This window comes from Desulfitobacterium sp. LBE, assembly GCF_007830365.1.
GTDB classification, from domain to species: Bacteria; Bacillota; Desulfitobacteriia; order Desulfitobacteriales; family Desulfitobacteriaceae; genus Desulfitobacterium; species Desulfitobacterium hafniense.
In genome coordinates, this window is record NZ_VLKD01000001.1 from 260,575 (window position 1) to 317,461 (window position 56,887).

The 56,887-nt window shown below is 47.4% G+C and carries 60 protein-coding genes, 1 riboswitch and 1 other annotated feature (2 of these 62 running past the window's edge); of the genes, 42 read left to right on the plus strand and 18 right to left on the minus strand.

The window, feature by feature from the left end; genetic code table 11:
- The 4 genes in view from DESLBE_RS01205 to DESLBE_RS01220 are tightly spaced (at most 36 nt apart) and all read left to right on the plus strand, a layout consistent with a single transcriptional unit that may run on beyond the window.
- Window positions 1-658: the 3' portion of a dipeptidase gene (locus tag DESLBE_RS01205; protein WP_144674891.1), read on the plus strand. 290 nt of this gene lie to the left of the window's left edge; 658 of the gene's 948 nt are visible here — the last part of the coding sequence; the start codon falls outside the window, past its left edge; its stop codon occupies window positions 656-658.
- A gap of 33 nt (window positions 659-691) precedes the next feature.
- Complete coding sequence (locus tag DESLBE_RS01210) at window positions 692-1,552, plus strand: PHP domain-containing protein (protein ID WP_018305857.1); 861 nt, start codon at window positions 692-694, stop codon at window positions 1,550-1,552.
- 36 nt (window positions 1,553-1,588) lie between these two features.
- On the plus strand, window positions 1,589-2,755 hold the full coding sequence (locus DESLBE_RS01215; protein ID WP_144674892.1) for an aminotransferase class I/II-fold pyridoxal phosphate-dependent enzyme: 1,167 nt from the start codon (window positions 1,589-1,591) through the stop codon (window positions 2,753-2,755).
- Between the two features lie 36 nt (window positions 2,756-2,791).
- Entirely contained in the window at window positions 2,792-3,100 is a 309-nt protein-coding gene (locus DESLBE_RS01220; protein ID WP_005812953.1) for a translation initiation factor 2, read from the plus strand.
- Window positions 3,101-3,125: 25 nt separating this feature from the next.
- On the opposite strand, the gene DESLBE_RS01225 is transcribed toward DESLBE_RS01220, so the two are convergent.
- Window positions 3,126-3,611, minus strand: a complete 486-nt coding sequence (locus tag DESLBE_RS01225; RefSeq protein ID WP_144674893.1) for an HD domain-containing protein — start codon at window positions 3,609-3,611, stop codon at window positions 3,126-3,128.
- 336 nt (window positions 3,612-3,947) lie between these two features.
- Here DESLBE_RS01225 and DESLBE_RS01230 point away from each other — a divergent pair, with 336 nt between their 5' ends.
- The 4 genes from DESLBE_RS01230 to DESLBE_RS01245 all read left to right on the plus strand — a co-directional run bounded on the left by DESLBE_RS01230 (window position 3,948) and on the right by DESLBE_RS01245 (window position 7,699).
- Window positions 3,948-4,526, plus strand: a complete 579-nt coding sequence (locus DESLBE_RS01230; RefSeq protein WP_005812956.1) for a TetR/AcrR family transcriptional regulator — start codon at window positions 3,948-3,950, stop codon at window positions 4,524-4,526.
- A 157-nt stretch (window positions 4,527-4,683) separates the two neighbouring features.
- Window positions 4,684-5,742: a P1 family peptidase gene (locus tag DESLBE_RS01235; RefSeq protein ID WP_144674894.1), complete on the plus strand. Its 1,059-nt coding sequence runs from the start codon at window positions 4,684-4,686 to the stop codon at window positions 5,740-5,742.
- A gap of 76 nt (window positions 5,743-5,818) precedes the next feature.
- Window positions 5,819-7,054 carry a hypothetical protein gene (locus tag DESLBE_RS01240; protein ID WP_144674895.1) on the plus strand — a complete coding sequence of 412 codons (1,236 nt, stop codon included), beginning with the start codon at window positions 5,819-5,821 and terminating at the stop codon, window positions 7,052-7,054.
- A gap of 192 nt (window positions 7,055-7,246) precedes the next feature.
- Complete coding sequence (locus DESLBE_RS01245) at window positions 7,247-7,699, plus strand: N-acetyltransferase (protein ID WP_015944375.1); 453 nt, start codon at window positions 7,247-7,249, stop codon at window positions 7,697-7,699.
- Here the strand turns inward: DESLBE_RS01245 and DESLBE_RS01250 are convergent, their stop codons facing one another.
- A complete protein-coding gene (locus DESLBE_RS01250; RefSeq protein WP_005812963.1) occupies window positions 7,700-7,918 on the minus strand; it encodes a hypothetical protein in 219 nt (72 codons plus the stop codon).
- Between the two features lie 182 nt (window positions 7,919-8,100).
- Window positions 8,101-8,859 (minus strand): tetratricopeptide repeat protein, encoded by a 759-nt coding sequence (locus DESLBE_RS01255; RefSeq protein ID WP_005812965.1) that lies wholly within the window; start codon window positions 8,857-8,859, stop codon window positions 8,101-8,103.
- A gap of 502 nt (window positions 8,860-9,361) precedes the next feature.
- On the opposite strand from DESLBE_RS01255, the gene DESLBE_RS01260 reads away from it, so the two are divergent.
- The 10 genes from DESLBE_RS01260 (at window position 9,362) to rd (ending at window position 19,011) form a co-directional block, all read left to right on the plus strand.
- The gene (locus tag DESLBE_RS01260) at window positions 9,362-10,639 is read left to right on the plus strand and encodes an ATP-grasp domain-containing protein (protein ID WP_144674896.1); all 1,278 of its coding nucleotides are present in this window, start codon (window positions 9,362-9,364) and stop codon (window positions 10,637-10,639) included.
- Between the two features lie 9 nt (window positions 10,640-10,648).
- Entirely contained in the window at window positions 10,649-10,936 is a 288-nt protein-coding gene (locus tag DESLBE_RS01265; RefSeq protein ID WP_005812969.1) for a hypothetical protein, read from the plus strand.
- Between the two features lie 80 nt (window positions 10,937-11,016).
- The gene (locus DESLBE_RS01270; protein WP_005812971.1) at window positions 11,017-11,913 is read left to right on the plus strand and encodes a CoA-binding protein; all 897 of its coding nucleotides are present in this window, start codon (window positions 11,017-11,019) and stop codon (window positions 11,911-11,913) included.
- A 237-nt stretch (window positions 11,914-12,150) separates the two neighbouring features.
- Window positions 12,151-13,038: a CoA ester lyase gene (locus DESLBE_RS01275; RefSeq protein WP_005812973.1), complete on the plus strand. Its 888-nt coding sequence runs from the start codon at window positions 12,151-12,153 to the stop codon at window positions 13,036-13,038.
- A 184-nt stretch (window positions 13,039-13,222) separates the two neighbouring features.
- The gene (locus DESLBE_RS01280; protein WP_011459944.1) at window positions 13,223-14,479 is read left to right on the plus strand and encodes a malic enzyme-like NAD(P)-binding protein; all 1,257 of its coding nucleotides are present in this window, start codon (window positions 13,223-13,225) and stop codon (window positions 14,477-14,479) included.
- A gap of 214 nt (window positions 14,480-14,693) precedes the next feature.
- Window positions 14,694-15,269 (plus strand): lactate utilization protein, encoded by a 576-nt coding sequence (locus DESLBE_RS01285; protein ID WP_015944374.1) that lies wholly within the window; start codon window positions 14,694-14,696, stop codon window positions 15,267-15,269.
- Window positions 15,262-17,415: an L-lactate dehydrogenase (quinone) large subunit LdhH gene (gene ldhH, locus DESLBE_RS01290; protein WP_144674897.1), complete on the plus strand. Its 2,154-nt coding sequence runs from the start codon at window positions 15,262-15,264 to the stop codon at window positions 17,413-17,415. Before DESLBE_RS01285 ends, ldhH begins: the two co-directional genes overlap by 8 nt.
- Before the next feature lie 150 nt (window positions 17,416-17,565).
- A complete protein-coding gene (locus DESLBE_RS01295) occupies window positions 17,566-18,261 on the plus strand; it encodes an HAD family hydrolase (RefSeq protein WP_144674898.1) in 696 nt (231 codons plus the stop codon).
- A gap of 169 nt (window positions 18,262-18,430) precedes the next feature.
- Window positions 18,431-18,733 (plus strand): hypothetical protein, encoded by a 303-nt coding sequence (locus DESLBE_RS01300; protein WP_242659891.1) that lies wholly within the window; start codon window positions 18,431-18,433, stop codon window positions 18,731-18,733.
- A gap of 113 nt (window positions 18,734-18,846) precedes the next feature.
- Window positions 18,847-19,011, plus strand: a complete 165-nt coding sequence (gene rd, locus DESLBE_RS01305; protein WP_018211485.1) for a rubredoxin — start codon at window positions 18,847-18,849, stop codon at window positions 19,009-19,011.
- Between the two features lie 266 nt (window positions 19,012-19,277).
- On the opposite strand, the gene DESLBE_RS01310 is transcribed toward rd, so the two are convergent.
- From DESLBE_RS01310 to DESLBE_RS01340, 7 genes are all read right to left on the minus strand, one after another.
- Window positions 19,278-20,345, minus strand: coding sequence for a DUF4829 domain-containing protein (locus DESLBE_RS01310; protein ID WP_144674899.1), 1,068 nt, complete (start codon window positions 20,343-20,345; stop codon window positions 19,278-19,280).
- Between the two features lie 160 nt (window positions 20,346-20,505).
- Window positions 20,506-21,498, minus strand: coding sequence for an SPFH domain-containing protein (locus DESLBE_RS01315; RefSeq protein ID WP_144674900.1), 993 nt, complete (start codon window positions 21,496-21,498; stop codon window positions 20,506-20,508).
- 46 nt (window positions 21,499-21,544) lie between these two features.
- The gene (locus DESLBE_RS01320) at window positions 21,545-22,435 is read right to left on the minus strand and encodes a TPM domain-containing protein (RefSeq protein WP_015944369.1); all 891 of its coding nucleotides are present in this window, start codon (window positions 22,433-22,435) and stop codon (window positions 21,545-21,547) included.
- Window positions 22,435-23,496 carry a TFIIB-type zinc ribbon-containing protein gene (locus DESLBE_RS01325; RefSeq protein ID WP_144674901.1) on the minus strand — a complete coding sequence of 354 codons (1,062 nt, stop codon included), beginning with the start codon at window positions 23,494-23,496 and terminating at the stop codon, window positions 22,435-22,437. Before DESLBE_RS01325 ends, DESLBE_RS01320 begins: the two co-directional genes overlap by 1 nt.
- Window positions 23,497-23,615: 119 nt before the next feature.
- Window positions 23,616-24,293, minus strand: a complete 678-nt coding sequence (locus tag DESLBE_RS01330; RefSeq protein WP_144674902.1) for a PspA/IM30 family protein — start codon at window positions 24,291-24,293, stop codon at window positions 23,616-23,618.
- Window positions 24,294-24,522: 229 nt separating this feature from the next.
- Window positions 24,523-24,846: a hypothetical protein gene (locus DESLBE_RS01335; protein WP_243131385.1), complete on the minus strand. Its 324-nt coding sequence runs from the start codon at window positions 24,844-24,846 to the stop codon at window positions 24,523-24,525.
- 41 nt (window positions 24,847-24,887) lie between these two features.
- Complete coding sequence (locus DESLBE_RS01340) at window positions 24,888-27,176, minus strand: DEAD/DEAH box helicase (RefSeq protein WP_172625346.1); 2,289 nt, start codon at window positions 27,174-27,176, stop codon at window positions 24,888-24,890.
- A 115-nt stretch (window positions 27,177-27,291) separates the two neighbouring features.
- Between DESLBE_RS01340 and DESLBE_RS01345 the strand changes: the two genes are divergently transcribed.
- Window positions 27,292-28,161, plus strand: a complete 870-nt coding sequence (locus DESLBE_RS01345; RefSeq protein ID WP_144674904.1) for a hypothetical protein — start codon at window positions 27,292-27,294, stop codon at window positions 28,159-28,161.
- Here DESLBE_RS01345 and DESLBE_RS01350 read toward each other — a convergent pair.
- Window positions 28,144-28,818 carry a Crp/Fnr family transcriptional regulator gene (locus tag DESLBE_RS01350; protein ID WP_005813002.1) on the minus strand — a complete coding sequence of 225 codons (675 nt, stop codon included), beginning with the start codon at window positions 28,816-28,818 and terminating at the stop codon, window positions 28,144-28,146. The genes DESLBE_RS01345 and DESLBE_RS01350 overlap by 18 nt on opposite strands.
- 132 nt (window positions 28,819-28,950) lie before the next feature.
- On the opposite strand from DESLBE_RS01350, the gene DESLBE_RS27215 reads away from it, so the two are divergent.
- Window positions 28,951-29,073, plus strand: a complete 123-nt coding sequence (locus DESLBE_RS27215; RefSeq protein ID WP_005813004.1) for a hypothetical protein — start codon at window positions 28,951-28,953, stop codon at window positions 29,071-29,073.
- A gap of 28 nt (window positions 29,074-29,101) precedes the next feature.
- Here the strand turns inward: DESLBE_RS27215 and DESLBE_RS01355 are convergent, their stop codons facing one another.
- Window positions 29,102-29,368: a late competence development ComFB family protein gene (locus DESLBE_RS01355; protein WP_005813007.1), complete on the minus strand. Its 267-nt coding sequence runs from the start codon at window positions 29,366-29,368 to the stop codon at window positions 29,102-29,104.
- Between the two features lie 219 nt (window positions 29,369-29,587).
- On the opposite strand from DESLBE_RS01355, the gene DESLBE_RS01360 reads away from it, so the two are divergent.
- From DESLBE_RS01360 to vanW-I, 9 genes are all read left to right on the plus strand, one after another.
- Entirely contained in the window at window positions 29,588-30,571 is a 984-nt protein-coding gene (locus tag DESLBE_RS01360) for an asparaginase (RefSeq protein ID WP_018211493.1), read from the plus strand.
- Window positions 30,572-30,643: 72 nt separating this feature from the next.
- On the plus strand, window positions 30,644-31,363 hold the full coding sequence (locus DESLBE_RS01365; protein ID WP_035242893.1) for a demethylmenaquinone methyltransferase: 720 nt from the start codon (window positions 30,644-30,646) through the stop codon (window positions 31,361-31,363).
- A gap of 94 nt (window positions 31,364-31,457) precedes the next feature.
- Window positions 31,458-31,853, plus strand: coding sequence for a thioesterase family protein (locus tag DESLBE_RS01370; protein ID WP_015944360.1), 396 nt, complete (start codon window positions 31,458-31,460; stop codon window positions 31,851-31,853).
- A 5-nt stretch (window positions 31,854-31,858) separates the two neighbouring features.
- The gene (locus DESLBE_RS01375) at window positions 31,859-32,491 is read left to right on the plus strand and encodes a YigZ family protein (protein ID WP_018211495.1); all 633 of its coding nucleotides are present in this window, start codon (window positions 31,859-31,861) and stop codon (window positions 32,489-32,491) included.
- Between the two features lie 222 nt (window positions 32,492-32,713).
- Window positions 32,714-32,869 (plus strand): hypothetical protein, encoded by a 156-nt coding sequence (locus DESLBE_RS26430; RefSeq protein ID WP_005813017.1) that lies wholly within the window; start codon window positions 32,714-32,716, stop codon window positions 32,867-32,869.
- Window positions 32,870-32,997: 128 nt separating this feature from the next.
- On the plus strand, window positions 32,998-34,359 hold the full coding sequence (locus tag DESLBE_RS01380; RefSeq protein ID WP_144674905.1) for a citrate transporter: 1,362 nt from the start codon (window positions 32,998-33,000) through the stop codon (window positions 34,357-34,359).
- A gap of 190 nt (window positions 34,360-34,549) precedes the next feature.
- Window positions 34,550-35,440, plus strand: coding sequence for an MFS transporter (locus tag DESLBE_RS01385; RefSeq protein WP_243131210.1), 891 nt, complete (start codon window positions 34,550-34,552; stop codon window positions 35,438-35,440).
- An 8-nt stretch (window positions 35,441-35,448) separates the two neighbouring features.
- Window positions 35,449-36,255, plus strand: coding sequence for a PRC-barrel domain-containing protein (locus DESLBE_RS01390; RefSeq protein ID WP_144674907.1), 807 nt, complete (start codon window positions 35,449-35,451; stop codon window positions 36,253-36,255).
- A 14-nt stretch (window positions 36,256-36,269) separates the two neighbouring features.
- Window positions 36,270-37,391: a glycopeptide resistance accessory protein VanW-I gene (vanW-I, locus tag DESLBE_RS01395; protein ID WP_018211499.1), complete on the plus strand. Its 1,122-nt coding sequence runs from the start codon at window positions 36,270-36,272 to the stop codon at window positions 37,389-37,391.
- 67 nt (window positions 37,392-37,458) lie between these two features.
- On the opposite strand, the gene DESLBE_RS01400 is transcribed toward vanW-I, so the two are convergent.
- Window positions 37,459-38,214 (minus strand): TSUP family transporter, encoded by a 756-nt coding sequence (locus tag DESLBE_RS01400; protein WP_018211500.1) that lies wholly within the window; start codon window positions 38,212-38,214, stop codon window positions 37,459-37,461.
- A gap of 116 nt (window positions 38,215-38,330) precedes the next feature.
- On the opposite strand from DESLBE_RS01400, the gene DESLBE_RS01405 reads away from it, so the two are divergent.
- Window positions 38,331-39,389, plus strand: a complete 1,059-nt coding sequence (locus tag DESLBE_RS01405) for an HD-GYP domain-containing protein (RefSeq protein ID WP_018211501.1) — start codon at window positions 38,331-38,333, stop codon at window positions 39,387-39,389.
- An 18-nt stretch (window positions 39,390-39,407) separates the two neighbouring features.
- On the opposite strand, the gene nth is transcribed toward DESLBE_RS01405, so the two are convergent.
- Window positions 39,408-40,034, minus strand: a complete 627-nt coding sequence (gene nth, locus DESLBE_RS01410) for an endonuclease III (RefSeq protein ID WP_144674908.1) — start codon at window positions 40,032-40,034, stop codon at window positions 39,408-39,410.
- A 96-nt stretch (window positions 40,035-40,130) separates the two neighbouring features.
- Between nth and DESLBE_RS01415 the strand changes: the two genes are divergently transcribed.
- Together DESLBE_RS01415 and DESLBE_RS01420 are read left to right on the plus strand one after the other, a co-directional pair.
- Window positions 40,131-40,886 (plus strand): fumarylacetoacetate hydrolase family protein, encoded by a 756-nt coding sequence (locus DESLBE_RS01415; RefSeq protein WP_144674909.1) that lies wholly within the window; start codon window positions 40,131-40,133, stop codon window positions 40,884-40,886.
- 7 nt (window positions 40,887-40,893) lie between these two features.
- Window positions 40,894-41,205, plus strand: coding sequence for a GIY-YIG nuclease family protein (locus DESLBE_RS01420; RefSeq protein WP_051085472.1), 312 nt, complete (start codon window positions 40,894-40,896; stop codon window positions 41,203-41,205).
- 6 nt (window positions 41,206-41,211) lie between these two features.
- Here the strand turns inward: DESLBE_RS01420 and DESLBE_RS01425 are convergent, their stop codons facing one another.
- Window positions 41,212-42,600, minus strand: coding sequence for a nucleoside kinase (locus DESLBE_RS01425; protein ID WP_015944354.1), 1,389 nt, complete (start codon window positions 42,598-42,600; stop codon window positions 41,212-41,214).
- A gap of 166 nt (window positions 42,601-42,766) precedes the next feature.
- Between DESLBE_RS01425 and thrC the strand changes: the two genes are divergently transcribed.
- Window positions 42,767-44,251 (plus strand): threonine synthase, encoded by a 1,485-nt coding sequence (gene thrC, locus DESLBE_RS01430; RefSeq protein WP_144674910.1) that lies wholly within the window; start codon window positions 42,767-42,769, stop codon window positions 44,249-44,251.
- 184 nt (window positions 44,252-44,435) lie between these two features.
- Window positions 44,436-44,960, plus strand: coding sequence for a DUF2179 domain-containing protein (locus DESLBE_RS01435; protein ID WP_026183806.1), 525 nt, complete (start codon window positions 44,436-44,438; stop codon window positions 44,958-44,960).
- A gap of 5 nt (window positions 44,961-44,965) precedes the next feature.
- Here DESLBE_RS01435 and pheA read toward each other — a convergent pair whose 3' ends face one another.
- A complete protein-coding gene (pheA, locus tag DESLBE_RS01440) occupies window positions 44,966-45,826 on the minus strand; it encodes a prephenate dehydratase (protein ID WP_005813040.1) in 861 nt (286 codons plus the stop codon).
- 57 nt (window positions 45,827-45,883) lie between these two features.
- Window positions 45,884-46,120, minus strand: a binding site (T-box leader).
- Window positions 46,121-46,423: 303 nt separating this feature from the next.
- Here pheA and pepF point away from each other — a divergent pair.
- The 8 genes from pepF (at window position 46,424) to DESLBE_RS01485 (ending at window position 55,735) form a co-directional block, all read left to right on the plus strand.
- Window positions 46,424-48,223, plus strand: coding sequence for an oligoendopeptidase F (gene pepF / locus DESLBE_RS01445; protein ID WP_144674911.1), 1,800 nt, complete (start codon window positions 46,424-46,426; stop codon window positions 48,221-48,223).
- A gap of 843 nt (window positions 48,224-49,066) precedes the next feature.
- Complete coding sequence (locus tag DESLBE_RS01455) at window positions 49,067-49,912, plus strand: Mrp/NBP35 family ATP-binding protein (RefSeq protein WP_011459925.1); 846 nt, start codon at window positions 49,067-49,069, stop codon at window positions 49,910-49,912.
- A 66-nt stretch (window positions 49,913-49,978) separates the two neighbouring features.
- Window positions 49,979-51,229 carry an adenosylhomocysteinase gene (locus tag DESLBE_RS01460; protein ID WP_070104989.1) on the plus strand — a complete coding sequence of 417 codons (1,251 nt, stop codon included), beginning with the start codon at window positions 49,979-49,981 and terminating at the stop codon, window positions 51,227-51,229.
- Between the two features lie 187 nt (window positions 51,230-51,416).
- Window positions 51,417-52,316: a sigma 54-interacting transcriptional regulator gene (locus DESLBE_RS01465; RefSeq protein WP_026183808.1), complete on the plus strand. Its 900-nt coding sequence runs from the start codon at window positions 51,417-51,419 to the stop codon at window positions 52,314-52,316.
- Window positions 52,317-52,351: 35 nt separating this feature from the next.
- Window positions 52,352-53,005 carry a GNAT family N-acetyltransferase gene (locus DESLBE_RS01470; protein ID WP_144674912.1) on the plus strand — a complete coding sequence of 218 codons (654 nt, stop codon included), beginning with the start codon at window positions 52,352-52,354 and terminating at the stop codon, window positions 53,003-53,005.
- Entirely contained in the window at window positions 52,965-53,564 is a 600-nt protein-coding gene (locus tag DESLBE_RS01475) for an HD domain-containing protein (protein WP_015944349.1), read from the plus strand. Before DESLBE_RS01470 ends, DESLBE_RS01475 begins: the two co-directional genes overlap by 41 nt.
- A gap of 49 nt (window positions 53,565-53,613) precedes the next feature.
- Window positions 53,614-53,856, plus strand: a complete 243-nt coding sequence (locus DESLBE_RS01480) for a hypothetical protein (RefSeq protein ID WP_015944348.1) — start codon at window positions 53,614-53,616, stop codon at window positions 53,854-53,856.
- Window positions 53,857-54,770: 914 nt separating this feature from the next.
- Window positions 54,771-54,907: riboswitch (cyclic di-AMP (ydaO/yuaA leader) on the plus strand.
- A 3-nt stretch (window positions 54,908-54,910) separates the two neighbouring features.
- Window positions 54,911-55,735 carry a C40 family peptidase gene (locus tag DESLBE_RS01485; protein WP_015944347.1) on the plus strand — a complete coding sequence of 275 codons (825 nt, stop codon included), beginning with the start codon at window positions 54,911-54,913 and terminating at the stop codon, window positions 55,733-55,735.
- 198 nt (window positions 55,736-55,933) lie between these two features.
- Here DESLBE_RS01485 and DESLBE_RS26435 read toward each other — a convergent pair whose 3' ends face one another.
- Both DESLBE_RS26435 and uvrC read right to left on the minus strand, forming a co-directional pair.
- Window positions 55,934-56,089, minus strand: a complete 156-nt coding sequence (locus tag DESLBE_RS26435) for a hypothetical protein (RefSeq protein WP_005813063.1) — start codon at window positions 56,087-56,089, stop codon at window positions 55,934-55,936.
- Window positions 56,079-56,887: the final stretch of an excinuclease ABC subunit UvrC gene (uvrC, locus tag DESLBE_RS01490; protein WP_005813065.1), read on the minus strand. The gene runs 967 nt beyond the window's last position; the window shows 809 of its 1,776 coding nt (coding positions 968-1,776); the start codon falls outside the window, past its right edge; it ends in the stop codon at window positions 56,079-56,081. The genes DESLBE_RS26435 and uvrC overlap by 11 nt, the downstream gene beginning before the upstream one ends.

Sequence of the window (56,887 nt, forward strand, 5' to 3'; positions counted from 1 at the left end):
TTCTCAAGTGGGCTGCTTATTAAGTATTGAAGGGGGAGAGATTTTAGGCAGCAGCCTGTTTCTCCTGGATATTATCTATGAATTAGGGGTGCGTGCCTTAGGTCTGACCTGGAATCAGAGAAATGCCATTGCCGACGGCGCCGGGGAACTGACTCAAAGCGCCCTGACCCAATTCGGTGAGAAAGTCATTCACCGGATGAATGAACTGGGAATGCTGATCGATGTATCCCATCTTAATGAAGCGGGGTTTTGGCATGTCCTTAAGCTCAGCAGCCAGCCTATCCTGGCTTCTCATTCCTGTGCCTACGCTCTTTGTCCTCACCCCCGCAATCTTACCGATGAACAGCTTAAGGCTCTTGCTCAAAACGGGGGAGTAGTCGGTGTGAATTTTTATCCGGGATTCTTAACGCAGGAGTCTAAAGCCAGCCTTCAAGATGTGGTGCGCCATATCCAATATATTGCGGAAGTGGCGGGAGTCGACGCAATTGGCTTGGGTTCGGATTTTGACGGCATCGATTCCACTCCTACGGGTCTTGAAGGGGCGGACAAATATGGCGATTTAGCTGAGGCCTTGCACCTCGCCGGGTTTAACGATGAAGAAATCGAGAAAATAATGTATAAAAACTTTATGCGTTTGCTCTCTACCGTGTTAAAATAGTCAGTGTATATTCCCTGGAAAGAGGTAAAGGTCATGCCCGAAGTTAAACTTAGATATCCAGAAGCTGATTTGCATTGCCATACCAGTGCATCCGATGGGCTGCTTACGCCCTGGGAGCTGGTTAAGCAGGCCGCGGAATGTGGACTTAAGGCGGTAGGAATAACGGATCACGATACCCTAAGCGGCTGGGAAAAGGCCAGCCAAGCAGGCAAGCATTTCAATGTGGACATCCTCAGAGGAGTCGAGCTCAATACGGAGTGGGCTGGTGTCGAAGTTCATATTCTCGGTTACGAGATGAATCCCCAAGGGACGATCCTTGAAGACAAACTTTCCGAACTAAGGGAGGCTCGCTTTAAAAGAGTCTATACGATTATTGAAAAATTGCAGGATTTAGGGATACCTATTCAGAAAGCTGAGGTTGAAAGAATCACCAAGGGGGAATCTGTGGGGAGACCCCATATTGCTCAGGTTCTTGTTGATAAAGGAATAGTGAACTCTATTGCTGAAGCTTTTGATCGCTATATAGGAACCGGAGGGCCGGCCTATGTTCCCCGTTTAAAAATAACCCCGGAAGAGGGAATCGTGCTTATCCGCAAAGCCGGTGGTGTTGCCGTATTGGCTCATCCCGGCATCTATAAACTGGAAAAAGGAATTGAGCAATGGGTCAAAGCAGGGCTGCAAGGAGTTGAGGTAAGCCACTCTGAACACACCCTTGAAGATGAAAAGAAATACCGGGCTATAGCCAAAGAATACGGATTGCTGATGACAGGTGGTTCAGATTTTCATGGGGAAAAGCGCAAGCCAGGTGTTCGCTTAGGCGGCTGGGGAACTTCATATGGGACCGTGGAACAAATCCGCAATTTGGCCAATTTGGCCTGTTCGCATCATATCTAAATCACTGAAAGAGGCAAAAGGGTGGGAGGTAAGGTATTGAAAGCGCGGCGTTTAAGCAGTTTAGGAGCATCTGTATTTACAGAAATGGACGATTTAAGAAAAGAGTTGGAGAAGGCTGGTAAACAGCTGATTAATCTTAGCATCGGCAGCCCTGACCGCTCCCCCTCCGCAGAGATTCGCAAGGTCCTGGCTGAAGGGGTCCTTGACGGCGGGAGTTATGGCTACACTCTGACCCGGGGGACAGAAAGCTTTAGGTCAGGATGTGCCCGGTGGTACAAAGACCGCTTTGGCGTCAATTTGGACCCGGAAAAAGAAGTTCTTCCTTTAATGGGCTCTCAGGACGGGCTTGCCCATATCTTTTTAGCTCTGTGCGATCCCGGAGATGTGGCTTTAATACCTGATCCGGGATATCCCATCTACACAGCGGGATTAGTCCTGGCCGGGGGAGAAAAGGTCGCCCTGCCCTTAAGGGAGGAAAACGGCTTTTTGCCGGACCTGTCGGCCATTGCCGATGAGGTGGCACGGGAAGCCAAAATCATGTTTCTTAATTACCCTAACAACCCCACTGCGGCGGTGGCACCTTTGTCCTTCTTCGAAGAGGTTGTTGATTTTGCCCGAAAGAACAGGATTGTGGTGTGTCATGACGCCGCCTACTCGGAGTTAGCCTTTGACGGTTACCGTCCCGTGAGCTTCCTTCAGGTTCCGGGGGCCAAAGAAGTGGGGATTGAATTTCACTCCGTCTCCAAAACCTACAATTTGGCAGGGGTCAGACTGGGATTTGCGGTGGGCAATGGGGAAATCATCGGGGCCTTGGCTGAGCTGAAATCGAATATCGATTACGGGGTATTTGAGCCTGCTCTGCAGGCGGGTGCCTATGCCCTCAGTGCCTCTCAGGAAAATGTTGAACAAAACCGCCGGGCCTATCAGGAACGGAGAGATATCTGGGTTAAGGGGTGTGCTCAGGCAGGGTGGTCCATGCCCTCTCCCCGAGGCTCCATGTTTATTTGGGCTCCGGTACCCACAGCACAGGATTCCCGCAGCTTTGCCTTCGCCTTAGCCCGGGAGGCCGGTGTCATTGTCGTCCCCGGTGTTGCCTTTGGGGAATATGGAGAAGGGTATGTGCGGATTGGCATGGTTCAGGATCAGGAGGTCTTGCAGGAGGCTGTGCGGCGGGTTCAAGAGTTTCTGGCTGCCCAGGGTTAAAAAGTTCAACCTTGGCATAGAATACCTATGTAGACTATGGCTAAGGGGGACAGGGACTTGGAGATTCATGAAGAAGTCAAAAATCTTCGCGAAGAACTCAGGGCTGCCAAAGGACGAATCGGTGAATTGGAACAGCGGGTGGAGCATCTAAGAGTCAGCCGCAGAGTCCTTATGAATCTGCTGGAAAAAGTAGAGAGGGAAAAAGTCGCTCTCATTCATAAGCTGGAAAAAGAAAATATCCGCTTGCAACGGGACAATACACGGTTTGCCAAATGGATTTTCTCCAAGAATCGGGAGATCGTTCAGTTGCAGGAAAAAATTGAGGAATACAAAGAGAAGGCTTAAATACAAAAAGCCTTCTCTTTATCTATTAATGCCGGTTATCCGCCTGGTAAAGCAAATATCCTTCCTGGCTGTGAGGGGTGTGATGCTCCCTGATCAGCTCGACGATGCGGGGATCTAAACCGAGGTGTGACGCCATTTCCGCTCCCCAAAGCGGATGAGCTTCAGCCGCCTGCAAGGAGGCGGCAAGTGGGAGGGAGGAGTGGCTTAAAGTATGCCAAATTTTGCGGGGTGCCTTTTGCAGCAAAACAATAGCAACCCGCTCCCATAGTTTGAGCGGATATCTTGTCTTGCCACAATCATGAAGAAGAGCGGCAATGAGAAGATGTGAATCCCGAATCCCGGAATTCCATAAGTCCTGTGCCACATCCAGGGCATGACGCTGTTCTGGAAGGGGCTGACCCTGGAACAGAGCAAGGCTTGGGGCGGGCAGCAGGGATATGACCCAGGCCAGTTCATCTTCTGTGATGATGGGGTGGATGGCTTGCCAAAATTGATGGATGCGGTAAAACATGGAGACCCCCTGAAACTCAGTATTTGCTGATACCTTTTATACCATTTTACAACGGACCCTGCTGATTGTACATTGACCGGTGTTAGAACCGGTGTCAGCAATATCTGGGGCAGGATGCTGAAAAATATGCCGGACAAGGCTTTTTGCAGAAGGAAAATAATGGAATATAACGAATAAAGAAAGAGGTGCTATTTCCCTGGCACTATCAGAAAGTATAAGCTTGCGCTATATACTTTCTAAGCATAAGGGCAACCAGCGACTTCGCCTCCTTCGTAAGTATGCGTTTAAGGCACGGCGAAGCCGGGTTTTCTTTAATTTGTAAAAGGAGGATTGAGTATGTCTGAGTTATCTCGCCGGGAGAGAAAGAAACTGGAGACGTATACCCGACTTTATGAGTGTGCCATGGAGCTTTTTCGCCAACAAGGCTATGAACAAACTTCAGTGGAGCAAATTACCCAACTGGCTGACGTAGGCAAGGGGACTTTTTATAATTACTTTCAATCCAAGGAGGCCGTTGTTTTGGAGTATTCCCGGCGCAACTATCAGGAGCTGATCGCTTCAGGCCGGGAGGCGGGGTACTCTCTTCAGGAACGTTTGGCTCACGTGCTGAGGAATTGGTCTCAATTTATGATCCGAGAAAGGGAATTAGCCTGGGTGGCGCTTAAAAACAGGGAAGAAGCTGAGCTGGATAAAGGCTTGCACTATGGAATTATCGGTATTATCAGCCATGGCCAGCGTATTGGTGAAATTAATAAACGCTATGATCCGGTCTTTTTGGCAGAAAGCCTGCAGGGTATGGTGCTGCAGCATTTTCTGCATTGGTTTGTTACAGGAGAAGGGGATTTAGAGAAAGAGATGGAGGATGTCCTTAATCTCTTTTTTGAGGGACTTAGTGAACGGAAGCTCAGAGCCTAGAACTTCAGGCCCAGTACTGCTGTAAGGAGCAGAATAAGGAAGCCAAATACGACACCAGTGACGTATTTGGCTTAAGCTCACTGTTGGCGATGTTCGGCCCTCAAAGTTTGTTCTGATCTATCCCCCAGGGCGCATAAAGTGTCAGGGGGTGGTATAAATGGAGCGGCGAAGTGCCCGGTCCTGCGGCTTATGGATGGGGGAGCTGGCACCTGGATTACATAACGATATCACGGACGTGCCCGGAGTCTTGGTGGGTCATGTTTCCTTAATCAAAGGTTACGGTCCCCTCATTCCCGGAGTAGGTCCTGTCCGTACCGGCATTACAGCCATTCGTCCTCACCCGGGGAATATGTATCGTGAGCCCTGCCGGGCGGGAATTCACGTCATTAATGGTTTTGGCAAGTCTCTGGGTGTGCCTTATATCCAAGAGACCGGTCTGCTGAATTCTCCCATTTTCTTAACCAATACCTTGAGTGTCTATGACGCAGCTCAAGGAATGCTGACTTATTTGCTGCAGGAAAATCCGGAGATAGGCCATGATGCCCGAACCCCTAATTTGGTGGTTTTTGAATGCGATGACTCCTATCTGAATGATATCCGTGGCCGCCATGTGAAGCCCTGGGATGGGATTTTAGCCCTGAACCGTGCCGCGGCAGGCCCGCTGGCTCAGGGATGTGTGGGGGCGGGAGTGGGAATGTGCTTATTTCAGCTGAAAGGCGGGATTGGCAGTGCTTCACGTATTGTTCCCAGCCAGGGCAAAGATTATCGGGTGGGTATGTTGGCCTTGACCAACTTTGGGCATTTAGAAGATATGCTTATCAACGGTGTTCCGATAGGTTTAATGATGAAGAGGGCTAACCAGCAAGAAATGCTTTGCCAGGTTCCAGGCTCTCTTATTTTAGTGGGTATGACGGATGCTCCTCTCAGTTGCCGGCAACTGCATATGCTGGCGGCAAGGGCCCCTATGGGATTAGGCCGGACGGGGGGCATATCGCGGATGGGGAGCGGAGAGTTTTGCTTGATGGTCAGCAACACCGGCTTGGAATTTGAAGCACCGCTCAGCGATTGGGAGCTGGACCCCTTTTTTAAAGCAGTGGTGGAAATAACGGCTGAAAGTATCTGGAATTCCCTGTTCTATGCTACATCAATGGTAGGGCGGGATGAGCATTTATGCCAAGCGCTTCCCATTGCCGAAGTATTATCCTGGATGGGCTAATTTCTCCTGAAGATGGCATGATATTCCTGGTTTGTGCGTAAATATGTAGTGTGACAAAAGTTAAGGGAGGATCATTGTGAATAATTGGCTTGAAATCTGGGAGCAGCATCCGGATGTTTTTATTGCCCAAAACTGGCAGGAGTGCCCTGCCGAAAAAAGAAAAGATTTGCGCCTGCCACAGCAGTATAGTTATTTCTTTGGCGGGGAGACTGCATTGCGGGTTGGCATCGTGGCCAGCCGAATCCTGCCGAAAGAAGAGGAGTTTTTATTAGCCGGCATGCTTTGGGCGAACCGTTTGAGCAATGGGGCACGAACGGTCATATATTTTATTGCACCTGATTTTTCACCTTTTCTATTGCATGCTTTAGCAAAAATGGGAGGACTCATCAATGCCAAGGCTGTGTATTGGCGGGAGCGCTTATCCCCCAGTCTCTATTTGATACCTGAAGCACCGTCAGGTGGTCAGAAGCGGATTGCGGTTGGAGAACGCCGACCCAACTGGTTGAAATGGAGGCAGGAATTAAACCCGGTAGCCCAGCACCAACTCTTTGTGGTGAAAGGATTTTTTGATAAACTTGCTGAACGGGGAGTGCGCTGCGAGCTAAAACCCCTGACTATTTCCTATCTGTGGGGGAACATCGAGATTGCTGAGATTAAACGCAAGGGAAAGAAATTTGAACTTACAACGAAGCTCAAGGGATTGAAACATGATGAAAAGGCTCAGTCCCTTCTGCGTCAAGGCTGGGTGGATGCTTCAGGAGAATTGAACAGCGAATTCTGTACAGCAATCCTGACAATCTTGGATGATTTAGAGGAGAAGGAGCGCAAAGGACAGCTTAAGCCGAAGGATCAACTCTCTTTATGGCTTTATCAAGGGGGCGGGATACTTTCCTCCTTATGGGGTTCCCCCAAAGATTGGCCATGGCTGCCTAAAGATCGAAGTGAATCCTGGATAGCGGATTTGGGTCAATGGCATTATTTCGAAGGAAACGGCCAAATCAGTGTCATCTGTCCCATCCTGGATAAACCGTTGACACAGGCCAGTCAAGCGATTCTGCTGTCCAGCGTTTTGGAAAAGAGTACCTTGCTTCATCTTGATAAAACCAAAGCCAACACGGCCTGGGATATGCAGGTTCATTGGCTTACCTTAAAAGACTTTGAAGAAGAACTGAGATTGTGGCTTTCCTGGCTAAAGTATCCGGAGAGATATCAGGTATGGATTTTGCCCAATGATTGGCAAGCAGAGGGCCTTAACGAGCTGGTTTGCCGGAGTGCCCCCTACCGGGAAAGAATCATTGATGAGTATTCTTAGGAGTTCTAGAACTCTGAAGGCTACTAATAACAGTGCAGAACCCCCTGTGTACCGATAAACATCAGGGGGTTCTGCACTGCTTATGCTATGGCGAAGCCATTTTGTTGGTTTCTGTTGAAAGCAATTAAAAAAGTTCTGTAATAAATATTGAATGTGTTGTATAATTATACAAATTGTATGGAGGAACACGCTATGAACTTAAGAAGAGCAAAATTACCAGACGTAGAAGCGATGATGTCACTCGTTAACCATTTTGCCGACCAGGGGCTGATGCTGCCGCGGTCACGGAACTCACTCTATGAAGGCCTTAGAGAATTCCTGGTGGTCGAAGAACAGGATAGAATCATCGGCATAGGCGCTCTGCATATTATCTGGGATGATCTGGCGGAGATACGGACTCTTGCCGTGTTGGAAGAGTATCAGGGGCAAGGGGTAGGCAGAAGCCTCGTTAATGCTTTGCTGGCTGATGCCCGAACCATCCTTTGCCCCAGAGTGTTTACCCTGACCTATCAACCTGGTTTTTTTGAACGCTGCGGTTTTATTATGATCAATAAAGAAGATATGCCCCATAAAGTATGGAAAGATTGCATCCATTGTGTAAAGTTCCCTAACTGTGATGAAAATGCCATGATGCTGAACCTGTAATCAGGCAATCGAAGAGGATTTGCTGTGGCAAATTCCCCGGGCGGAGCGGTGTGACAAGGTTCCACTGTCGTCGAGTATCATGCGCAGAAATTTCCATTGTAACTCAAGGTAAGCAGTGGCTAAATCATGTTCACTAGTACCCTGAGCAATCAAAACCTCTCGGCAAGAAGACTCAAATTCACGAATAAATTCCAGGGCATCCTCATGAGATGACAACATAACCCATTTCACCTTCCTATTACTTATTCTATTTGACAAAGAAAAAATATTTTAGAGAAATCTGTATTATCTTAAGTTGTCTCTATTATAAAAAATTCCTTCCGTAAAAAATGTTGTAATTAGGAGAGAACAAGCCGTTTAATTAGATAAAGAATGATGAAAAATAGTGTTTTTGTGTAAATTTATGCCGTATGAGTCGTGGGGACCTTGCCGGTTCGCCAAAGAGAAACATCAAAGATACGAATATTCCCCAATAAGTAGTGCTTTTTCGCTTGGGAGTAATTCTTCAAAATGAGATAACAATCGCCAAGAGAATGATGAATCGTGGCAGTGTAACTTAAGGTGAGCAGAAACTGAGTGAACCGATTAGCGCCATTGCAGGGAAACCCGGATTTTTTGGATAGAGCCAGGCTTAGTTCGTAAATCCTAATGGCAGCCTGCCATTCATTCATCTGCCGCAGTATATGGCCCAGCACACAAAGCAGAAGCGGATCTGAAGTATGGTGAGGGTTATCATGAACTATCCTTAAGGCATGCCTGGGGCGGCCCTCACGCAGGAGAATGTCGGCAAGGGTTGCACACAAAAGGGGATCATGGGTGTTTTGGTATTTTTCCAATAAAGCGATAGCCTGCCTCTTTTCATTAAAATAAAAATAAAGTTGACTGGAAAAATGGGAAATTGCTAAGGGTGTGGAATCCTGAGTGATTTCCTTTGCCATTTTGCGGGCAGTGATCTTTTTGTCCGGGGTGGGAAAACTTTTTTTGTGCATCATTAAAAAATAGGCAAGAAGAAAACCGAGGATAAAGATCAAGAGCCCCAGCATTTGGCCAAAGCGCCAGCCTAAGATGAGACTGGTCGGGCAAATGAAGATAAGCAAAGAGAAGAAGTAATAAAGTTTATAGACATAGATGATTTCCAAATCATATTGGATTTGACGCATGCATAACCTCCTGATATCAGACAATCTATGGTGAATTATATGAGCCTGGTTCATGCAATATGATACTTGGGATGATGATCTCTTTTAATGGTCTGACCTTCAGGAGGTATAATAATTTTTTGATTTCTTTGCAGGATTTTGGTAAAGAATATAGAAATAAATAATTAATGTTTTGAATGGTAAAACGTAGTTTTATTAAAATGAAACAGATAACTCATTATGAAAGAAAAGTTCTAAATATTCGCAATAGATTATCTTATCTAATTTATGCACAAAAAGGTTGACTAAAGGACCTGTTCCATAGATAATAAGATTATACAAAGAATAATGAAACTGAGTTTCGACATGTGAAACAACAAACCTTTGTATTCCTTATCCTATCCATGGTGCTCAACCTAAAATCATTGATTTAAAGTAGAGTCAAGGGAAGGGGTGAGAGACTTCTTTAGTCAGGTAAAAAACGTCTCTGGTACAGAAAAAACAGTATGGAAGGGATTTATGCATGGCAAGATTTCTAGAGTATCAAGGTAAAGAATGGCTTGCAAAAGCAGGAATGTCGGTACCTAAGGGTCGTCCGGCATCGACCCCCGAAGAAGCAAGGGAAGCCGCTGAATGGATTGGCGGCCCTGTTGCGGTAAAAGGTCAGGTACAAGCGGGTGGTCGTGGTAAAGCTGGGATTGTTAAACTGGTTAACACTCCCGATGAGGCAGCAGCAGCTGCTGCTGAAATTCTCTCCAAAACAGTAAAAGGCTTACCGGTGCGCAAAGTTCTTGTGGAAGAAAAATTGGATATCAAAAAAGAGTTCTATTGCTCCTTTGTCGTTAACGGAGCAAAGGAAGCCCGTTCACCAATGCTTATGTTCAGCGTTGAGGGCGGTATGGATATTGAAAGTGTCCCGGAAGAGAAATTACTGAAGATCAATGTGGACCCCATCAATGGACTGCAGACTTATGATGCGGTAGATTTGGCTGCTAAAGCAGGAATAGCTCCGGAAGAATTAACGAAGTTTGCTAAATTTTTGACGAAACTTTCTCAAACTTATAAGAAATACGACTGTATGACCCTGGAGATCAACCCCTTCGTTATGACAGGGAATGGCAATCTCATCTGTGCCGACTGCAAGATGGAAATCGACAACAGTTCCGTAGGCCGTCATCCCGAGTTCGGCTTTGACATCGCCCGCGACCTGCCTGGTGAGCCCACAGAGTTGGACTACATCGGCTGGAGCATTGAGGAAACCGATGCCCGTGGCACAGGCTTCCTTATGAATATGGGATACGATGAAGTCAGCCCCGGATATGTTGGCTATCATCCCATTGGCGGCGGTTCGGCGATGATGGGCTTGGATGCTCTTAATCAAGTAGGTCTGAAGCCGGCCAACTATGCCGACACCAGCGGCAACCCCGTAGCTTCCAAAATTTATCGCGTTGCCAAATCGGTGCTTTCCCAGCCCAATATTGACGGCTACCTCCTAGGGGGCTTTATGATGGCCAACCAGGAACAATGGCATCATGCTCATGCTATAGTCAAAGTGCTTCGTGAAATCCTCCCCACCCAAAAACCAGGATTGCCTTGTGTGCTCCTGCTTTGCGGCAACCGGGAAGATGAATCTCTGGAAATTCTCAAAACCGGACTGGCTGATCTGATGACCAGTGATGGACCTGGAAAGAGAATTGAGATTTACGGAAAAGAATATGTAACCGATACGAAGTTCATTGGTGAAAGACTCTTAGCTCTGAGCAAAGACTATCGGGCTGAGAAAGAAGCTCAAGGAAAGTAGGGAAATAACGTGCTGGAATTCGCTGAAAAAAGTTGCAAAATCACAATCGATACCAGCAAGTGTGATGCGTGCGAAACAAAAGCATGTGCAGACGCCTGCAAAAAGTATGCGAGAGGTTTGCTGGGCATAGATGATCAAGGCAGAGCTTCAGTGGCTCACCGGACTGAGGAAGAAGTTCTTCGTCTCGGCACAGAATGTCTGGCCTGTGAATTTGCTTGTAAATTCCGCGGCAAGGATGCCATCTCCATTGAAGTTCCTGTAGCCGGTCTGGACGCATACTTGGCAAAACGCGCATAATCACAGGATCGATTGAAAGACTAACTCTATAGATAGGTTACACTGGGTAAACCAGCAATTTGTTTAAATGAGGGATAAGAATGGGCATTTTGATCAACAAAGAGACCAAAGTGGTTGTCCAGGGAATTACCGGACGAGAAGGCTCGGTGCGGACAAAATATATGAAAGACTATGGTACGAATCTGATCGGCGGCACAAGTCCCGGAAAAATGGGGCAAGAGGTTCACGGTGTTCCGGTGTTCAATACCGTCAAGGAGATTGTCCGCGAACAGGGTGACATTGATTTCAGTGTTATCTTCGTACCGGGAAGCGCTTTAAAGACAGCTGTTATGGAAGCTGCCGACGCAGGGGTTAAGAACATTATTCCTTGTGTGGAAGGTACTCCTATTCATGACATTATGGAAATGATCGCCTATGCGAAAGGGAAAGGTTCAAGATTGATTGGACCGGGTTCCATTGGTATCCTCACTCCGGGAGAAGCTGTCGTCGGCTGGCTGGGCGGCAACGTGGAGTGGGCTAATAAGTTCTTCCAAAAAGGTCATATCGGTGTCTTTTCACGCAGTGGCGGTCAATCAGGTACCATTCCGTGGGTACTGAGAGAAGGCGGCTTCGGAGTCAGCACCGTTATTCATACCGGAACAGAGCCGGTGCTTGGCACCTCCATGGCCGATCTGTTACCCTTCTTCGAGGAAGATCCCGATACTCATGGCGTGGCTGTCTACGCAGAAATCGGCGGCACCCAGGAAGAAGAATGTGCGGAAGTGATCGCCGCTGGTAAATTCACAAAGCCTTTTGTCATCTATGTAGCTGGTGCTTGGGCGCCGGAAGGTCAACGCTTCTCCCATGCCTCCAATATCGTTGAGCGTGGACGCGGTTCGGCCAAGAGCAAGATGGAAGCGATCACCAAAGCTGGTGGCTTTGTAGCGGAAAGACCGACAGACATTCCGTTGATCCTTAAGGAAAAGCTGGGTAAATAAGGTCGGATTATTTACCTCCAATCATTCTGGTATAGACGGGATAGCTTCGTCTATACCAGAATGGAAAACATAAAGTCGGTTATTCGATGACTTAGCGTCACTGAGTAGCGTTCTGATTCAGTGGCGGTCAGCCATCGAATAACCATCAAATAACTGGCGGGCATCTATTGATTCACTTCGCAACTAGGAGCAAATGCTCTTAGAAATATTATTAAATTATTAGGGGGTATATCTACCATGGCTGTTATGAGATCCGTTATGTACATTCCCGGAAACAATCCTAAAATGGTGGCTAAAGCACCTGAAATTCCTGCCGACATCATTACCTTCGATTTAGAGGATGCTGTACCACCCGCGGAAAAAGAAACAGCTCGTCAGATCGTAAGAGAGAATTTAGAATATGGTGCCAAAGGTGGCGCCCAAGTATTTGTCCGTATCAATAACTGGGAAACCGGCTTAACCAATGATGACCTGGAAGCCATCGTTTGGCCTGGCCTCAATGGCGTTACCTTGGCAAAAACCGGTTGTGCCGCAGACGTACAACGTCTGGAGTGGAAACTGGAAGAGCTGGAAATGCGCCGCGGAATTCCTGTCGGAACTGTAAAAATCTCCATGCTTCTGGAAACAGCTAAAGGTATTGCCCACGCTGAAGAATGCTGCTTAGCCAGCAAGCGCAATGTCAATGCTATCTTTGGTGCTGTTGACTATTGCCGTGACATGCGCGTCAAAATCACTAATGAAGCTGTTGAACAGCAATATGGCCGTGCAAAAGTGGGCGTAGCCTGCCGTGCTGCCGGAATCGTTGCTATCGACGCTCCTTTCGTTGATTATGCCAATATCCCTGCCTTTGAAAAGAACGTTGCCGAAGGTAAGCAAATGGGTTATGAAGGCCGTATGATCATTCATCCAGGACAAGTTGAACCTTCCAACAGAATGTATGCTCCGGATCCTGCTGATGTTAAATGGGCAAATGACGTCGTAAAAGTCTTTGAAGAAGAAGGTCTGGCCAAAGGCAAAGCTGCCGTTTCCTTAAATGGAAAAATGGTTGATACCCCCGTTTATCTCAATGCCAAAGATATCTTAGCTTCTCAAGCTGAAATTGATGCTAAAACTGCCGGCAAATAAGCCGTCATAAACATGCTGTTTCAAGCGTAGATTTGAATAGGGCGGGTCGCTTCTTAGGAAGCGGCCGCCTATATTGAAGAACTGCGAAACACCGTTTCATTATATGTAAGCGTTGCTGATTTGTCATACATTTTCAGGTAAAACATATACTATCCTTTAACCGAAAATGAGAGGGGATGTCTGAATGAGCCGTATTAAAAACCTGCGTGAAGAAGCTTTAGAATTTCACAAAGTGCAACCGGGCAAGCTGGAAGTTCGTGTTACTGTTCCGGCCCAGGACCGGGATGATCTCACCCTTGCTTACTCTCCGGGCGTTGCGGAACCGGTCAAGGAAATTGCTGCCGATCTGGAAAACCTCGATATCTACACCAATCACGCCAACTATGTCAGCATCGTTTCCAACGGAACAGCTATTTTAGGTCTCGGTGACCTGGGTGCCGCGGCTTCTATGCCGGTTATGGAAGGTAAATCACTTCTCTTCAAAGCCTTTGGGGATGTTGATGCCTTTCCTCTTTGCGTAAACACAACCGATGTGGATAAAATTGTCGAGATTGTTGAATTAACCTCACCTACCTTTGGTGGTGTTAACTTAGAAGATATCAAAGCTCCCGAATGCTTTGAAATCGAAGAAAAACTTAAAGCACGCGGTATTTTCAAAGGACCGATTTTCCATGATGACCAACATGGTACAGCTGTTGTTACTTTAGCCGGTTTAGTCAATGCACTTAAGGTCGTAGGCAAGAAAATCGAAGACATTAAAGTCGTCGCTAATGGTGCAGGCGCAGCGGGCATCGCGATCATTAAGCTTCTCATGAGCATGGGCTTGAAAAACGTGATCATGTGCGATACCAAAGGAGCGATTTACGAAGGTCGTACAGTAGGTATGAATCCTTGGAAAGAAGAAATCGCTAAAGCAACCAATCCTGAGAAATTCAGCGGTGATCTTGCCGGTGCTTTGGTCGGTGCCGATGCCTTCATCGGAATTTCCGCGGCTAATGTCCTCAATGAAGACATGATCCGTTCCATGGCTAAAGATCCTATCGTCTTCTGCCAAGCTAATCCTATACCGGAAATCTGGCCCATCGAAAGAGCGTTTGAGGCCGGTGCCAAAGTTATTTCCACCGGACGCTCCGACGTGATCAACCAGATCAATAACGTGCTGGCCTTCCCGGGAATGTTCCGCGGAGCGATTGATGTGCGGGCCACCGATATCAACGATGCTATGAAAGTTGCTGCTGCCTATGCTATTGCCGGTATTGTCAAGGATGAAGAACTCAGTGCCGATTATATCATTCCCAGCACCTTCAATCCGGAAGTTGCTCCTGCAGTAGCGGCCGCAGTCGCTAAAGCAGCCATAGATTCCGGCATTGCCAGACGCCCCATGGATCCTCAGGAAGTTGCTGATGGACTTAAAAAGAGATTAGCAAACCAATATAAATAAGAATCCAAAAACCTTTGAGCGGGGAAGAGATGGCTTCAAACCATCTCTTCCCCGCTTTTTTATATGCAAAGGAAATTTATCCTGAATAAATTTTAGAAAGACATTGAAATTTTCTGTATTTTGAGGTAACCTATTGGCATGGTGGCCTGACCAAATGAGACGATAGGGAGGGCCGGGTTTTAATAGAGAGAGAAATGAAGAAGGGGTGTGCCTGATGGAAGATTTAAATCATTTATATGAGCGTTTTCAGACGAAGCTCCAAGCTGTGTCCGGCGAGAGTCATCGTGTAAAAACTCTCAAAGAGGCTGAGGAGCTTATTGCTCAAATCATGAAAGAAAAGGGAATTGAAAGCGTAGCAATGGTGAATTCTCCCATGGCTGAAGCGATGAACTTGCCAGAGAAGCTTTCAGCTCACGGGGTAACAGTATACATGGAGCGCTATCCGGAAGTTACTCCTACGGTCGGCGCAGGGATAACAGAAGTGAAATGGGCTGTTGCCGAATTAGGGACCTTGATTCAATATGCGGAAGATGTGAATGAACGCCTTTGTTCCTCATTTACTCCCATACATATAGCCTTAGTTCAAACCTCGACCCTGTTGCCGAATCTGATGACGGCTCTGGCCACCGTTCATAACGAACCCAGAATTCCGGGGTTTGTTGGTTTTATCACAGGTCCCAGCCGGACTTCGGATATTGAACGTGTCCTGACCATCGGCGTTCACGGCCCTGAGCAGCTGGTGGCCGTATTTGTGGATGAACAGGCAGGGGAGGGTGTAGTCAATGGCTAATGCACATTTTAAACAAGAAATCGAGAATGCCCTGGAGAATGATATCCTTAGAGGGGCATTAGGCCGTTTCGGGGATGTCTATGGGAAAAACCGGGAACAAGCTTACCAAGGGTATGATTTTGCTGCCCTGCGTGAAAAAGTGGTCGAAGTAAAATCCTATGCCGCCGAGCATTTGGATGAGATGATTGAGCAATTCGAAAAAGCTGTAACAGCACGGGGAGCTAAGGTTTTTCATGCCGCAACAGGTGACGATGCCAAGCAATATATTATCGAGCTGGCCAAACAACAAAAGGTTAAAAATATTGTCAAGTCCAAATCCATGGCTTCTGAAGAAATTCATCTCAATGCTGCTCTGCTTAAAGAAGGCTTTGATGTTCAGGAAACAGATTTAGGGGAATGGATCGTCCAGTTAGCAGGGCAGAGACCTTCCCACATGGTGATGCCGGCTATCCATATGACCAAAGAGCAGGTTGCAGACACCTTTAATAATAATCTCAGCTATACCAGCGATCCGGTGATCGCCAAATTGGTGAAGACGGCCCGCCAGGAAATGCGCAAAAAGTTCGTGGAGGCGGATATGGGCATTTCGGGAGCCAATATCGCGGTGGCTGAAACAGGCACCCTGATGATGATGACCAATGAAGGAAATGCCCGCTTAACAGCTACCTGGCCCCGTGTCCATGTTTTTCTGGTAGGTTTAGAGAAATTTGTTCCCAATTTTGAAGATGCGGGATATATCCTGCAGACCCTGCCCCGGAATGGCACGGCCCAGCAATTGACCAGCTATGTAACCATGATCACCGGCCCTAATCCTACTTATTATCCCGACGGTTCCATTGAAGATAAAGAATTTCATATTATTCTTATGGATAATGGCCGGCGCAAAATGTATGCCGATGAACAATTCAAACAAGTGTTCCAATGTATCCGCTGCGCTGCCTGCTTAAACGTTTGCCCGGCTTTCCAGCTGGTGGGCGGACATGTTTACGGACATATTTATACCGGGGGTATCGGCACCATTTTGACCGCTTTCCTTAATTCGGAAAAGGATGCCGAGAATCCGCAGAATCTCTGTCTCCAATGCGGCAAATGTACAGAAGTATGTGCCGGTAAACTGGATATCCCGGGAATGATCCTGGAGATTCGCAATCGCATCGGTGATCAAAAGGGTTTGCCCATGACTCCGAAATTCATTCTGGATGTGGTCTCTAACCGACGCCTCTTCCACTCTTTATTGCGTGTGGCCTCCAAGGCCCAGCTGCCTTTTTCCAAAGGTCAGCCCACCATTCGCCATTTGCCTTTCTTCTTGTCAGGACTGACGGAAAAGAGAAGCCTGCCCACGATTGCCGATGTTCCCTTCCGGGATGTGATCAAGAAGATGAACCAGGATGTTAAGAATCCTAAAGGCACCATTGCCTTCTTTGGCGGTTGCCTTGTGGACTTTGTCTATCCCAAAATCGGGGAAGGTGTCGTCAGGGTTTTAAATGAAAAAGGGTATAAAGTAACTTTCCCGGAAGGCCAGTCCTGCTGCGGGGCTCCCGCATCTTATATGGGTGACCGTCAAAACGCCCGCAAATCAGCGATCATGAATATCGAGGCCATGGATGCCGAAAAAGTGGATTATGTGGTTTCGGCCTGCCCCACCTGTACCCATGCTTTGATTGACAGTTTTAGAGAACTCCTGGCCGACGATCCGGCTATGCTCAAACGTGCCGGAGAGCTCAGCAGGAAATCCATGGACTTTGCCAAGCTTCTGACCATCTTAGGCGGTCTTGAAGAAGGGGGAGACGGAGTCCCCTTAAAGGTTACGTATCATGATTCCTGCCACTTAAGACGGAAAATGGGGGTCATTGAGGAACCGCGGAACATCCTTTCCAATATCAAGGGTGTCGATCTGGTGGAAATGAATGAGTCGGATCGTTGCTGCGGATTTGCCGGCTCTTATTCTATCAAATTCCCGGAGATGTCCGGACCGATTCTGGAAAGAAAACTTCGCAATATTGAAGCCACCGGGGCAGATGTTGTGGCTGTGGACTGCCCGGGATGCCTGATGCAGATTAATGGCGGATTGGATCAAACAGACCTGAAGGTCAAGGTAAAACACACCGCAGAGTTGCTTCTGGAAAAACGCCAAAAGCAAAAATAATTTTAAATAACCGGTGGAAAAGGGAAAGATAAAAGGAAGCACTGCTCTCGTAGCCGTGCTTCCCTTAATTATTATTTAAGTAATATTTCCTAGAAATGCAGATTTTGTGGTAAAATAAAACTATCGATTAACAGGGAGCTGGGAGAAACGATGATTAAAGCTATTCTTTTTGACTTAGATGGAACCTTAACCTTAATGGATCAGGAAGAATTCATGAAAAACTACATAGGACTTTTGGCTCCGCGATTTAAACAGTATATTTCTCCTGATAAATTCGCCAAGCAGCTCAACCGGTCTACTGAGGTGATGATGAAACAACCTCAGGAGGGTAAAACCAACCTGCAAACTTTCTTTGCTGATTTTACCAAAGCGACCGGGTTGACTTATCATACATTATGGCCGGTTTTTGAAGCATTCTACACCACCGACTTTCCGGCTTTGCGTCTTTTAGTCAAGTTAAATCCCCATGGCAAAGAGGCGGTAGAGACTGCTTTACAAAATGGCTATACGGTAGCTATTGCGGCCAATCCGTTTATGCCCTTGATAGCCATCGAAGAGCGGATTCGTTGGGCAGAGTTATCCCCCCAAATCTTTTCGGTCATTCCGTCTATAGAGTCCTTTCATTACTGCAAACCCCATACAGGCTTCTATGCCGAGTTAGCCGAGAATCTCGGCCTGCAGCCCAGCGAATGCCTCATGGTTGGCAATCATCCCGTAGAGGATGTGGCTGCTCAGGAGATTGGCATGCAGACATTTTATGTAGGTGAGCCTGTGGAGGGGATTCAGACAACCTACCAAGGGGATATTTCTGATCTGACCCGCAAGATTCGGGAGGGAAGTCTCTAGTCAAAGTGAGGGAGCTGGAATGGGAGTATTTGTTCAGCAGGTGCCGTCAAGGGTCTTGAATACTGCAGAATCAAATCATGTACCTAAACATATCCGGGGTGTCCTTGAAGAGTTTTTAAGAAGATATAGTGAGTTGCAGAGGGTAAGACACCGGGAGGTGGCTTGCTTGATGGCTGTTATTTCATTTGGTTTTCTCAGCCTTTGGGGCATGCTCTTTCCCAAGTACCCGGCGATTTCTTTCTGGCTCAATAGCTTGCTGCTGGTGGGATTTATTCTGACTCTCGTCCAGTATGTTAAAGTGCGCAGGGTATCCCAGCATGTTTATATAAATGTTCATATCCTCTATCATCATCTGTTAGGGAAGCTGGAAGTTGGCTTTTGTGAGCATGAGTCTCCTTGTCAATGTGCTGAGATCTTCCGCAAATACATGTGGAACCGGTACGGGATTTCATTTTATGGGAATTCCATCTAGCCTTACTTATTATTGGATGATGAAAAAGGGAATGGACATAATATAAAGGTATTCTCTCAGAGGATAAAAATCAAAAGTTAAGCTAATGAAACCATGAAAGGGAGGAATTTATGATGCAAAAGTATGTATGCACCATCTGTCAGTATGTCTATGATCCTGAAGTAGGAGATCCGGATTCCGGAGTAGCTCCTGGCACAGCTTTCGAGGATATCCCCGAGGATTGGGTATGTCCTACTTGTGGTGTAAGCAAAGATCAATTTGAAGTATACGAAGGATAATGTCCCCGTATAAAAAACCTGTCACATTTGACAGGTTTTTTGCAATTTTATTGGTTAAACCTTACAGAACCCTGACCGGGAGTAAGGCAAAATCTTCATCGATGAAGATTTTGAATTCTTTTCGTCCAAGGCGAAGCCCGTCACCAGTCCGTACTTCCTGGTGAATTTCATTTATTTTCCCGGACATCTACTATAGTCTATGCGGTTGGATTATAGATGTGACAGTGTATACATATTTTTCCACGTCGTTCGGGATTTAAATATGATCATTCTCCGTTCAAATAAGACTCCATGACCCGCCAGGAAATTGAGTCATTATTTATAGTATATTCCAGCAGCATATAGCCGCTGATATGGCCATCTTCAAAATAAGCAAGGACCCATTTATCCGTAAGGACATGAATATCCTCCGGAAAGTAGAAGCCCATCGTTCCGCCCAGAACCCCGTCATAGGGAATCAGTTCGGGATGCTGGATCAGATCGACCGTAACATCTTTAAGCTTTCCGTTAAAACCCTTTCTTTGCAAGCTATTTATGATGTGCGAACCATTCACCGAATTCAAACCATCCGGCTCCCACAGGCCAAGGGTTATACGGTGATGATCGGCATTGAGGACAAGATAGCCGAGGATGTCCGCCATCTCTTCTTTGGTGAAATCCGTGGTGTTCATTTGATAGACCGCCAGGCAGGTGAGGTTGGGAATCCCAGCCAGCCTTAAATTGATAGAGTCGATGCTGTCGCTGGCCGCGTCAAGATTATAAATCTCGCTTTCCGGCCTGTTTTTGTTTAGCCCATTTGTATCATCGTCAAATACCGTAAAATAAGTATGGTCATTGCCGGTCAGCTCTTTATTTTTCCAGACGTACAGCTCCGCGCTTTTTTCCGGGTAAGGATTCTCAAAATCTACAAGAGCTACGCCACCCATACCTTGGCCGGAATTCGCTATGATCCAGGGTTTTTCTTTATTCTCCCTGACCAGCGTAAAGCCGATATATTGGTTCTCTCCGCTGTTGTAAGGAACCTTGGTCCCGTCATACTGAACATTGAGATAAGCATCCACCAAAGCGATTTTTTCTTCAGTCAAGCCCATCATGACGGCAGCTTCGCCGCTTAAGATAGTTTGGATATGCTGCTCGTTCCGGATGGCCTGGATGCTGTTGATCTCAAGGCTGATGACGCCAAAATCGTTTTTCATGCCTTCCAGATGCTGCTTTACGACTTCTACAGCCGCATTCTGATCCGCCTGACTGAGTACGGCAGTATTTCCTATCTGCGGATTGCCGCAGCCCGCGCATAAAAATAATGCCAGGATCAGGGTTAGCCATACTCTCATACCACTCACCTCCTTGGGAAATTAATCCTTCAGTGTCGTATCCCCTCGAGATTAGGCACTATTCTAAGGACGAAAAGTAATTGATGATTGCTATATAAAGCGGATAACCTATTGCAGCAGCAATCATTAGAAGGCACCACAATCCCCCCAAATAATACGGTCAGACCAGCTTCTGACCGCAGTTGGAGCAAAAATTGGCACCATCGGTCTTCTGCCCGCAGTTGGGGCAGAAATTAGGCTTTATTAAACCGGGTTCGCTGCCACCCTGGGGTGCGTGGCTGCCTCTCCCTTGGGTTTGTTCCCTCTGAGGACTGGTCACGCCCTTGATCATTTCATTGGCCATCTGCATCCCGATAGCCATACCGGCCATATCGGCTGCAGCACTGCCGCCCTGTCCTTTGCCGCCGGCGATTCCGTCCAGTACGGATACCTGCTGATAACGGCCCATATCGCCAATCATGGTGTGGGAGGCAGCTTTGGCAATCATTTGCTGGATTTCTTCGGGATAGGTGAAGCTCATGATGGTAAGCTGGCTTACCGTGATGCCCATATCGTAAATCTGCATATCCAGATCCGTTTTCAGGCCGTCAGCGATAGCGAAGGAGTTGGACTGCAGATTGAACATATCCCTGCCTTCCTGGACGATCCATTTCATCAGAAGCTGGTCCAGCAGCGCCATGATGCGCAGCCTGACATCCTCCACCAGGAACGAATCCTTTACCCCCGCAATTCTGTCAATCAATTTAACATAATCATTGACTTTAAAAGTAAATGTTCCGTTAGCACGGATGGGAATACCACCGGGAAGCTGGGGTGTGGGAATGTTGATGGCACTTTTGGTACCCCATTTTGCCGTAAATTCCTTGGTGTTGACAAACAGCACCTCAGCGCGCATCCCTGAATTGAACCCGAATTTAAAGCCCTGGAGGGTAGACAGAAAGGGGATAATCTGGGACTCGATGTCATAATCGCCCTCGTCTTTAAAAATTCCCTCTATCCTGCCGTTAAAAAGGAAAATAGCATCCTGCCCCGGGCGGATAATCAGCTTACTGCCTCGTTTGATTTCGCGGTTGTGCCATTTCCAGAAGATCATGTCCTCGCGAAATTCTTCCCACTCCACCACATTGGAAAACTGTCCTGAAAAAAATCCCATGTAGTTTCCATCCTTTCTATGCTAAAATCGCGTTTTTAATTCAGTATTAGAAGCTTCGGCCGCCGCCGCTGTGGGAATGACCTCCGGGAGAAACTCCGCCGCCCCCGCCGCCAAAACCGCCTCTGCCACCACCAAAGCCGCTGTTGTTGTGCTCGTCCTTTTTCGGTCGTCTTACTTTAGTCACGGTGGTTCGGATATACTGGTCACTGTGGTCAAGCAGACGGGAATGTGCAGGATCGAGATAGGTGCGATTATTGGTCGTGACCCTGCCTCCGGAGCGGGCCGCCATAATGCTCACCGCTGCGGCACCGATCACCGCCGCCAGGCCAAGCTGGAAAAAGGTATTGAAGAAGATGGAGTCCTCCTGTTTGTTGTATCCGGCACCGTTGCCTTGGGGCGGGTTATAATGGGGGGAGCCGCCAGGATTTACTCCGGGGGAACTTTGGACCTCCTGCCGCATATAATAAGCAGCCTGTTCCGTATACCCGAGCATGGCGTCAAAGTATTTTCCCTCAGCCAGCTGTGGGGTAATGTCATCCAGGATGTATTCGATCCGTTGATTATTGAGATAGGTTTGGGCTATGCCATAGCCTTGGATTTCCACACTGCGCGCACCGGGTGTCATATTCAGCAGCAGCAGCGCCGCCGAAGGGTACACACCGTCCCCATCGGCGACCTTGGCATCATAGAACTCCTCCAAATAGAGCTGCGGGGTTTTTCCGCCCAGATCACTGGCTGTCACGATAACAATAGCGATGTCACTTTCCGAGCCATATTGCCGGCAGGCTTCCTCCAGGGATGCGCGCTCGTCTTCAGTGAACAGCTGTGCGTCGTCAAAAATGTGTTGATCCTGCAAGGCTGCCGTCACGCTGCCTGGATAGACGGCGTAAAAAACGATGACCAAAAGCAGTGCAAGCTTTGCCGCTCTTTTACCCATTATAAAACCCCTCCTCCCAGCAACATAGCAATAATTTTAATGATGACAAAGGATGTTGTGCTGATGCCGGCGAACCAGGCCGCAATTTTTCCCGGACTGAGGGGGGGCTTGCCGACGATTTTGCCGGTCTGGCCGTTCATGGCAAAAACATATTCCTTCTGACCATAGTCATAACGAACCATCCACACGGGAAAAAGGGCGTAATCGGCCTTTTTTTCATTAATGTTGATATTTTTGCTGATGAAGTTGGTGGTGGTATAGCCGTTGATGGTGGAGTTGATATAATCGGATACATAGCCCTCCACTCGGGCGCGCACCCGGGGGAACAGCTCCCGGTTGTCATAGTCATACTTTTCAGCCAGAAAACCAGCCAGATAGGGCATCATGAAATCTTTTAAGCTGCCATAATCATAGGGCTCCAGTTTATCCATCAGGGCATCGTCCATCTTCTGTGAGGCGTCCACAGGCACTTGCAGATAATTCAGGTCAACAGTGCGGTGCACATGAAAAAAGCTGGTTTCTGTGTAGTTATAGTCGGCGTCTGAGTAAGCCCTTACCTTAGTGCATTCCGCCGTGGCTTCTCCCCAGCCATTAAGATCATACAGCCAGAAGGGCACATAGATGCCGGTGATGCCCTTGATGCGGTTGGCGGACATCAGCTCCTTGGGGGTAAGCAACCCCTTTCGGCACCATTTTTTAAAGGCCTCCTGGGCCTGCTGGCGGTCGATGGCAAAGGGAATGACCTTGGCGGGGGCAAAACTGCCTTGAAGGCGGTCGTTCAAAACAACTGCCGCATTGCAAAAACTGCAGGAAGTGGCCACAGTGTCTTTGTCAGTGATCAGTACCGCACCGCAATTCTGGCAGTGGTATTGATTGACTGCGCCCTCGGCCCAAGGGATATGCCCCTTGGAAGCCGCAGTTCCTGGGTTTTGGGCATCGCCCTGCTTGGGTATCTCTTCGATGCTCTGATCTGTACCGCAGCTGTCGCAATGCAGCATGCCGCTGGTACTGTTAAATGCCATATCCGCTCCGCAATTCGGGCACTTATAATGTACCACCATGGATTCGTCTGCTCCTTTCAGCGCTGCTTCTTTTCCTGGAACATAGTTCAAGTCTTTGAGGTATGATGCAAAAAAGAAGCTGCCTCGGATGATTTCTTCTCAGGCAGCTTCCCCCATAATTACTTATTTAAGCTGGCTTTTAAGGCGGCAAGCTCATCATCAATGCTGGTATCAGGCTCTGCATCATATTTGGCCGCCAGATCCTTAATGGAAGACTGGGACGACTTGTTCAGCTCAGCCATGGCTTTGGCTTGGTCCAGGGCCTTATCCGCCAGCGCTTCATACCGCTCAAAGCTGGCCATGGAATCGTTGGCACCTGAAACCGAGGACATCATTTTGTTCATGCGGTCCTGGGTCTTCGCCGCAGCCAGTTTGCCCTTAATCATCTCCTTGCGGGATTCCAGTTCACCGATATCCCCAACCAGCTTATCATGCATTTCCCGCATATGGGCAGCGTTGGCCTGGGCAAGATTGCAGGCTTCCTGCAGTCCGGTCAGCTTGGCTTGCAAAGAGGCTTTATGGGTCAGAAATTTTCTGGCATCCGCTTCATTGCCAGCTTCCAGCGCTTTGAGCGCGTAAGACTGCATTTTTTCAATGTCGGCCTGGCATTCATCCAGCTCTCTTTGGGCGCGCTGTTCTTCCGCCATAATGGTGGCAGTTTCCGACTTGACCTTGCCCAGATCGCTGTTCAGGTTCCGCAGGCACTGCTCGATCATCTTTTCCGGATCTTCCACTTTATCAAGCAAGGCGTTGATATTGCTTGACATAATCTCTCTGAATCTCCCCAGTATACTCATGCGTTATTCCTCCATCATCCTATGATTTATTGTATTGGGGGCCTGAAAACCCCATTCAGCATGGTCTATAGCGCTATATTATGTTTATGTTAGTTCACAAATATTATATCACGGGCAGAGTAAGGCATCAATCATGGGGAATTATTTGCAATTTATCAATAGACATAGAAAAAAGCCGCTTCGCTGAGTTTCGGTCAGCAGGGCGGCTTTCTGTCTGTGTTAAAGCAGGTCAGCTTATGGTATCGGAAGGAAGTTCATAGTCAGATCCTGGTTCGCCGGTGTCCCGATAGATGGACATATCCCTGTCGGTTTGGACCGGCTCAAATTCACCATTATCCGTTACGGCGGCCTGGGCGGAGCTCGGTTCTGCCGTATTGTTTTCGGCACCGGGCATGGACATTGGATAGCCAAGTACTGCGCTATCTTGACCGGCCATTGCAGTGGAGGTCATCTCGGAGGTCGTATCGGCTATCCTATCGCGGTCAGGGTTTTGACCATTTGGTGCAGGTGTGGGAGTCCCTCTGAAAACGTCTTGATCTTTCAAATTAATCACCTCAAGACCATTATGAGCTTTTCCCGGCATGATTATGCATTTTATAAAGCAAGGACGGCAGCTTCATCCCGATCCAGTTTATCCATGCAAAGCTTTAAGCGCTGAAGCAAAGCCGGCTCCTTAACCGCATCCCTCATCTGCCGCAGCAGGTCAATGGTGCGGCGAATGACCGAGATAATATCCCCTTCATCCAGATTGGACAAACGCTGAACTTCGGCAAAGGAAACCCCTTGACTCCAGGAATAGACAATGACCGCTACCCGGGGATCATAGCGGACGGATTCCGGGCCGCAGACACTCTGAATATAACGGGCTAAATCCTGCAGCGGAGTCCAGTCCAGAACGGGGAGCCTTTGAAAGTAATCGTTCTTGCGGGCCTCAAAATCAATGGCCGATAATAAGGCATTCAACTGGTCATCGTCCATAGTTTCCAAAAGTCCTGAAAAAATCAGTTCCGTGACCAATAATTCCTGAACATAAATATGACGGGCACATTCCCCGCGGGGAAGCAGCTCGTCCTCCCGTATGTACCCCATTTGGATTAATTGATTCTTTTTAAACTGGAATTCATTGAAAAAGAAGTTCTGATCCGGCAGAGTTTTCAGATCTTTACGGATTTCAATCATCCTTTGCTGCAGCTTTCGCCGTTGTTTGCTTTCCTCCTCGCAAAGAGCCAGCTTGGCGCCGGGGCATTTTTGCGGGGTTGTGGTCAGGAGCCTTTCCCAGTTTTTAATCTTGCGCGCCATTTCCCGGCCATAGACCCGGTTTTGGCGGCGGGGGCCCAAGGCTTGATAGGATCGTTTGAGACGATCAAGCTCTTTCTTTTTCGGCAGATATTTCACAGGGCAGGCAAAGGAGTCGGTGTGCCGGCACACATGCTCCCCTTTTCCGTTGAATTGTTCCTCCAGTTGAGCCAGCTCAGCAATCAACTGACCGTGAGTTTGCAGATTGCTATGGGCTGCAAAGCTCTTTTGAAAGTAAATCTGGATTTGCTCATAGGAAAGGGTGGCCTGAAGATTGAGGACCGTGTTATAACTTAATTTAAATTGGCTGGTGAGCGGTTCCAGGCGATTGATGTTAAAGCGCGGAGGTGGGTTCTTTTCCATGTAATTCAGATCGACTAAAGCAAAGGAGTAACCCCGCTCATCCAATCCCCGGCGTCCGGCCCGTCCGGACATTTGGAAGAATTCATGATTGGCCAGGGGGCGAAAGTTGCGGCCGTCGAATTTATTCAGGGTATCAAAGCAGACGGAGCGAACGGGATAGTTGATGCCAACGCTGAAAGTTTCGGTGCAGTAGAGAACATGAATGAGGCGTTTGAGGAAAAGCTCCTCCACCAACACTTTTTGCGAGGGCATCAGACCGGCATGATGAAAGGCGATCCCTTTGACGGCTAAGCGTCGCAAAAGCCTAGTGGAGGGGTACCAATCGCTTTCCGGTCCGAAATGTTCCAGGAAGGCGTCCTCTACTTGTCTTTTTTCCTGGGGTTTCAAATAATTGGCGATCAAAGCTAGCTCAGAAGCCTTATCAGCACATTGCTTGCGGCTGAAAACAAAATAAAGGGCAGGCAGATAGTGTTTTTGGATCACTTTAATTAAATCCAGATGATGGGTGGGGGCAAAGATACTGCCTTCTGTAGGCTGGGCAGATTGGATCCGTTGGCGGTAATACTTCCAGAGCTTCTCGTAATTGACCAGACCGGTATCCTTGGCGAAATAATAGTATTCCAAGGGTACGATACGATGGTTTTCCTGGATCAGGGCAACCTCTTCCTGACGTATGCTGCCGATCCAATCCACCAATTGCCGGGCATTGGCCACGGTAGCACTAAGGCCTAACAGTTTCATATGGGGAGGGGCTAAGATGATCGACTCCTCCCAGACTGTGCCCCGTTCTTCATCGTTAAGCCAATGAATCTCATCAAAGATGATGTAGGATACCGATTCTAAAGCGGGATCGCCGGTGATCACTTGATTGCGGAAAATCTCGGTGGTCATGATCAGCAAAGGAGCTTCCGAGTTCAGCACCACGTCTCCCGTTAAAATTCCGACCTTATCTACGCCGAAAAGCTGCTTATAGTCCTTAAACTTTTGGTTGCTTAAGGCTTTAATCGGGGCGGTATAAATAATCCGGCATCCTTCGGACATGACTTTTTCCACGAGGTAATCGGCGACAAGGGTCTTTCCCGTACCGGTGGGAGCTGCAACAATGACAGATTGCCCCTCGTCAATAGCATCTAAGGCTTCTTCTTGAAACCGATCCAAAACTAAGCCGTGGTATGTGCGCTCAGACACGAAAATCAACTCATTTCTTCCAGGAGTTCTTCTCATTTTAGCAAACCCTTATTCCAGGGTCAAATTATGGCAGGATTTCCTGCAAAAAATGGCATGAGGAAGGCGATAAGCCCATATGATGAAACAAGAACTGGCCAAGGGGGGAGTCTGAATGTCATTGCGCCTAGAGGCCGAACAAGCTATGGGGCTTCGCTTCCCAGAGAGAAATGGTGAGGCGGTCATTCGTTTTGAGGAAACGATGGAGGTGCCCCATGGAGCTGAAGTGCTTATGCGGGGTCTTTATCGTGATCCCGACGATATCAAAAAAGGATTTAAGAACCTCCACCAGGAGACAGCCACCCTGCTGGAGATCCTCATGCCCCGTCGCGCCCGCCTGAAAGAATGGTTGGAAGAACTGCCTGAGCAACCTAAAGAAGCTGAGTCTTTTTTACGCGAAACATCGGAAAAGATTCAGCATCAGGATCGCAAAGTTTCCCAACTGGAACATGAATTGATATCTAAATTAGTGGAATCCGGCTTAGAGGATTTATTCCCGCTGCCGCTATCGGCCTTTGCCACACTCTCTTATACTGATCCTTGCGCCAAAATCTTCCTGAGGCCTTTGGGAAGACTTGCCGAGATACTTAAATTAAGCCCCGAGATTTTGCGGCAAGTGGTGCGGGTCCATTTTCTGTACAGCTTGCTTATTCTGGCAGGTCAGGATTTGGATGGCCAATCCTGCCAACGGGGCAATGAGGATGCCGTTCTCATCGGCATTGCTTCCTTTTTTACCCTCAAGCATCTGAAGAAGCATCCTCCTGAATTTCAGCATTGTTATGGGGAATGGGTGAAAGCTTGGGGCGGAAAAAGTTTTCAGCGTTTAATTGCCCAGGAAAGCAGTGTAGAAAAAGTAAGAGCCGCCATGATCTTTTGGCGGCGCAATCCCGAATTATCCTGGGATGGTATTTGGAATGGTCTCCAGTCCTTTGAGATGGAAAAGATCACAAGCCCACGGCCTCTTTCCTCATGGCCAGTCCGCTAGTTCATGGGGGCGAAGGATTTCCATGCGATCTTCATTAAGACGAAGGACGCCTGATTTTTTCCACTGATTGAGGGTGCGGTTGACCAGTTCCCGTGAAGTACCGATCATACTGGCTAAGTCCTTATTGGTCAGGGTGGCATCGTAGTAAATAGGCTCACCGGGTGATGAGGCCGGCTTAGCCATTCGCAGCAGCAGCATAGCCAAAATCCCCGCCGTGGACCGGCTGGTTAAGATCCGAATAAACTCTTGATTCATCCGCAAACGCATATTGAGCTTGCGAATGAGAGCAACGGCCAGGCGGGGGTGATTTTCGAGAATCTTAACCATGCCCTGATTGGAAAGCACAAGGAGGGTGCTTTCTTTAAGTACTTCCGCCGTGGCCGGATAAGAACCCGGTTCCACCAAGAGAATTTCGGCAAGGCTGTCCTTGGGACCGCACCAATCGAGGATTTGTTCATCCCCATTGGGCAAGGTCTTGCTGAGCTTGACCTGGCCTTCTAAGATAAAGTAAACCTGGGAGCCGATCTCCCCTTCGATAAAAAGGATCTGGCCTTTTCTGTATTTGCGGGTTTTAAATTGAGGCAGCAGCGGAAGCAAATCCTCGTCCGCCAGAGATGAAAACAAAGTAAACTGCCTGAGAATTCGCGGGTCAAGCAAAGCGGATACCTCACTTTTAATTCAAATAAGATCTTCACATGGTATCGCGGCAGCGAATACTAATAATAGTAGATAGCTTTATTTAAAAAGCGGGGAAGGGATCTATAGCAAAATTTTTAAAGGAGAGTTGAGATGGAAAGATCAGAAAGCATTCCCATCGAGGTTCAGTTTACGGCTAACTCACCTTTTAAAATCACCGCGTTGATCATTCAATTCCTGGTCATCGTCTTGATTATAGTATGTGGCAGTGAGTGACTCGATCCGGAGGAAGGAATAAGCAAGATCAATGTGAAGGCGTATCCGCCACCTGCTTGGCAGCCAGAACAATAGCGGAAAGAACCCGGGTTTTGTCCGGCAAGGAATCCAATTCCAAATGGGTAAGTATTTCTCCCCGGAGGGAAACACAGTACCTGCTGGGCAATTGATTTAAAGTAAGGGCTTTGATATCGGCCTGGCAGCGTTCACAATCACAAGGTAGTTTGAATTTTTGCATATACTCTTTGAGGACATGCTGCACCACATCTTCGGTGTGGTTTTTTAATTCGTACATCTTTCTACCTCCCTAGTCAATGGTTCTATTCACTCTTATAATAGATGGAATTGAGGTTAGGCACAAGAGAATTTGCAAAATTCTTCCCAATCCATCCTGAGCCATTGCCAACACTATTTCAACACTATTTATTAATGAGAAAAATAAGGAAAAATGTACACCTGGAGAAGAGTTTGGGGTAAAATACCACTGGGCCACATTGTGAAATGAGGGAAAGATATGCAAAAGATTAAACTCATTGCCACCGGGGGGACGATTGCCATGCGCAAGGACTCCTTTGGCAAGACCGTACCGGCGGTTACCGGACATGATCTTTTAGAAAGTATACCGGAATTGCAGGAATCAGCCTTTTGGGATGTGGAAGAATTCAGCAATCTTGCCAGCTGTAATTTTAATCCTGAGCGGATGCTTCAGTTGGCACGGCGTGTGGAAGAGGCTTTCGCCGATCCCGACTGCATGGGGATCATCATCACCCACGGAACGGATACCTTGGAGGAAACGGCTTATTTTCTGGAGCTTACAGTCAAAGACAGCCGGCCCGTCATATTGACAGCCTCCCAAAGAGATGCTTCAGAGAGAGATTCCGACGGCCCCCGCAATTTACATAACTCCATGCGCATTGCCATGGATCCCCACGCTAAGGAACGAGGGGTGTTGATCGCTCTAAATGAAGAGATTCATGCCGCCAGGGATGTGCGGAAATTACACACCAGCCACGTGGATGCTTTTAGTTCCGGCGAAGTAGGTTCATTGGGAAGCATTGACCATGATGAGGTGTTATGGCATCGCAAACCTGAGCCCTCGGTAAAATTTGACCTCCCTGAAAAACTGGCCAAGGTCATGATCTGCAAAGGCTATACCGGCATGGACGGCAGAATGCTGGAATGTATGGTGGACGCTCAAGTGGAGGGAATAGTCATCGAGGCCTTTGGCCGGGGAAATCTCCCCCCGGAGGTTGTTCCTTCGATAGGGAAGATTACGGCGGAAAATATACCTGTGGTCATTACGTCACGTTGTTTATTTGGACGAACTGCTCCTGTCTACGGCTATCCCGGCGGCGGAGCAGAGCTTCAACGCCGGGGGGCACTTTTTGCCGGGGATCTTTCTACAGAGAAGGTTCGTTTGCTCCTGAGTATTGCCTTGGGGCAGAACGTTTCCCACACCCGGCTTAAAGAGATTTTGAGTCGTGGCGGAGTAAAGTAGACAAGCCAATGATAATCCATTACAATCCTAATGAAGGATTGCTGCGGAGGCTATGAAAGCGAGGAATTACTCATGGATTTTTCCGGTAAAGATAAAGCTGCTTATGTACAGGATACGTTTAACTCCATTGCCAAACGCTATGATGTTATGAATACTCTCATGAGTTTCGGTTTAGACAAGGGCTGGCGCAAAAAGGCCGTTCAGACGGTCGAAGCAAAGCCTGGCATGACTATGGTGGATATATGCTGTGGCACAGCTCAGCTCTCCTTGGAACTGGCCATGACCGTGGGTGAGCAGGGGCAGATAACCGGTTTGGACTTCTCTGAAAATATGCTGAAAAAAGCTCAGGAGAATTTAGCGGGTTCCCCCTATCGTTCCATCATTGAACTACGGCAAGGAGATGCCATGAATCTGCCCTTTGCGGATAATTCCTTTGACGGGGCCACGGTAGGCTGGGGGCTGCGCAATCTGCCTGATTTGGAAAAAGGGATTCGGGAAATGATTCGTGTGGTCAAACCAGGCGGGATGGTGGTTTCCTTAGATATGGCCAAACCGACCATGCCGGGGTTCAAACAGGGTTATTGGCTCTATTTCAATAAACTCGTTCCCCTGATGGGAAAAATCTGGGCCGGGAAAGCCAAAGCCTATCAATACCTCCATGATTCTGCCGTAGAATTCCCGTCACAACAGGAGTTAGCCAATATCTTTGCCCGCTGCGGGTTAACGGAAACCCGCTATCAAAATCTTGCCGGTGGGGTAGTGGCTATTGTCAGTGGCCGCAAACCCAGATAAGAGGCGGAACAATAAGTACATAAGCAGTGGTTTGAGAGTTTTACTCATGAATTTATGCTAGAATAATAGTAATGAAATTTACGAGGTGATGACATTGGCAGAAATAACAATCGGTGTCAAGGGAAGAGCGGAAAAAATCGTGGATCAAACCAATACGGCTAAAACCATGGGAAGCGGGTCGTTGGATGTCTTCGCTACTCCGGCTTTAGTAGCGATGATGGAAGAAGCAGCAGTGAGTGCGCTGACATTGTCAGAAGAGCAAAGCAGCGTCGGTGTATCCCTGGATATTAAACATACAGCAGCCACTCCTTTGGGCATGAAAGTGTGGGCTAATGCCGAGCTGGTCGAAGTCGATCGTCGTCGCTTGGTCTTTAAACTGGAAGCATACGATGATAAAGAACTTATCGGTTCCGGAACCCATGAGCGTTTTATCATCGATGTGGAAAAATTCATGATCAAGACCCAAGCCAAAAGCGGAGAACGGGAGTAATTGACGTGGAAAGCTATGTTACAGTCTTCGAAAGTTCAACATGGGAGCAAGTCATTGAGAAATCCCGTTTCATTGGGGTTGTTCACCCGGTACAGAACCTGGAAGAGGTGGAGCAAAGACTTCATGATATCCGTCAAAATTACCCTAATGCCCGGCACTATGTTTATGCCTATCGCTTGCATCAAGGAAAACTGGAAAAATCCACCGACGACGGAGAACCTCAGGGCACCGGCGGCCGACCAGTGCTTGACGTTCTGCAATATCGTCAGATCTGGGATGTACTCATTGTGGTCATTCGGTATTTTGGAGGCGTTCTCCTTGGCGCGGGCGGATTGACACGAGCCTATGGAGGGACGGCACGCCAACTGATGGATAAGGCCTCCATAGGGCGGCTGGTACCCCATCTTATCTACGAGATTGAAGCAGGCTATGATTGGTATGAGCCGTTGAAATATTGGTTTAAACAGTTTTCCTGGGCCACCGGCGAGGAAGAATTTCTGGCTACCGTCAAGCTTCAAGTTTACATTCCCTGGGCGGAGAATCAGCGCTTTCGAGAGTGGCTGGCTGATTTTGCCGATCAGAAAATTGTTCCCCGGGAAATAGGGAACACCTTGTGTCCGCTGTCCAATGAACTTTAAGGTTCATGGGGCTGCGGTCTCTTTTTCTTAAATTCCCAAACGTTTGGGAATTTAAGGCTGTACAAATCGTCAGACTATTTTTAATATAAGAAAAAAATAACTTTCACTTGTCAATGCATTTGTTTTCACATATAATATAACTAAAGTTAGTGCATTAAATAACGAAGTTTATATAGAACACCTTGTCACTACTTAAATAACCAAGTGGAGGAGGCTGAAATTATGTTAGGTTGGATTGCCATGTTCATTCTGGGTGCGTTTTTATTAAGCTGCGGAGTGGCTGTTTTTGCATCTTGTCGTCAGATCTTTAATGTGACTTTTAATTCCTTTAACACTCCAAAAAGAACCAAAAAGTTTGTTAAGCCCGCACAAGCTTAACTATCAACTGAAAAAATAGGCATAGGCCGTCCTCCCAAAGGACGGTCTATTTTTGTTGCCCGCTCTCTGTCCTTTGGCGCATACTTCCTTTAGCCAAGTGGTACATTAAGGGGATAAGGAGGAGAGCCATGCTTACTTTAGCTCATTGGGTATTCCTTTTCTTTATTCTGATGATTATAGTAACCTTATTCTTTCGTAAGCCCCCGATTCTTCCGGCAGCCATCGGCTTATTTGGGGTGGGACTGGCGGAAAGCCGCAATGGGATCGAGGCGGTTCAGATATCTTTTCGAGCCCTTATCCTGGCCACAAGCAATCTCCTCGGGGTCATTATATTGATTGGGCTGGTGGTCGCCCTTACCCAATTATTGCAAAAGACCAAAGCAGATCAAATTTTAGTGCGGCCTCTGCTGAAGATAAAATCCATGAGTTTGGCCTATTGGGCGGTGGGAGTCACCATGTGGGTATTAACCCTCTTGATTTGGCCAACTCCGGCCTTAACCCTTTTAGGAGCAGTTGTGGTGCCGATTCTGGGGAGAATTGGCATTCATCCTCTGGTGCTGGCAGCAAGCTTAGCCATCTTCGGCAAAGGTATAGGGCTGTCCGGTGATTTTATCATTCAAGGGGCCCCTTCCTTAGTGAGCAAAGCCACGGGAATTCCCGTAACGGTTCTGCTTTCAGCATCTTTTCCAGTGGTCATCTTGAGCGGAATCTGCGGAGCGGGTTTCGGCTATATCGCTTTAAGGCTTTTTTTAAGTGCGGAACAGGGGGCGGCAGATTCCCCAAGGTCTGAACCCGGCTCTGAACCCTTACAGATTCCCCATGAGCGTGGCCGGCTATTGGCTGGAATAATGGCTTTAGGATATACAGGAACTGTCTTCATGATTCTAATGTTTAAGATTCACGGTGATGAAGCCAGTGGGTTAATTGGTGGGGTTACTCTGCTCATCTTATGCATTTGCACTGTGCTTACGGAGGGAAAGAACGCTTTCAGTCAATTTATTAATTACGTCAAGGACGGCTTGCGTTATGCTATGGGAGTCTTTGCTCCGATTGTGATGATGGCCGGTTTCTTTTTTATGGGAACAGCCGCGGGGAGTGAACAGATTTTTCTCAAGGAAGGAGCGGGTTTCTTTTATGATTATACAATCCTGCTGGCTGAATGGATCCCGCTCACTAAGTGGACGGTGGTTGGGCTGGTCACCTTTACTGCGGTCCTTGCTTCCTTGGATGGGTCCGGCTTTTCCTGTCTGCCTCTGGTGGGGGGAATGGCGATAGCCCTAAGCCAGGTTTCACAAATACCGGCTGTTCCTTTAGCCGTTCTGGGCCAGGTGGTCGGAATCTGGACCGGTGCGGCGTTAATTCCCTGGGGATTTGCGGCTGTGACATCTGCAGTCGCAGGTGTGGATGTCCAACGGCTCATGAAATATATCCTGCCAGCCTATCTTGCCGCAATTCTCACGGCTCTGGGGTGGACTCTGTTTCAACTATGATTTAAGAATTGTACAAAAGAGAAGGAGAAACTAGGTTTATGTCGAATATACGAGATAGTATAAGATAATGAGGGGGGAGCAGAAGATTTCGTTATATTGGATAACAGTAATACTTGTCAGTGCTCCCTTTATCGTAATCACGACTCGGATGGCCTATAGATTCAATTTAAAAAGATGGGAAGCTGCATTGGTGTCGTTCTTGATGATCGCTTTTGCTCTGGTTTTTCCCATTGTTCTTCGTCGTGAAAAAGTTCTTCATTGGCTCTTTGGCGCTTGTGGCCTTCTTTTGTTCACCGTGGGGATAACAGCCGTCAGAAACCGCTCCCAATCTCCGCCTGAAAGCAGCATCATTGTGGATGAACCGAAAGAAGACGATGTGTTCTGTCCGGACGAAGCTGCTATATCCCACCAGGAGGAAGTTGCCATATCCTATCAGGAAGAAGATACGGTATCCTTTTCCGCGGAAGACGGCCCATCTGATCCGGTGGAAGAAAAGAGAGCCGACACACCTGAGGTTCTGCTGCCGGAGCATGAGCAGGAAGCAACTGAAGAAGAAGCTGTTAAAGAAGAAGCCGGTGATGCTGAGCCTATGGAGATTTTCGTTGAAGATGAAGAATCTGTGGAAACAGAGGCGAACCGAAGCGAAGAGGCAAACATAATTGAAGAAGTCACCAAGCTTGAAGAAATCAGGCCTAAGGAAAAGAGCATAAATGATGACATTCTCCCGGCCTCCGAGCCGGTTGAAGAAACTGAGCCCCCGTTTATACATATGAAGGAATTCAGTCTGCAAGAGTTAATTGAAAAAGGGTTTCAGGCCAAAGAACAGGAGCGTTTCCACCTGGCGGCGGAATGGTTTATGTTGGCCTTAGATCAAAAGCCGTCCTATGACATCGCTTTTTACCTCATTGTGGAGACCTGTGAGCATTGGAAGAATGGCTCCTCTATTTATGATGCGTTGGATAAGGTTGCCCCTTATATCAATGAGTATATTCAAAATGCACCCCCGGAGTGGAGAACCCAACTGATGGAATGGCTGGACAATGAAAATCTACCTGTTCCAGGGGAATTTAGGAAGGATTGATTAAGTAGATGAAGGCAAGTGTTGAAATCAAAGGGTTACGAATTATTAGTATATCAGAGGGCACACAAGTGGGGACAGTTAAGGACTTCATTTTAAACCCCCAAAAGGGAAGCCTGGATTTTTTTGTCGTCGATCAGCCCTCTGATTATTTTGGGGCGAAAGTCATTGCTTACGCTGATATTGTTGGTTTAGGGGAGTTTGCTTTGACTGTTCCTAATCCCGGCGTGATTCAAAGCGTGGCAGGAAATAATGAAGCTCAGGAACTGATTAAACAAGGTGTAGAAGTCATCGGAACGAAAGTACTGACCAAAAAAGGAGCCTTGAGCGGCGAGGTTAAAGAGATTCTCATCGATGAAGAGACCGGAAAAATCGCCCAATGCCTGTTTACTGATAATCAAGGTGAAGAGCATCAGGTGGCCGGAGAGCAAATCATTACTTACGGTAAGGAACTTTTAATTATCGAAGGAAACCCTGGTGAAATAAAGGCAGAAGCAGTAAGCGAACCTGTAAACACTGTAAATGTTGTAAATCCTGTAAGCCCTGTAAGTGCTGGTCCGGTGGAAGAGCAAGTGCCTCAGGCAGTCCCTGCTCCAGTTGAAGTAACTGTGACGGAACAGCAAAATGAAGTAACGGAGTTTAACCTTTTTGAGCAGCGTCAATTACAGTATTTTGTGGGTAAAGCCGTAGTTCAGGATATTGTTTTAGATAATGGTGAACTTTTGCGCGCCGGTGAGCCTATGACTGAAGAGACAATTCGTCAGATTACCACGCGGAACAAATTAATGGAAATTACATCGTTACTCCATAAAAACTAAGTTGTGGTTATGCTATGTTAAGAAGGAAACCATGGGTCTTTCTTTTGGTAATTTTATTTAGTCAGCTTAGCTTATCTATACTTTTGGGGGCTACGGTAACCTACGGTGCGGGTTATGCGAAAGCACCCGAGGGGTTGACGGTTTGGGAAAAAGATCTGGGTGGGATGACCAAGGAAGAGGCCTATGCAGTCCTTGCCGAAGTCATCCCCAAGGCTGTTGTCTATGACCAGGCCGTTTATTCCTTAGAGCTGACCCAAACCGATCAAGACCTCAAAGACTATCTGGCAAGTCAATACATCATTTCCACCGGAAATGTCATTACAGATGCCTTTGAGTATCTGCACAGAATGTCAAGGACTATCCCGTCTCCTGAGTTACTCAATCAGGAGGAAGTCCTTGCTCAACTCCGCAAGTTCGCTCTGGATATCGATCAACCGGGTAAGGCGGCTGAAGTCTATTATGAGAATGGCGAGTTCGTCATCGAAGAGGGCAGCTTAGGAGTCAGACTTGATGTGGACAAATCATGGGAACAACTGCAGCAAAGCAAAGACATGGAGACGGTGCCCCTCATTACTGAGGTCATAGTGGTTCACCCTACCACGGCCGAATTAGAGAAGGTCAAGGATCCCTTAGGGGATTACACTACCTATTTTAATCCTTCCTTTCATGAACGGGTTACCAATGTACGACTTGCTGCTGAAGCGATCAATGGCCTTATTCTTCCACCGGGTGGTGAATTTTCTTTTAATGATACGGTGGGAAAACGTGAACCTGAAAGAGGGTATTTACCAGCTTTAATGTATATGGGCAATAGAGTTGTCACAGATGATGGCGGAGGAATCTGCCAGGATTCGACCACTCTTTATCAAGCAGCCAAACAGGCCAGGCTGGAAGTACTGGAAAGATACAGCCATTCTCTGCCGGTTTCCTATGTTCCCGTGGGACAGGATGCTACGGTTGCTTATGGAGCGCTGGATTTCCGCTTTCGTAACACAACTCAGGGTTATCTGCTGCTTAATGCGGCTACAGGCGGCAATTGGATTCGGGTGAGAATTTTCGGTGTGGCCGATTCTGAACACCCTGCGCTTGACGAACCGGACGGTTATCCTGTAAAACCCAGAGAATGGTTAAAGTAATAAGTAATACAAAAAGTTAATGATACAAAAGCCGCCCATTGTGAGCGGCTTTAATGTTTAGGTTCAATTACCTGTAGTTTTCAATCATGAGTTTCAGGGCAACCAGCAGAGACATGGTGATAAAGATGGGTTTAATCAGGGCGCTGCCCTTACGAATGGCCAGAGTGGTACCGATTCGGGAACCCAAAAACATGGATAAGGCCATAGGGATTCCGTAAGCATAAATGATCTTGCCGCTTATAGCGAAGAGAATAAGTGAAACAAGGTTGCTCACGAAATTAAGGACTTTGGCATTGGCCGAAGAGACAATGAAATTAAAGCCATAAAGAGTGATATAGCCAAAGATTAGAAAAGAGCCGGTTCCCGGACCGAAAAATCCATCATAAAACCCCAGTGCAAAAGCAAAAAGGAAGCCCCAAAACCGTTTTAAGGGAGTTACTCCTTGAAACCTATCCTCAACCCCCAGATTCTTTTGCCACAAAGTGTAAAAACCCACTAAAAGAATCAAAACCGGAACGGCTTTGGTTAGTAAATCAGCGGAAAGGTGCAGGACAGACCATACCCCAAAACAGGTTCCCATCAACGTAAAAGGAATCTGCCATTTAACCACGGAAAAAAATACTTTTCCAGAGCGGGCATAGGTCATAGAGCTGGTCAGAGAACCTATAGTGGAGGCAAATTTATTCGTTCCCAAGGCATGATGAGGAGGAACACCAACCAGCAGCAAAGCGGGGAGGCTGATTAATCCTCCGCCTCCGGCAATAGCATCGATCAGGGCGGCGATAAATCCGAGGATACAGAGCAAGATAATGTCGTCCAACATAAAAATCCTCTTTCTAATGGCAAAATTTTGTTCCGATATACCGCTTAAGGCGATTTAAAAAAACCTGCTAATAGTGTAGGATGAAGAGTAAGAAGGTGTTCAAAGGGGGAGACTTAGTGCGTCAAGTCAGTGTGAATTCCCTAAAAATCGGTGACGTTTTGGGTAAAACCATTTATTCAAGCAATGGGCGGGTCTTATTGGGAAAAGGGGTTAAACTTACACCTCTTTATATCAGTAAGATGAGAGATATGGGAATCACCATTGTTTATATTGAGGATGATCGGTTTGAGGATGTTATTCCCGAAGATGTTATTGATGAGGAGAACCGCCGGGAGGCTATGGCAATCATTGAGCAAGCTTCCCAGGCGGTCCGCCTTGGGAAAAATCTGGATGATTTTCATTTGCGCAATATCGTCAGCAAGATTGTCGAAGAGATTCTGTTTAAAAAAGATATCCTGGTGAGTATGATGGACATCCGCAGCAAAGACAATTACACCTTTGCTCATTCTGTCAACGTATGTGTCCTGGCCACGGTTCTGGGCAAGGTGATGCATCTGGATAAAGAAAAACTGGAAACCCTGGCTATCGGCGCTTTACTTCATGACATTGGTATGGTTCACCTTCCCCAGAATATCCTGGAGAATCACGAACAACGTACTGAAGAAGAGGAAGAAGAATACAGGACCCATACTACCTTGGGATTTGAAGAATTGAGGAAGCGCAAGGAGCTTAACCTTGTAGTTGCCCATATAGCCTTTCAGCACCATGAGTATATTGATGGAACCGGTTATCCCCGTCAGCTTAAAGGTGATGAAATTCATCCTTTGGCTCAAATCGTGGCCATCGCCGATCTTTATGATAAGCTGACCTCCGATAACAGCGGAATGAAACGAGTTATGCCTCACGAAGCTTGTGAAATCCTCATGGGTCTCGTGGGTAAACAGTTTCCCTTGGAGCCGGTCCGTCTGTTCCTGCGCAATATCGCCGCTTATCCTACCGGGAGCACCGTTCGGCTTAATACGGCAGAAATCGGTGTGGTGGTGGACCAGAATCCCAGCATTCCTACCCGGCCCGTGGTTCGCGTTTATGATGAGATGAATTATGAAGCCGGGCAGGGCAAAGAGTACAATATGGTTGAAAATCGAACCGTCTTCATTACTGAGGTTTTGGTTTAGCACTGAAGAAAGTCTTGTTCATGCCGGAAGTAATCTGCTGGGGCATAGTGGTGACAAGGGACAATCCGGACATTTGGGATTGCGGGCAGCACAGATTCTTCGTCCGTGCCAAATGAGCCAATGATGGGCTTGAATCCATTGGGAACGGGGAATAGTGTCTCTCAACTGCTTCTCGATCAGATCAGGATTGGTCCCTGAGGCCAGCCCCAACCGGTTGGAGACTCGTAAAACGTGAGTGTCTACGGCCATGGCGGGGATATGAAAAGCATTGCTGAGTACCACATTGGCTGTTTTTCTTCCCACACCGGGAAGCTGGGTCAGAGCCTCCATGGAGCCGGGGACTTCTCCCCCATAGCTCTCAACCAGGATTCGGCAAGTGGCTAAAATATTTTTGGCTTTATTATGATAGAGCCCCAGTTCTTTGATGGCCTTTTCCATTTCCTCTAAAGACAGGGTTAAGAACTGTTCAGGAGTTTTGTAATCCCTGAACAGTCTTTCCGTAACTTGATTTACTTTTTTATCCGTAGCCTGAGCGCTCAGCATCGTGGCAATCAGCAGCTCAAACGGGGTGGAGAAATTGAGTTCACAATGGGCCTCGGGATAAGTCGCCGCTAAGATGCTGAGAATGGAGTTTACGTTGCTCATGTTAGCCTCCTATAGATAGTTGATGATCAAGAGATTGTTTGTGATCAAAAGATAGTTTGCGATCAAGATTAGATCGTGAAGAAAGGAAACAGTGGGATGCAGTACATTAGATTTTCATATGAGGATAGAATTTGCTTTGGTCAGCTTCAAGGGGAATTCATTGCTCTTTTTGACCGCTCTTATTTGGAAGCAGGCTGCAAAAAAACAGGTCGGATACTTCAGGCAGATCAGGTTCGCTTGCTGGCGCCTGTTGAGCCGACCAAGATCGTGTGTATTGGCTTGAATTATGCCAAACATATTGAAGAACTGGGCCATGATTTTCATGATGACCCTGTCATCTTTCTGAAGCCCGTCACTTCCTTAGTGGGGCCGGAGGATGAGATTATCCTGCCGGCGATGAGTCAGCAGGTTGATTATGAGGCAGAGCTTGTGGTAGTTATAGGTAAAACAGCTAAGGACCTTGCTGAAGATCAGGCTGAAGACTATATTTTCGGCTTCACCTGCGGCAATGATGTCACAGCCAGGGATCTGCAAAAGAAAGATGGGCAATGGACCCGCAGTAAGGGTTTTGATACCTTTTGCCCCATTGGGCCCTGGATCGTCAGAGACCTGGACTATAGAAATGTGAAGATTCGTTCAGTGTTGAATGGGGAGGTAAAACAGTCTTCCCAAACCAGCCATTTAATTCATTCTGTTCCTAAATTGGTAAGCTATATTTCCCAGATTATGACCTTAAACCCTGGGGACTTGATCATGACTGGGACTCCCGAAGGGGTAGGGCCCATGAAAACCGGTGATGGAATTGCCGTTGAAATCGAAGGCATTGGCCGGCTGCACAACCTTGTCCGTTAGGAACGCCATGTACTGGGTTTATATTCTTCACTGTGCCGATAATACACTCTATACCGGATCGACGCCAAGGCTGGAACGCCGAATTCAAGAACATAATCAAGGCAGCGGGGCGAAATACACCCGGGGGCGGCTGCCTGCACTCCTAAGACAGGCCTGGATTGTGGAGAACCGGAGCCAGGCTCTGCGGCTGGAAGCTTTTATAAAAAAGTTAACACGCAAGGAAAAGGAATACTTAATCGACGACCCCCAAGACCTTCTGCGCCTGGCTAAAGAGAAGGGCTATGACTTCGTCATAAAGATCGGGGATAAAAGCGATTGAACCGCTTTAGTAGATCCCGCCGCCAATAAACTCCCGCAAGATAGAATTAAAGGGGACTTTGGCTATATCCAGGATTTCAAAGTGGTAAAGCACTCTTAAGAGATGGGAGGCGGTGGCGTAATAGGGATGATCTTTAGGAATGCTGATTAAAAGCGGTTCAGCATAAGCCTTAAGAGCGTTTAATTCATAGAGCAGGCTGGAATTGAACATAACGTCTGCTTCCTCTTGATAGGGAAATATATTGTTGTTTTCCCCCCGCCGCACGCTGGACCATTGATTGAGGGTTTTTTCCGGGTTGATGCCACGATATTTGTCATCACGAACCAGGCGGCGAATCAGGCGTACATCCGTTGTGGAGATACGATTATGAGTATCGATATTGGGTTGAAAAAGAGCGCTGATATAGATTTTGAAGAGATGGGAGCGCTCCAGGGAAGGCAAAAGCCGGGGGTTGAGGGCATGAATACCCTCCATGACCAATATTTCATCAGGCTCTAATTTCATGCGTATACCCTCGGGTTGACGACGGCCTGCCACAAAATCGAAAATAGGGCACTCAATCTCCTCGCCATGGATTAAGGCCTTGACATGCTGGTTCAGCAAGGGGAGATCGAGAGCCTCGAGAGCTTCAAAGTCATATTGTCCATACTCATCAAGAGGCGTGTGTTCCCGATCGCAGAAATAATTATCCAACGACAAAGCAATAGGGCGGATGCCATTAACCTGAAGCTGTGTGGACAGACGTTGGGCAAAGGTGGTTTTCCCGGAGGAAGAGGGACCGGAAATGAGAATAATGCGGAGGTTCCTTCGCTGTTCGAGAATGCGATCAGCGATTAAGGAAATTTTTTTCTCATGCAAGGCTTCGGCTAAAGAGATTAATTCTGTGGTCTTGCCTTTCCGGATATTAAGGTTAATAGAACCCACCTTATCCAAATGGAGGTTTTCCACCCAACGCTGGGACTCCAGGAAAGTAGCGGCTAATTTTTCCGGTGGTACAAAATTGGGCAGCTCGCAGGGATGCTCAGGATTGGAAAAGAGCAAAATAAAGCCGGGATGATAGAAGATGAGGGTAAAAGGATAATAGGTATCTGCCGGATGCATAGCGGGATAAAGAGACTTGACGAAGATATGATTGACCTTCGTGTGAAAGAAGCCATCTTCTTCCGCACAGGACATGATCTTCGGCTTAGACTCCAACCAGTGATGGAGTTTTTCCTCGATTTGCGCTACTTCCCGAGGCGAAAGAGGTGAGTTCTCTAACTCGCAATAAATACCATCCAAAATGGAGTATTGAATCTTTATTTCCTCCTGAGGAAAAAGCTCCTCCACAATCCTAATCAAGCCAAAAATAAGGGTCTGACGATATTGACGATGGGTCGTTTCCATGACGCTCATTGGGGCACCTCTTTTCTTTAGAGTCTGTCTTAAGGTTAATTCTACAGAGGAATCCTTCCTTCCTGTTACTTTTGAGAATGATTTTAAAAAGATATGGTATACTGGAGAAGGAAAAATATCCATCTCTGGCGAATACAATTCGGATAATGTCTTGGGGAGTGAATGCATGTTGTACGAAAGCACGAGAGGGAATTTCCCTGATCAAACTGGAAAAGAAGCGATTGCCTTGGGCATGGTTCCGGTAGGGGGGTTATTTGTTCCGAAAGAACTTCCGCAAATCCACTGGGAGGAAGTTCGCGGCATTTCCTATCCAGAACTGGCCCAATTGATTTTTAAACGCTATCTACCCGATTTTCCGGAGGAGAAATGTGTTGAGACTTCAAAAATATACACGGATGGAGTTTTCGATTCGGATAATCCGGCTCCCCTGGTGAATGTGGGAGATATGGGAATACTGGAGCTATGGCATGGTCCTACTGCCGCCTTCAAAGATATGGCCTTGCAGGCTTTGCCCCATCTTTTGGGAGAAAGCATGCAGGTTCTCACTCACACCGACAAGGTGCTGATTTTGGTCGCTACGTCAGGAGATACGGGAAAGGCCGCCCTGGAGGGATTTAAAAATGTTGAGGGTACAGAGATCATGGTCTTTTATCCTGAACATGGAGTGAGCACTGTTCAGGAGCAGCAAATGACCACAACTGATGGGGTCAACACTAAAGTAGTTCCCGTCGTCGGTAATTTCGATCAGTGTCAGTCCGCTGTGAAAGAGATTTTTGGCAATCCTGACTTAAGAGAAAAATTTAAAGAACAGGGCATTGCCTTTTCTTCGGCAAACTCTATTAACTGGGGAAGGCTTTTGCCGCAAATCATCTATTACTATTGGGCTTATTTACAAGGGGTGGAATCGCAACGAATTCGTCCCGGAGAAAAAATGAATGTGGTGGTACCCACAGGGAACTTCGGCAACATTCTTGCCGCTTATTATGCCAAGGAAATGGGATTGCCTATTCATCAACTCATTTGTGCCTCCAATGAGAATAATGTGCTGACAGATTTCTTCAGCCAAGGAGTGTATAACCGCAAGCGTCCTTTTTTCGTGACCTCTTCTCCTTCGATGGATATTTTAATATCCAGTAATTTTGAGCGCTTCCTTTACGAAGTTTCCGGGAGGGATGGGTCAAAGGTAGGAAAGTGGTATGACGACCTGCAGGCCCTTGGCGAATTTACTGTGGATTCGGATACTTTAGCCAAGGCCAGGAAAGCAGTCATTGCCGGATGGGCCGGTGAGGCGGATGTGCTGGCGGTCATACAATCCGTATATAAAGAGCATGCCTATGTTCTGGATCCCCATACAGCCGTAGCGGTGAAAGTATATCAAGATTATCTTCGGGAATCAGGAGACAACACCTTTACCATGATCGCCTCAACAGCCAGTCCCTTTAAATTTGCCAAAACCGTCTTAGAGGGCATTGATGCAGATGCCTTAGAAGATGATGAATCGGCGAATTTGCGGAAGCTGAGGGAGATTACCGGCTGGAGCATACCCAAAGGTCTCCAGGGGTTAGAGGATAAAGAGACTTTCGGTTTGGAGCCGGTACAACCTGAGGAGATTCCGGAACTCATCCAGAAGGTTTATATACCCAATAGATAGGCTATTGCACAGATAGGATACATCCGACTGCTTGTTGGCATTTTCGGGGTTTATCACCAGATAAGCCCTTTTTACTTTCTCTATGAAGAAAAAGTTTTCAGAAAAAAGGAGATAACCTGTTCATGCCGAACAATGAGATTTGGCAGAGGAGAAAAATCTTGACAAGGGAGAAAGTGGTGATAGCATGGGTTCAATTCTACAGTTTGTTTTAATCATCATTGCTATTAATATAACTTATGTGACCTTAACGACCATCCGCTTTATTTTAATGATTAAAGGTATGCGGGTCTATGCTTCGCTGTTGTCTGTGCTGGAAGTCTTCATCTATATCATGGGACTTTCCATTATCCTGGACAACCTTGACAGCTATTGGAATATTGCGGCTTATTGCTGTGGTTATGGCGTGGGGGTCTATCTCGGCAGCCGAATCGAAGAACGGTTGGCTCTCGGCTATATTATGGCACAGGTCATCGTGGAATGCGAATATCAGGGGCTGGCAGGGGAACTGAGGGACGCCGGCTTTGGGGTGACGAGCTGGCTGGGGGAAGGAAAAACCGGGCCGCGTATGGTCATGATGGTGTTGGCCAAGCGCAACCGCCAGAAAGAGCTGTTAAACAGGATCGACAGCCTGTGCTCAAATGCCTTTGTCATTTTTGAGGAACCGAAGAATTTCCGCGGGGGATTCTGGGCGAAGAAGGTTCTGCATTAACCGGGCTATTCCTTGGCCGAAAGCTTTGCCTTAGGATAGGAGCCTAGTAGTTTAGTGCTGACTCCTTTGTCTTTGAGTGCCCATAAAGCCTCCTGGATCGATGGGGAGAAGACATACCCATCAATATCCACAAAGAACACATACTCTCCCAGCTTTTTCTTGGAAGGGCGGGATTCAATGCGGCTTAAGTTAATATTGCGCAGGGCAAATTCCTGAAGGGCATGGGCTAAGGCGCCGGGGGTATCTCCGGTAATGATTAAAAGGGATGTTTTATCCTCTTCATTCATTTCGGCAAGATGATGCCCTACGAAAATAAAACGGGTGGCATTGAGCATGGAGTCCTGAATTTTTTCCGATTTACAGTGTAAATTATAGATTTCGGCGGCACGCCGGGGTCCGATAGCAGCCCAAGGCTGATCGGGATTCTGGGCTATTTTCGTAACTGCTTCAGCAGTGCTGGGAGAAGAGTGTTGTTCTGCCTGAGCCAGATGAGTTTCCAGAAAATCACGGCACTGCCCCAAGGCCTGCTCATGGGAATAGACCTGTTTTATTTGCGCTAAATGAAGGGGCTGAGCGGTGATCAGGCATTGATCCACGGGGAATATAAATTCTCTCATAATATACAGACTTTCCGTCTGGCCCAACATATCCATGGTTACTCCCACCTGGCCTTCGGTGGAATTTTCCAGAGGGACAAAGGCCCCTTCGATCTCCAGGTTTTGGCAGGCTATTAATAGTTTGGGAATCGTCGTAAAGGGAATAAGGTTCAGCGGCGGTTCCAATAAATCGGATTGAGTCGTTAAAAAGAGTTGAAGCGCTTCTTCAGAAAAGCTGCCTTTCGGTCCTAAATAGCCAATGTTCATCATCTTATCCTCCTCGTCTTGCTCTCATTGTAAATAAAAAAAGACTTACCTCACCCCCAAATAAGGGACGAGTTAAGTCACGCGGTACCACCCTTTTTGCTGTATGTACAACAGCCACTCACATGATCCTGGAATGAATCAAGGCTCTTAACGGAAGCGGCCGGCATTCCCTACTTTGAGTTCAGGAATGCAACTCCAGAGTGAATCTCTGTTACCAGCAACCACTAAAGCTTTCAGTCTCCGACTTTAGTTCCCTGAAGGTCTGGGCTAACAGATGCTCTCTTTCATCGTTGTTCGTTGATTTGGAAATTCGATTTTAACAATTATATCAAGAACTGGTGCAATTGAAAAGCAAAACTTAGTAAATTCTTGATTTTTAGATATTTGTACACTTTAAACTTGCAGAAACCTTACAAGCAAGTTAAAATAATGTTTGGAAGGTTGGGGAACCTTCCTGGGAGATAAGGTGGACGAGGTGGCAGAAACAGGCAGTGGAACGTACGCTGCCTGTTTCACTTTTTATAGGGCATTAATTTTGCTAAATTTTCCCCATCCTGTGTATAATAAGCATTAGGGTAAGTCAATAAGGAGGGAATGCTTATGGAACAAGCTAAACTAAAAACACGTTCAGAAATCCCTGAGCAATATAAATGGCATCTTGAGGATATTTTCCCCAGTGATCAAGCTTGGGAAGAGGAATTTCTTAAAGCCGAAAAGCTTTTGGAACGAGCTGAATCATTCCAGGGGCATTTGGGGGATAGTGCCGAGGCTTTGTTAACCTGCTTTGACTGGATGGATGAAGTGGGGCAAAGTGTAGGTGAAATCTACACCTATGCACGGATGCGCCGGGATGAAGACAACCGGAATGCTCATTATCAGGCTTTGACGGATCGGGCCGGTGCTCTTTCTGTCCGGGTGGGGAGTGCTTTAGCTTTTGTAGTTCCGGAAATTCTCGCTTTGCCGGAAGGAAGGCTCCAGGAATTTCGCCAAGCGAATGAAAAAATGGCCCTTTATGACCACGCCTTAGAAGATATTTTGCGTAAACGTGAACATGTACTAAGCTCTCAAGAGGAAAAGTTATTGGCTGAAATGGGCGAGATAGCTGAAGGTCCCAGCACCATTTTTGGCATGGCCAATAATGCCGATCTTAAATTTCCCAGTATTAAGAATGAGCAGGATGAGGAAGTAGAGCTCACCAAAGGAAACTATATTCAGTTCATGGAAAGCGAAAACCGAAGGGTGCGGCAAGAGGCTTTTGAAACCCTTTATGGCACCTACCAAAAACAAATTAATACCTGGGCAGCCATCCTGAACTCCAATATTAAAGGGGATGTTTTTTTTGCCAGGGCCAGGCGTTACCCTTCGGCTATTGAGGCTTCCTTACATGATGATAAAGTTCCTTTAGGAGTCTATGATGCCTTGATCGATACCGTCCGTGAGTTTTTACCGGAAATGCATCGTTATGTCAAGCTGAGAAAGAAGGCCTTGGGGCTGGACGAACTACATATGTATGATATTTATGTTCCCATTGTCTCAGAGGTCAAGATGACGATTCCTTATCAGGAAGCCGTGGCGATGTGCCGGGAGGGGCTTAAACCTTTAGGCTCCGACTATGGCAAGGTTTTGGAAGAAGGAGTCACTTCCCACTGGATTGATGTCTATGAAAACCAGGGCAAAACCAGCGGTGCCTATTCCTGGGGGACCTACCGTTCCCATCCTTATGTGCTGCTCAATCATCAGGATACTTTAGATTCGATGTTTACGATTGCTCATGAGATGGGGCATTCCCTCCATACCTATTTTTCCAACCGCACTCAGCCTCATATCTATGCCGGTTACAAGATCTTTGTGGCTGAAGTGGCTTCTACCCTCAATGAAGCTTTGGTGATGGACCACTTGCTCAAAACCACGGAAGATCCCAAATTATTGGCCTATTTGCTGAATCATTATCTGGAGCAGTTCAGGGGCACTGTTTTCCGTCAGACCATGTTTGCGGAATTTGAAAAGAAAACCCATGCTCTGGTGGAACAAGGGGAGGCCCTCACTGCGGAATTGTTATCCAGCACTTATCTTAAGCTCAATGAGGACTACTACGGACCGGATGTGGTGATGGACCCGCAAATTGCTATTGAATGGGCCAGAATCCCTCATTTTTACAATGCTTTCTACGTTTACAAATACGCTACAGGGTTCTCGGCAGCCACAGCTTTAGCGAGGAAAATTCTCGACGAAGGGGAACCGGCAGTGGAGCGTTACCTTAGATTCCTATCCAGCGGCAGCTCCGACTATCCGATTGAATTGCTGCGTGAAGCCGGTGTGGATATGGAGACGCCGGTGCCGGTAAGGGAGGCGCTGCAGGTCTTTACGAGCCTATTGGATCGGTTGGAGGGGTTGCTTTAAGCTGAGCCTCCAAGGTAGGGGTTCTCGAGGATTCTCCGGAGTCATCCGGAATTCTCCAGGATTTTGATTTACACTGGTCGCTCCATAAGCTGCGCGGACAAAACTAACGCGAAAAGCCCCCCGCTCCGAAAGGTGCCCCGCCAAATCGCTCCTGCTCAATGGCGGGTTGGAAACGTCCTGTTTCCAACCTTTCTCCGCAGCGTGCTTTTTGCGAAGTTTTGTTTCCGCTCGCTTAAATTCGCTTCCCTTGTGTAAATCAAAATCCTTGGGCCGTTTTTCGGGTCTGGTGAGCAGAGTGTTGTAGGAAATGCGGAGTAAGTGGCCCTTCTCTAGCTGCCTTTTCCGTCTTTACCGACGCCGCTATAGCGGCAGGGTCGGCGATCAAGCAAGGCTCTGAAGAAGGGATGAGATGATCCCCGGAAGTGCCTTGCAAAGAACGTCAGGCCTCGGGCTTCCCAAACCTCCGGACTCCAAGGGAAAGCTAAAAGTCCCCGCAAGCAGTAGCTTTGCGCACAAAAGCGAAACGGATTTAGCGGAGGGGCGGTCAGGTCAACGAGGCTTTCTTAACGTAGCGCAGCCACGGTTCACATCAGGTATTACCCTGAGGTTTGGCGTAGCTGTTAAGAAAGCGAGTTGACCAGCCCTGGAGCTATGGAGTGAGCGTTGTGCGTAAAGCTACGCGACCCGGGCGACCCGGACAAATCGGACAGATCAGACAAACAAGCACCGCTTTTATACCTCTGCCGATGCCGCCCCATAAGCACAAACACCCGCCCCAAAATCTATGCTATAAAAGAACTCAGCCTTACACGCTGATTCTCAGAAAGAAAGGAAGAAAAGATCATGAGTGACGCCTGCGGCTCCTGCCCATCGGCAAGTTCCTGTACTACGGGAAGCTGCCCTTCTACACAACCGGAGAAAACCAAAGCCCAACAAGCCAGCAATATCAAAAATGTCATCGCGGTCATGAGCGGCAAAGGGGGCGTGGGGAAATCCTCCGTTACCTCCATGCTGGCGGTGAGTTTAATGCGCCAAGGCTTTAAAGTGGGTATTTTAGACGCGGATATAACCGGACCCAGCATTCCGAGAATTTTCGGACTGAGGGATAAGGCCAATATGAATGAGGTAGGGGTTATTCCTGGTGAAACCTCTCATAGAATTAAAGTGATGTCCCTCAATCTCATGATTCCTAACGAAGACGATCCGGTGATCTGGCGTGGTTCCATCATTACCCAGCTGGTACAGCAGTTCTGGACAGATGTCGTTTGGGGAGAGCTGGATTATCTGCTCATCGATTTGCCGCCAGGAACGGGAGATGTCCCCATTACTGTCATGCAATCCTTGCCCGTATCCGGTGTGGTCATCGTAACCAGCCCTCAGCAGCTGGCGGGGATGATTGTTCGCAAGGCCATCAATATGGTCAAGAAATACGATGCAACGATATATGGCTTGGTGGAAAATATGGCCTATGTTGCCTGCCCTCAGTGTGAGGAGCGGATTGAGATTTTCGGAAAACCCCATGGGGAAGCAGAAGCTGCTCAAAATGAGATTCCCTATCTTGGTCAATTACCCATTGATCCGGTCTTGGCCACCATGTCGGATCTAGGCAAGATAGAGGATTATGAATCCGCTGGCTTTACGCAAATTGCCAAGAATTTGGCTGAAGTTATACAGGAAAAGCAAAAGTAAAAGCAGAAAAAAGAAAAGGTAAAATTAAAATTGAAAGAGGGGGTGACCTGGCTTAGCCAGGATAATATGGAATCAACGATTCGGGACATCGGATTGGCACCGCAAGGACAATTAAAAATCGATTGGGTGCAGGCCCATATGCCGGTTCTCAACACCTTAAGAGAAGAGTTTGAGAAAACCCAGCCTTTTCAAGGCAAGAAAGTGACCATTTGCCTGCATTTAGAAGCCAAGACAGCTTATCTGGCGAAAGTGGTTCAAGCGGGCGGAGCTGAAGTTACTGTGGCGGCCAGCAACCCTTTATCCACCCAGGATGATGTGGTGGCTGCTTTGGTAGCCGGCGGTGTCCATGCCCATGCCTGGTATGGTGCTACCGATGAAGAGTACCATCAGCATCTGCACAAGGCTTTGGATTTTGAGCCGGATTATATTATTGATGATGGGGGAGATTTGGTATCCACCCTGCACAAGGAGCGCCGGGAGCTGTTGCCTAAGGTCCTGGGAGGTGCTGAAGAGACCACGACAGGCATCCTCAGACTGCGCGCCATGGAGAAAAACGGTGAATTGGCCTTCCCCATGATGGCGGTCAATGATGCCGAGATGAAATACCTTTTTGACAATCGCTATGGCACAGGCCAATCGGTCTGGGATGGGATCATGCGCACCACGAATCTGGTGGTGGCCGGCAAGACGGTTTGCGTAGTGGGCTATGGCTGGTGTGGTAAAGGTGTGGCTTTACGGGCCAAAGGCTTAGGTGCCCGGGTGATTATCTGTGAAGTCAATCCGATTAAAGCCAATGAAGCTTGGATGGATGGCTTCGAAGTGATGCCCATGTTGGCTGCCGCTCCCTTAGGCGATTTCTTCGTCACAGTAACGGGAAATAAGAATGTTATCTCAGGTGAGCACTTCCAAGTCATGAAGGATGGAGCAATCCTCGCCAATGCCGGTCACTTCGATGTGGAGGTCAATAAAGTCCAGTTGGCGGCCATGGCCCAAAGTTGTCGTGAGGTTCGCCGCAATATTGAAGAATATCTGCTTCAGGATGGGCGGAAGATCTACCTCCTGGCAGAAGGACGCTTAGTCAATTTGGCGGCAGGAGACGGTCATCCCGCCGAAGTTATGGACATGACCTTTGCTTTGCAAGCCTTGGCCTTGCATTATCTTGCTACAGTAAAAACCCCCCTGGAGCCTAAAGTTTACTCCGTCCCCACGGAAATGGATATGCGAGTGGCCGAGTTAAAATTAAAAACCTTAGGTTTAAGCATCGATCAATTGTCTGAGGAACAAAAAAGCTACCTCGCCAGTTGGCAGCATAGTTAAGAAGAGCCTTTTAAAACAATTCAATATTCAGGTCCTGATGACAACAGTCATGAGGACCTTTTTGTTGTTTAAAAACATTGTAAAAGAGTGAAAAATAGCTTTTGTTCTATTCTGTTATAGTATACAATAGAAACAATACATTGTATTAGCATCAGATAAGTCTTGGGTGATTGTAGGGGGGATAGATATGCCGATGTTTCTCGTTCGTTCCTTGAGTCAGGATATCATCGGAGAGAGCAAAGGGCTGCGACAGGCCGTTGAGGGATGTCGAAAAGCTGCTAAAGAAAATGCCCCGGTTATGTTTCAGGGTGAGGTCAGCACGGGTAAACTACTTTTAGCCGGCTTTCTGCATAAAGAGAGTAAACACTCCCGGCAGCCCTTGCTTGTGGTGGATTGCATTAAGGACGAGGACATGATTCACGAACTACTTGCTCCCGGTTTTGAGTGCAAGCAACTGGACCGTTATGAGGGAGGCAGTATCTATTTTCGTGAAGTGGCAACCCTCAGCCTTGGCAAACAGAATCAGCTCTATAAAGCTCTTGAAAAAATAGAAAAGAGAAAAATCAGAGCATTTCTGAGTTCATCCCAAAATATTCATTTAATGAGAATGGAAAAGGCCTTTGATCCCGATCTCTATGATTATGCCAGTCAATGGGAGATTGCTGTTCCCCCCCTACGGCAAAGAAAAGAAGATATCCTTCCCCTAGTCCGGCATTATATCGGAGTATTTAATTTGAAATTAAGAAAGTCTATCCAGGGGCTGACTCCACAAGCAGAAGAAATTCTTTTAGCTTATCGGTGGCCGGGGAATGTGGATGAACTAAAGCAAATTATCAACAGAGCCATGCACCTGTCCAACGAATCCCATATCTCCCAGCGTCATCTTAGCGACAATTTGGGAATATCCAAAGAAGATGGCTTCAGCCACGGGGTAATGCCTTTGGAGCGAATGGAGGAAATCCTTTTACGAAGTGCTTTGGAGCGCTATGGATTTACACTGGAAGGCAAGAAAAGAGCGGCAAGAGCTCTTAACATTTCCTTAGCAACACTGTACAATAAGCTTAAGCGGTATAATCTTAATCCATAACCAACCATACCAAGGTTGCGTAAGGAGGATACAGGGTGAAACAGACCTTTCCGACCCACAAGGGGGAGCTTATTGTTGAAGGGCCGGTTACGGCAGAGAGCTTAAGTCAATTGAGTTTTGACGATGATTTGAGGGCATTCCGCCCTCCGAAGCGCCAAAAAGAAGCCTTGATTGAAATCAGTGAAATTCCTGATGGCCGCATCATTATTGCCCGAATCGAGAATGATATTATGGGCTATGTGACCTTTCATCCCCCGGATTGTTTTGAGCGGTGGGCTAAAGGCCCTCCGGAGCTTTTGGAATTAGGGGCCATCGAGGTTTCCCCAAAAGTCCGGGGACTTGGGGTGGGGAAAAAACTGCTGCAAGTCGCTTTTTCTGATCCAGCTATGGAGAATCATGTCGTCATAGCTACAGAGTATTATTGGCACTGGGACTTGGAAAGGACGGGGCTGCGGGTTTGGGAGTACCGTGAAGTGATGGATCGTCTTATGTCAAGCGCAGGTTTGCACATAAGGGAGACGGATGATGAGGAGATATGTTCCCATCCGGCCAATATGCTTACGGTACGCTATGGTAAAAACCTTTCCCAAAGCAGTATCGATCATTTTGAAAAGATTTTGTTCGCAAATTCCGATCGGAGGGATTGCCTTGCCGGAAACGAATCAAGACCCTCTAAGCCAGGTAATTAACGCTGTGCAGGGAATTTATGGCCGTAAAGATCAGGCTCATGATCTGGAACATGCTCTCCGGGTCAGAGCATGGGGCAAGCAGATTGGGATACAGGAGGGTGCCGATCTATTGATTGTGGAGCTGGCAGCTATTCTTCATGATATTGGCCGCTCCGGAACCCTATCGAAAACCCATGCTGAGAGCGGTGCGGCCTTGGCCGGTGGCATCCTGCATAAATGCGGATACCCGGAAGACACTATTGAAGCTGTTAAAGCAGCTGTCCTTTCCCACTCACGGGAAGGCTATGAACCGGAAACGTTGGAAGCAAAGATTCTTTATGATGCCGATAAATTGGATTTTGTAGGTCCTATGGGGATTGCCAGGCTTTTTGTCTGGTTGGGGAAAGAAGGAAAACCTTTTTTTGGGCCGGATTCCTGTGAATCCTTTTACCGTGAAAGGATTCGTCACTACCATGAGCATATCCACACCCAAACCGCACGGGCGCTTTTTGAACCGCTCTTTTTGTATTCTGAGAATTTTTGGTCTGAGTTGGAGAAAATGAGGCTTAAAAAAGGCTAAGCTGGTTAAACTATGGATATATCTTTTTTGAGGAAAGGAAGTATATCCATTGCGCTGGTTGGGACGTATTTTAATCATCTTCATTTTACTTATGGCAGCTAAAGGCTTGTTTGCTCCGGAACAGCCTCAAGCCTATATTTCCGCACCGCGAACTCAGGTTTTATTGGAGGAAATCCACTGGCGGTCTGTTCAGATTCAACAAGCGGCACGGGATTTGCCCGGAAGTATCGAAGTGATGCTGCGAAAAATCTTTTCTGACGGAAAACCCGCATCTGAAGCCAAATCAGTTTGATAAACACCATTGATTTTGCCGGTATTGTTTTAATAAGCCAAAAAGAGAGCGCAAAGCTCTCTTTTTTGAATTTGTTGCTTTTTTTCATTCATTATCAAAGGCAATCGAGAATATGAATAGGCAAAGGTCGTTTTAAAAATTGTTCGTTTCGGTGTACAATAAGCGATGTAATCTTCTTTGAACTAGGGTGCGCTATTCTAGTGCGTAAAATGACTGTCGAAGGCGGGCCTAAGAATCCGCTAAGGGCATACCGATGAAGTTCCTGGTGGTGGCTTTCGACGCCCAGTCGAGGGTTGCTGCTGGGAGTTAAGGATGAGGGGGATCTGCAATGGCATGCGGGCGATACCCTCTTCCGTGGAGGCCTAAGTTCGTGGCTGCTTTTGGTTACGGCTTGGGGTATGAACCTGCATTAGGAAGGAACTTAGTGCAGTGTAGCCTGCCTTGAGGTGGAGAAGTTGGGAGGGCTGAAGGAACTTTAAGTTCATTGGCCGATGAGCTTAAGTTTGCCTGAAATTCTTTTCTGCAAAAGAGGCTAGACCGTCACGGAGCGTGAAGGAAAACTTCTAGAGCGAAAACCAACGAGGATTAAAGTGCGTTCTTAGTGGCGATCAAGTGCTGGAAATGGTGACATTCTGGGCTGAGGGAAAAGGGAAACCGCCTGTCAGGAAACTGCAGGAGCTCAGTGGGAAAACCTACTTGACCTATGGCGCAATATTTATTCGTTGGTGTCCTAAGGTTCAAAGAGCAGCACCTCTCGTGAGAGAGGTGTTTTTACTTTTATCTTACTTTCTTTAGGCACAGAAAGCCAATGAGTGAATAGTCTGATATTAATAGAATAAATTTCCAAAATATATCACTTTTATAATTAATTGTGTGAAGGATTAAAGGCATTTTTCGCGAATACTACAATGCATAAGAAATGTGGGCTGAATCCGGACCGTGTGTCTGGAACGGGGGATAATCTTTTGGGGTGAATCGCAGTCATGCGTAGGGCTTGCACCTTTTTGCCCGAATCCGTCAACTAACCTCGTAAGCGACGAAAGGTGGAAAATTCATGGACTCTTCCTCTAAAAGGGGATGGGTGGCCAGTGTGGTGTTATCCGGCACCTTATTGGTAAGCAGCCTCCCGGGCATCTATGGGCCTGGAAGTGCCGCAGTACCTGTGACAAGCTCCGAATCTATTCTCTTAAGGAACGCTTCATTGTTTCAGACTCAGCAGGCTCAAACTCAAACTGTTGCCGATACGGTACTCTCCCCTGAGGTTCAAGCAGAAAAAAAGGATGTGATCCGGCAACCTGAAGCAGCAGCAATGGCCTTAGCTTACGCTTCGGTATCTGTAGCTGCCGATACGGATAGTCAGAGGGAATCACAGCAATTTACAGAAGAGGCTCAGGAAGATATCGTGTCTACCCCTGAAGAAACGATGGCAGCGATGGACATCGAAAAGCTTTCCCAAGAGCGGGCTTTGCGACAAGCTGCGGCTGCTCCTGTTCAGGAGATCTCCCGTGGCGGTAGTTCCAAAGTCGAAGAAATCAGCGACAATGCCCAAAAGCTGATCGGTACCCCCTATGTGTTTGGCGGGACGACTACGAATGGCTTTGATTGCTCCGGTTTTACTCAATATGTATTTAAAGGTTCAGGAATTGACTTGCCCCGAACCTCATATGCCCAATATGGAATAGGAACAGCAGTCAGCAAAGACGAGCTTCAGATCGGTGATTTGGTCTTCTTCGCCACTTACGATAGCGGAGCGTCCCACGTGGGAATCTATATAGGAGAAGAGAACTTTATTCATGCCGCCAGAAGCGGTATTAAGATCACCGGCTTATCGGACAGTTATTATGCTGGTCGTTACCTTGGGGCCAGGAGAGTTTTCTAATTCATAGGCTTGTCAATAGGGACAAAGGAACATAATGGGGAATATACTGAAGGAGTATCGCCTCATTGCTTTTTTAAAGCAGTGAGTGATACTCCTTTTTAGCTCTCCCAGCTCTGTTTCCGTCTGCTAAATTAGGCTATGACCATCTTTTCGGATCGGAAGCAAATTACCAACCGGTTGGTAATTTGGCTTTAATCGTCAATAAGGCAGCCAGGGCACCGGCAGATAGCTCTTGCATTCCCCGCCGGGCTCCGCCAATGTCCGGTTGTGGATATAGAGGTCCGTCTTGGCACATTGTTTCATCCGCTTATAATAGCATTGGCGGCAGAGTTCAACACGGTAATTAAGAATCATGGTTTTCCTCCTTATGAGAGTTGAAATGTTGATAGACCGCCGCAGCTGCCGGGGCAGGAAGGCCGGATTGCTGCAGTTCCTCAAGGGTGGCCTGGCGGATACTATCTATGGATTTAAAAAACTTAAGGAGCTGTTGTCTGCGCTTGGGACCGACCCCTGCTATGCCGTCCAATTCAGAAAGGGTCATGCTTTTAGCCCTTTGCTGTCTATGAAAGGTAATAGCGAAGCGATGGACCTCGTTTTGAATCCGTTCCAGCAAGCGAAAACCGGCGGAACGGCGATCCAAGGAGTGAATGCGGTCCATAGCGTCGATTAACGCCGAAGTCTGGTGCTTGTCGTTTTTGACCATGCCGGCAACAGGAATCGCAGCGTTTAAGCTGTGGAGAGCAGCCAGGGCGGCATGGATCTGTCCCTTGCCTCCATCCACCAGGATCAGATCCGGGAGCGGCAGGTTTTCTTGCTGGAGTCGGGCATAACGGCGCTCAATCACCTGGTGCATGGAGGCCGTATCATCCATATTCGGCATGGGTTGAATCTTGAATTTGCGATACTGACTACGATTAGGTTTGCCATCAAGAAACTGAATCATTCCTGCTACACTATGGGTACCGGCAATATTGGAAATATCAAAGGACTCGATGGTACGGAGGGAAGGGATGCCTAAGGCGTTGCCGATTTCCGCCAAAGCTTGGGTGCATTCCGTCAAGTTCCGTATTTCGATGGAAATCTGTTCGTGTAAAGTGGTTTGAGCATTTTCCATGGCCATTTGCACCAGATCCCGCTTTTGACCTTTTTGCG

Coding starts and splice junctions, on each gene's coding strand:
- DESLBE_RS01325 (WP_144674901.1), bottom strand. CDS start 23,496: ATGGTGGTACATTATAAGTGCCCGAATTGCGGAGCGGATATGGCATTT.
- DESLBE_RS01435 (WP_026183806.1), top strand. CDS start 44,436: ATGGGTTCAATTCTACAGTTTGTTTTAATCATCATTGCTATTAATATA.
- nth (WP_144674908.1), bottom strand. CDS start 40,034: ATGAGCAACGTAAACTCCATTCTCAGCATCTTAGCGGCGACTTATCCC.
- ldhH (WP_144674897.1), top strand. CDS start 15,262: ATGGCTAATGCACATTTTAAACAAGAAATCGAGAATGCCCTGGAGAAT.
- DESLBE_RS01210 (WP_018305857.1), top strand. CDS start 692: ATGCCCGAAGTTAAACTTAGATATCCAGAAGCTGATTTGCATTGCCAT.
- DESLBE_RS01355 (WP_005813007.1), bottom strand. CDS start 29,368: ATGTACGAATTAAAAAACCACACCGAAGATGTGGTGCAGCATGTCCTC.
- DESLBE_RS01465 (WP_026183808.1), top strand. CDS start 51,417: ATGCCGATGTTTCTCGTTCGTTCCTTGAGTCAGGATATCATCGGAGAG.
- DESLBE_RS01365 (WP_035242893.1), top strand. CDS start 30,644: ATGGATTTTTCCGGTAAAGATAAAGCTGCTTATGTACAGGATACGTTT.
- thrC (WP_144674910.1), top strand. CDS start 42,767: ATGTTGTACGAAAGCACGAGAGGGAATTTCCCTGATCAAACTGGAAAA.
- DESLBE_RS01380 (WP_144674905.1), top strand. CDS start 32,998: ATGCTTACTTTAGCTCATTGGGTATTCCTTTTCTTTATTCTGATGATT.
- DESLBE_RS26430 (WP_005813017.1), top strand. CDS start 32,714: ATGTTAGGTTGGATTGCCATGTTCATTCTGGGTGCGTTTTTATTAAGC.
- DESLBE_RS01345 (WP_144674904.1), top strand. CDS start 27,292: ATGTCATTGCGCCTAGAGGCCGAACAAGCTATGGGGCTTCGCTTCCCA.
- pepF (WP_144674911.1), top strand. CDS start 46,424: ATGGAACAAGCTAAACTAAAAACACGTTCAGAAATCCCTGAGCAATAT.
- DESLBE_RS01320 (WP_015944369.1), bottom strand. CDS start 22,435: ATGGGTAAAAGAGCGGCAAAGCTTGCACTGCTTTTGGTCATCGTTTTT.
- DESLBE_RS01250 (WP_005812963.1), bottom strand. CDS start 7,918: ATGTTGTCATCTCATGAGGATGCCCTGGAATTTATTCGTGAATTTGAG.
- DESLBE_RS01275 (WP_005812973.1), top strand. CDS start 12,151: ATGGCTGTTATGAGATCCGTTATGTACATTCCCGGAAACAATCCTAAA.
- DESLBE_RS01460 (WP_070104989.1), top strand. CDS start 49,979: ATGGAATCAACGATTCGGGACATCGGATTGGCACCGCAAGGACAATTA.
- DESLBE_RS01330 (WP_144674902.1), bottom strand. CDS start 24,293: ATGAGTATACTGGGGAGATTCAGAGAGATTATGTCAAGCAATATCAAC.
- DESLBE_RS01485 (WP_015944347.1), top strand. CDS start 54,911: ATGGACTCTTCCTCTAAAAGGGGATGGGTGGCCAGTGTGGTGTTATCC.
- DESLBE_RS01455 (WP_011459925.1), top strand. CDS start 49,067: ATGAGTGACGCCTGCGGCTCCTGCCCATCGGCAAGTTCCTGTACTACG.
- DESLBE_RS27215 (WP_005813004.1), top strand. CDS start 28,951: ATGGAAAGATCAGAAAGCATTCCCATCGAGGTTCAGTTTACGGCTAAC.
- DESLBE_RS01245 (WP_015944375.1), top strand. CDS start 7,247: ATGAACTTAAGAAGAGCAAAATTACCAGACGTAGAAGCGATGATGTCA.
- DESLBE_RS01315 (WP_144674900.1), bottom strand. CDS start 21,498: ATGGGATTTTTTTCAGGACAGTTTTCCAATGTGGTGGAGTGGGAAGAA.
- DESLBE_RS26435 (WP_005813063.1), bottom strand. CDS start 56,089: ATGATTCTTAATTACCGTGTTGAACTCTGCCGCCAATGCTATTATAAG.
- DESLBE_RS01300 (WP_242659891.1), top strand. CDS start 18,431: ATGGCTGTTATTTCATTTGGTTTTCTCAGCCTTTGGGGCATGCTCTTT.
- DESLBE_RS01425 (WP_015944354.1), bottom strand. CDS start 42,600: ATGAGCGTCATGGAAACGACCCATCGTCAATATCGTCAGACCCTTATT.
- pheA (WP_005813040.1), bottom strand. CDS start 45,826: ATGATGAACATTGGCTATTTAGGACCGAAAGGCAGCTTTTCTGAAGAA.
- DESLBE_RS01390 (WP_144674907.1), top strand. CDS start 35,449: ATGAAGGCAAGTGTTGAAATCAAAGGGTTACGAATTATTAGTATATCA.
- DESLBE_RS01235 (WP_144674894.1), top strand. CDS start 4,684: ATGGAGCGGCGAAGTGCCCGGTCCTGCGGCTTATGGATGGGGGAGCTG.
- DESLBE_RS01420 (WP_051085472.1), top strand. CDS start 40,894: ATGTACTGGGTTTATATTCTTCACTGTGCCGATAATACACTCTATACC.
- DESLBE_RS01260 (WP_144674896.1), top strand. CDS start 9,362: ATGGCAAGATTTCTAGAGTATCAAGGTAAAGAATGGCTTGCAAAAGCA.
- DESLBE_RS01285 (WP_015944374.1), top strand. CDS start 14,694: ATGGAAGATTTAAATCATTTATATGAGCGTTTTCAGACGAAGCTCCAA.
- DESLBE_RS01400 (WP_018211500.1), bottom strand. CDS start 38,214: ATGTTGGACGACATTATCTTGCTCTGTATCCTCGGATTTATCGCCGCC.
- DESLBE_RS01340 (WP_172625346.1), bottom strand. CDS start 27,176: ATGAGAAGAACTCCTGGAAGAAATGAGTTGATTTTCGTGTCTGAGCGC.
- DESLBE_RS01360 (WP_018211493.1), top strand. CDS start 29,588: ATGCAAAAGATTAAACTCATTGCCACCGGGGGGACGATTGCCATGCGC.
- DESLBE_RS01255 (WP_005812965.1), bottom strand. CDS start 8,859: ATGCGTCAAATCCAATATGATTTGGAAATCATCTATGTCTATAAACTT.
- DESLBE_RS01280 (WP_011459944.1), top strand. CDS start 13,223: ATGAGCCGTATTAAAAACCTGCGTGAAGAAGCTTTAGAATTTCACAAA.
- DESLBE_RS01270 (WP_005812971.1), top strand. CDS start 11,017: ATGGGCATTTTGATCAACAAAGAGACCAAAGTGGTTGTCCAGGGAATT.
- vanW-I (WP_018211499.1), top strand. CDS start 36,270: ATGTTAAGAAGGAAACCATGGGTCTTTCTTTTGGTAATTTTATTTAGT.
- DESLBE_RS01230 (WP_005812956.1), top strand. CDS start 3,948: ATGTCTGAGTTATCTCGCCGGGAGAGAAAGAAACTGGAGACGTATACC.
- DESLBE_RS01310 (WP_144674899.1), bottom strand. CDS start 20,345: ATGAGAGTATGGCTAACCCTGATCCTGGCATTATTTTTATGCGCGGGC.
- rd (WP_018211485.1), top strand. CDS start 18,847: ATGCAAAAGTATGTATGCACCATCTGTCAGTATGTCTATGATCCTGAA.
- DESLBE_RS01415 (WP_144674909.1), top strand. CDS start 40,131: ATGCAGTACATTAGATTTTCATATGAGGATAGAATTTGCTTTGGTCAG.
- DESLBE_RS01225 (WP_144674893.1), bottom strand. CDS start 3,611: ATGTTTTACCGCATCCATCAATTTTGGCAAGCCATCCACCCCATCATC.
- DESLBE_RS01220 (WP_005812953.1), top strand. CDS start 2,792: ATGGCTAAGGGGGACAGGGACTTGGAGATTCATGAAGAAGTCAAAAAT.
- DESLBE_RS01295 (WP_144674898.1), top strand. CDS start 17,566: ATGATTAAAGCTATTCTTTTTGACTTAGATGGAACCTTAACCTTAATG.